General features: G+C 72.8%; 49 protein-coding genes (3 of these 49 running past the window's edge). 31 read left to right on the top strand and 18 right to left on the bottom strand.

The window, feature by feature from the left end; all coding sequences use genetic code 11:
• On the bottom strand, positions 1 to 10 hold the start of the coding sequence (locus tag A3Q37_RS20870) for an ATP/GTP-binding protein (RefSeq protein ID WP_065486900.1). The gene continues 608 nt to the left of window position 1, outside the view; the window shows 10 of its 618 coding nt (coding positions 1–10); it begins with the start codon at positions 8 to 10; the stop codon falls past the left edge of the window.
• Positions 1 to 347, bottom strand: partial view of a DUF742 domain-containing protein gene (locus A3Q37_RS20865; protein ID WP_065486899.1) — the 5' portion only. Its footprint begins 10 nt before the window's first position; only the first 347 of its 357 coding nucleotides appear in the window; it begins with the start codon at positions 345 to 347; its stop codon lies off the left edge, out of view. Before A3Q37_RS20865 ends, A3Q37_RS20870 begins: the two co-directional genes overlap by 20 nt.
• A complete protein-coding gene (locus A3Q37_RS20860) occupies positions 344 to 760 on the bottom strand; it encodes a roadblock/LC7 domain-containing protein (RefSeq protein WP_065486897.1) in 417 nt (138 codons plus the stop codon). Before A3Q37_RS20860 ends, A3Q37_RS20865 begins: the two co-directional genes overlap by 4 nt.
• Before the next feature lie 114 nt (positions 761 to 874).
• Positions 875 to 2,779 (bottom strand): ATP-binding protein, encoded by a 1,905-nt coding sequence (locus A3Q37_RS20855; protein ID WP_065486891.1) that lies wholly within the window; start codon positions 2,777 to 2,779, stop codon positions 875 to 877.
• Positions 2,780 to 3,238: 459 nt separating this feature from the next.
• The gene (locus A3Q37_RS37905) at positions 3,239 to 3,352 is read right to left on the bottom strand and encodes a DUF397 domain-containing protein (protein WP_255311886.1); all 114 of its coding nucleotides are present in this window, start codon (positions 3,350 to 3,352) and stop codon (positions 3,239 to 3,241) included.
• Complete coding sequence (locus A3Q37_RS20850) at positions 3,315 to 4,229, bottom strand: helix-turn-helix transcriptional regulator (protein ID WP_065486889.1); 915 nt, start codon at positions 4,227 to 4,229, stop codon at positions 3,315 to 3,317. The genes A3Q37_RS37905 and A3Q37_RS20850 overlap by 38 nt, the downstream gene beginning before the upstream one ends.
• A gap of 167 nt (positions 4,230 to 4,396) precedes the next feature.
• Here A3Q37_RS20850 and A3Q37_RS20845 point away from each other — a divergent pair, with 167 nt between their 5' ends.
• Positions 4,397 to 4,933: an ATP-binding protein gene (locus A3Q37_RS20845; protein WP_065486887.1), complete on the top strand. Its 537-nt coding sequence runs from the start codon at positions 4,397 to 4,399 to the stop codon at positions 4,931 to 4,933.
• 165 nt (positions 4,934 to 5,098) lie between these two features.
• On the opposite strand, the gene A3Q37_RS20840 is transcribed toward A3Q37_RS20845, so the two are convergent.
• The 4 genes from A3Q37_RS20840 to A3Q37_RS20825 all read right to left on the bottom strand — a co-directional run bounded on the left by A3Q37_RS20840 (position 5,099) and on the right by A3Q37_RS20825 (position 10,486).
• Entirely contained in the window at positions 5,099 to 5,491 is a 393-nt protein-coding gene (locus tag A3Q37_RS20840; protein WP_065486885.1) for a VOC family protein, read from the bottom strand.
• Positions 5,488 to 5,808 (bottom strand): helix-turn-helix transcriptional regulator, encoded by a 321-nt coding sequence (locus A3Q37_RS20835; RefSeq protein WP_065486883.1) that lies wholly within the window; start codon positions 5,806 to 5,808, stop codon positions 5,488 to 5,490. The genes A3Q37_RS20840 and A3Q37_RS20835 overlap by 4 nt, the downstream gene beginning before the upstream one ends.
• Before the next feature lie 55 nt (positions 5,809 to 5,863).
• On the bottom strand, positions 5,864 to 8,893 hold the full coding sequence (locus A3Q37_RS20830; protein ID WP_255311883.1) for a tetratricopeptide repeat protein: 3,030 nt from the start codon (positions 8,891 to 8,893) through the stop codon (positions 5,864 to 5,866).
• A 102-nt stretch (positions 8,894 to 8,995) separates the two neighbouring features.
• Positions 8,996 to 10,486, bottom strand: coding sequence for an MFS transporter (locus tag A3Q37_RS20825; RefSeq protein WP_255311885.1), 1,491 nt, complete (start codon positions 10,484 to 10,486; stop codon positions 8,996 to 8,998).
• A 441-nt stretch (positions 10,487 to 10,927) separates the two neighbouring features.
• On the opposite strand from A3Q37_RS20825, the gene A3Q37_RS20820 reads away from it, so the two are divergent.
• The 13 genes from A3Q37_RS20820 (at position 10,928) to A3Q37_RS20755 (ending at position 32,400) form a co-directional block, all read left to right on the top strand.
• Complete coding sequence (locus A3Q37_RS20820; RefSeq protein WP_065486879.1) at positions 10,928 to 11,716, top strand: ABC transporter ATP-binding protein; 789 nt, start codon at positions 10,928 to 10,930, stop codon at positions 11,714 to 11,716.
• Positions 11,713 to 14,298 carry an ABC transporter permease gene (locus A3Q37_RS20815; RefSeq protein WP_065486877.1) on the top strand — a complete coding sequence of 862 codons (2,586 nt, stop codon included), beginning with the start codon at positions 11,713 to 11,715 and terminating at the stop codon, positions 14,296 to 14,298. Before A3Q37_RS20820 ends, A3Q37_RS20815 begins: the two co-directional genes overlap by 4 nt.
• Before the next feature lie 271 nt (positions 14,299 to 14,569).
• Entirely contained in the window at positions 14,570 to 14,818 is a 249-nt protein-coding gene (locus tag A3Q37_RS20810) for a hypothetical protein (RefSeq protein ID WP_065486875.1), read from the top strand.
• 53 nt (positions 14,819 to 14,871) lie between these two features.
• Entirely contained in the window at positions 14,872 to 17,379 is a 2,508-nt protein-coding gene (locus tag A3Q37_RS35835) for a BTAD domain-containing putative transcriptional regulator (protein WP_079137899.1), read from the top strand.
• Between the two features lie 5 nt (positions 17,380 to 17,384).
• The gene (locus tag A3Q37_RS20795; protein ID WP_065486873.1) at positions 17,385 to 19,643 is read left to right on the top strand and encodes a TOMM precursor leader peptide-binding protein; all 2,259 of its coding nucleotides are present in this window, start codon (positions 17,385 to 17,387) and stop codon (positions 19,641 to 19,643) included.
• 178 nt (positions 19,644 to 19,821) lie between these two features.
• Positions 19,822 to 21,687, top strand: coding sequence for a TOMM precursor leader peptide-binding protein (locus tag A3Q37_RS20790; protein WP_079137903.1), 1,866 nt, complete (start codon positions 19,822 to 19,824; stop codon positions 21,685 to 21,687).
• A gap of 86 nt (positions 21,688 to 21,773) precedes the next feature.
• Positions 21,774 to 23,360: a nitroreductase family protein gene (locus tag A3Q37_RS20785; protein ID WP_065486871.1), complete on the top strand. Its 1,587-nt coding sequence runs from the start codon at positions 21,774 to 21,776 to the stop codon at positions 23,358 to 23,360.
• A 14-nt stretch (positions 23,361 to 23,374) separates the two neighbouring features.
• Entirely contained in the window at positions 23,375 to 26,374 is a 3,000-nt protein-coding gene (locus A3Q37_RS20780; protein WP_065486868.1) for a lantibiotic dehydratase, read from the top strand.
• Positions 26,371 to 27,423, top strand: coding sequence for a lantibiotic dehydratase C-terminal domain-containing protein (locus A3Q37_RS20775; RefSeq protein ID WP_065486866.1), 1,053 nt, complete (start codon positions 26,371 to 26,373; stop codon positions 27,421 to 27,423). Before A3Q37_RS20780 ends, A3Q37_RS20775 begins: the two co-directional genes overlap by 4 nt.
• A complete protein-coding gene (locus tag A3Q37_RS20770; RefSeq protein WP_065486862.1) occupies positions 27,420 to 28,526 on the top strand; it encodes a M50 family metallopeptidase in 1,107 nt (368 codons plus the stop codon). The genes A3Q37_RS20775 and A3Q37_RS20770 overlap by 4 nt, the downstream gene beginning before the upstream one ends.
• 43 nt (positions 28,527 to 28,569) lie before the next feature.
• Positions 28,570 to 29,526 carry an ABC transporter ATP-binding protein gene (locus A3Q37_RS20765; protein WP_065486860.1) on the top strand — a complete coding sequence of 319 codons (957 nt, stop codon included), beginning with the start codon at positions 28,570 to 28,572 and terminating at the stop codon, positions 29,524 to 29,526.
• A 76-nt stretch (positions 29,527 to 29,602) separates the two neighbouring features.
• Positions 29,603 to 30,358: an ABC transporter permease gene (locus tag A3Q37_RS20760; RefSeq protein WP_065486858.1), complete on the top strand. Its 756-nt coding sequence runs from the start codon at positions 29,603 to 29,605 to the stop codon at positions 30,356 to 30,358.
• On the top strand, positions 30,355 to 32,400 hold the full coding sequence (locus A3Q37_RS20755; RefSeq protein WP_065486852.1) for a TOMM precursor leader peptide-binding protein: 2,046 nt from the start codon (positions 30,355 to 30,357) through the stop codon (positions 32,398 to 32,400). Before A3Q37_RS20760 ends, A3Q37_RS20755 begins: the two co-directional genes overlap by 4 nt.
• Before the next feature lie 77 nt (positions 32,401 to 32,477).
• On the opposite strand, the gene A3Q37_RS20750 is transcribed toward A3Q37_RS20755, so the two are convergent.
• A complete protein-coding gene (locus tag A3Q37_RS20750) occupies positions 32,478 to 32,654 on the bottom strand; it encodes a thiazolylpeptide-type bacteriocin (RefSeq protein WP_065486916.1) in 177 nt (58 codons plus the stop codon).
• A gap of 165 nt (positions 32,655 to 32,819) precedes the next feature.
• Positions 32,820 to 32,996 carry a thiazolylpeptide-type bacteriocin gene (locus A3Q37_RS20745; RefSeq protein WP_065486850.1) on the bottom strand — a complete coding sequence of 59 codons (177 nt, stop codon included), beginning with the start codon at positions 32,994 to 32,996 and terminating at the stop codon, positions 32,820 to 32,822.
• Between the two features lie 185 nt (positions 32,997 to 33,181).
• Between A3Q37_RS20745 and A3Q37_RS20740 the strand changes: the two genes are divergently transcribed.
• Both A3Q37_RS20740 and A3Q37_RS20735 read left to right on the top strand, forming a co-directional pair.
• The gene (locus tag A3Q37_RS20740; RefSeq protein ID WP_079137898.1) at positions 33,182 to 34,537 is read left to right on the top strand and encodes an amidohydrolase; all 1,356 of its coding nucleotides are present in this window, start codon (positions 33,182 to 33,184) and stop codon (positions 34,535 to 34,537) included.
• Positions 34,534 to 34,806, top strand: a complete 273-nt coding sequence (locus A3Q37_RS20735) for a hypothetical protein (protein WP_065486848.1) — start codon at positions 34,534 to 34,536, stop codon at positions 34,804 to 34,806. Before A3Q37_RS20740 ends, A3Q37_RS20735 begins: the two co-directional genes overlap by 4 nt.
• A 113-nt stretch (positions 34,807 to 34,919) precedes the next feature.
• On the opposite strand, the gene A3Q37_RS20730 is transcribed toward A3Q37_RS20735, so the two are convergent.
• Positions 34,920 to 35,927, bottom strand: a complete 1,008-nt coding sequence (locus tag A3Q37_RS20730) for a helix-turn-helix transcriptional regulator (protein WP_079137897.1) — start codon at positions 35,925 to 35,927, stop codon at positions 34,920 to 34,922.
• 505 nt (positions 35,928 to 36,432) lie between these two features.
• On the opposite strand from A3Q37_RS20730, the gene mfd reads away from it, so the two are divergent.
• Positions 36,433 to 39,966 (top strand): transcription-repair coupling factor, encoded by a 3,534-nt coding sequence (gene mfd / locus A3Q37_RS20725; protein ID WP_065486846.1) that lies wholly within the window; start codon positions 36,433 to 36,435, stop codon positions 39,964 to 39,966.
• Positions 39,967 to 40,043: 77 nt separating this feature from the next.
• Here the strand turns inward: mfd and A3Q37_RS20720 are convergent, their stop codons facing one another.
• The gene (locus A3Q37_RS20720) at positions 40,044 to 40,631 is read right to left on the bottom strand and encodes a TetR/AcrR family transcriptional regulator (protein WP_065486845.1); all 588 of its coding nucleotides are present in this window, start codon (positions 40,629 to 40,631) and stop codon (positions 40,044 to 40,046) included.
• Between the two features lie 125 nt (positions 40,632 to 40,756).
• On the opposite strand from A3Q37_RS20720, the gene A3Q37_RS20715 reads away from it, so the two are divergent.
• From A3Q37_RS20715 to A3Q37_RS36830, 3 genes are all read left to right on the top strand, one after another.
• Complete coding sequence (locus A3Q37_RS20715; protein ID WP_065486844.1) at positions 40,757 to 41,629, top strand: SCO6745 family protein; 873 nt, start codon at positions 40,757 to 40,759, stop codon at positions 41,627 to 41,629.
• 112 nt (positions 41,630 to 41,741) lie between these two features.
• Positions 41,742 to 42,551, top strand: coding sequence for an HNH endonuclease family protein (locus tag A3Q37_RS20710; protein ID WP_065486843.1), 810 nt, complete (start codon positions 41,742 to 41,744; stop codon positions 42,549 to 42,551).
• Positions 42,552 to 42,646: 95 nt separating this feature from the next.
• Entirely contained in the window at positions 42,647 to 42,811 is a 165-nt protein-coding gene (locus tag A3Q37_RS36830; protein WP_255311882.1) for a hypothetical protein, read from the top strand.
• Between the two features lie 75 nt (positions 42,812 to 42,886).
• Here A3Q37_RS36830 and A3Q37_RS20705 read toward each other — a convergent pair whose 3' ends face one another.
• Together A3Q37_RS20705 and A3Q37_RS38235 are read right to left on the bottom strand one after the other, a co-directional pair.
• Entirely contained in the window at positions 42,887 to 43,729 is an 843-nt protein-coding gene (locus A3Q37_RS20705; RefSeq protein ID WP_255311881.1) for an XRE family transcriptional regulator, read from the bottom strand.
• A 23-nt stretch (positions 43,730 to 43,752) separates the two neighbouring features.
• The gene (locus A3Q37_RS38235; protein ID WP_304364743.1) at positions 43,753 to 44,652 is read right to left on the bottom strand and encodes a peptidoglycan-binding protein; all 900 of its coding nucleotides are present in this window, start codon (positions 44,650 to 44,652) and stop codon (positions 43,753 to 43,755) included.
• A gap of 193 nt (positions 44,653 to 44,845) precedes the next feature.
• Between A3Q37_RS38235 and A3Q37_RS20695 the strand changes: the two genes are divergently transcribed.
• From A3Q37_RS20695 to A3Q37_RS20685, 3 genes are all read left to right on the top strand, one after another.
• Positions 44,846 to 45,247: a peptidoglycan-binding protein gene (locus tag A3Q37_RS20695; RefSeq protein ID WP_065486832.1), complete on the top strand. Its 402-nt coding sequence runs from the start codon at positions 44,846 to 44,848 to the stop codon at positions 45,245 to 45,247.
• A gap of 42 nt (positions 45,248 to 45,289) precedes the next feature.
• A complete protein-coding gene (locus tag A3Q37_RS20690) occupies positions 45,290 to 45,685 on the top strand; it encodes a peptidoglycan-binding protein (RefSeq protein ID WP_065486831.1) in 396 nt (131 codons plus the stop codon).
• 91 nt (positions 45,686 to 45,776) lie between these two features.
• The gene (locus tag A3Q37_RS20685; protein ID WP_065486829.1) at positions 45,777 to 46,184 is read left to right on the top strand and encodes a peptidoglycan-binding protein; all 408 of its coding nucleotides are present in this window, start codon (positions 45,777 to 45,779) and stop codon (positions 46,182 to 46,184) included.
• Positions 46,185 to 46,259: 75 nt separating this feature from the next.
• Here A3Q37_RS20685 and A3Q37_RS20680 read toward each other — a convergent pair whose 3' ends face one another.
• On the bottom strand, positions 46,260 to 46,910 hold the full coding sequence (locus A3Q37_RS20680; protein WP_065486826.1) for a hypothetical protein: 651 nt from the start codon (positions 46,908 to 46,910) through the stop codon (positions 46,260 to 46,262).
• Positions 46,911 to 47,014: 104 nt separating this feature from the next.
• The gene (locus A3Q37_RS20675) at positions 47,015 to 47,572 is read right to left on the bottom strand and encodes a GNAT family N-acetyltransferase (protein WP_065486824.1); all 558 of its coding nucleotides are present in this window, start codon (positions 47,570 to 47,572) and stop codon (positions 47,015 to 47,017) included.
• A 100-nt stretch (positions 47,573 to 47,672) separates the two neighbouring features.
• Here A3Q37_RS20675 and A3Q37_RS20670 point away from each other — a divergent pair, with 100 nt between their 5' ends.
• The 8 genes from A3Q37_RS20670 to A3Q37_RS20635 form a co-directional block, all read left to right on the top strand.
• On the top strand, positions 47,673 to 48,419 hold the full coding sequence (locus A3Q37_RS20670; RefSeq protein WP_065486822.1) for an acetyltransferase-like protein: 747 nt from the start codon (positions 47,673 to 47,675) through the stop codon (positions 48,417 to 48,419).
• Positions 48,420 to 48,900: 481 nt separating this feature from the next.
• A complete protein-coding gene (locus A3Q37_RS20665) occupies positions 48,901 to 49,629 on the top strand; it encodes a TauD/TfdA family dioxygenase (protein ID WP_065486820.1) in 729 nt (242 codons plus the stop codon).
• Positions 49,630 to 49,785: 156 nt separating this feature from the next.
• Positions 49,786 to 50,823 carry a diiron oxygenase gene (locus A3Q37_RS20660; protein WP_065486817.1) on the top strand — a complete coding sequence of 346 codons (1,038 nt, stop codon included), beginning with the start codon at positions 49,786 to 49,788 and terminating at the stop codon, positions 50,821 to 50,823.
• A 72-nt stretch (positions 50,824 to 50,895) separates the two neighbouring features.
• Entirely contained in the window at positions 50,896 to 52,134 is a 1,239-nt protein-coding gene (locus tag A3Q37_RS20655; protein WP_065486912.1) for a KamA family radical SAM protein, read from the top strand.
• Positions 52,131 to 53,510 carry a dipeptide epimerase gene (locus A3Q37_RS20650; protein WP_065486815.1) on the top strand — a complete coding sequence of 460 codons (1,380 nt, stop codon included), beginning with the start codon at positions 52,131 to 52,133 and terminating at the stop codon, positions 53,508 to 53,510. Before A3Q37_RS20655 ends, A3Q37_RS20650 begins: the two co-directional genes overlap by 4 nt.
• Before the next feature lie 4 nt (positions 53,511 to 53,514).
• Positions 53,515 to 54,591 carry an Ldh family oxidoreductase gene (locus A3Q37_RS20645; protein WP_065486812.1) on the top strand — a complete coding sequence of 359 codons (1,077 nt, stop codon included), beginning with the start codon at positions 53,515 to 53,517 and terminating at the stop codon, positions 54,589 to 54,591.
• On the top strand, positions 54,588 to 55,814 hold the full coding sequence (locus A3Q37_RS20640) for an acetyl-CoA carboxylase biotin carboxylase subunit family protein (RefSeq protein WP_065486810.1): 1,227 nt from the start codon (positions 54,588 to 54,590) through the stop codon (positions 55,812 to 55,814). Before A3Q37_RS20645 ends, A3Q37_RS20640 begins: the two co-directional genes overlap by 4 nt.
• A protein-coding gene (locus A3Q37_RS20635) for a GNAT family N-acetyltransferase (RefSeq protein WP_218064563.1) crosses the window boundary here: on the top strand, positions 55,811 to 56,651 show its 5' portion. Its footprint extends 377 nt past the window's final position; only the first 841 of its 1,218 coding nucleotides appear in the window; it begins with the start codon at positions 55,811 to 55,813; the stop codon falls past the right edge of the window. The genes A3Q37_RS20640 and A3Q37_RS20635 overlap by 4 nt, the downstream gene beginning before the upstream one ends.

Genomic DNA, 56,651 nt, shown 5'->3' with positions numbered 1-56,651 from the left:
CGGAGACCATGCAGCACCTCCTTCAGCAGTTCGGAGTCGGGGAGTTCGGTCGGTGAGGCGGCCACCCGGGGATGGCGGGCGGTGATCCGGCCCATGACGTGGAGGTCGTCGAGCAGGATGCGGACCACGGTGACGGGGAGGGAGAGTTCGGCGGCGATCTCGACGACGGCGGTCGGGTGGCCGCACAGTTCGAGGATCCGCGCGTGCTCGGACTGCATGCCGGGGGTCGGCCGGCACTCGCTGACCACCAGGGTCACCAGGTCGAAGGAGTCCGGGGCGCGGCTGCGTCCGCCGGTGACCGTGTAGAGCCGGTCGGGGGCTCCGGTGTCGACGGGGCGCCGGGTCACGAGGGACTCCCCGGTACGGTGCCGCGTGGCGCGGCGCGCAGGTGTTCGCCGATCTGCGCGACCATCTGCGTCATCTGGTTGCCCACGATGCTGGGGTCGGCCTCCTCCGTGGCGACGACGGCCAGATGCGCGCCCTCACCGGCCTCGACGATGAAGAGCAGGCCGCCGTGGAACTCGGTCATCGAGTGCCGTACGCCGCCGGAACCGTCCCCGAACTCGATGGACGCGCCCTGCGCCAGCGCCTGCATGCCCGAGCAGATGGCCGCCAGCTGGTCGGCCTGGTCGAGCGTGAGGTGCTCGCTCCAGCAGAGCTTGAGCCCGTCGCGGGACAGGGCCAGGGCGTGCCGCGTGCCGGGGGTCTGCTCCAGCAGCCTCTGTAGGAGCCAGGTGAGGCTGTTGTCCGTTGTCTGCATGATGAGTGACGGGACCGTGGCGCCGGGATCCGGCCGACGTCCCGTACCTCCAATCTCGGATGTTCGGGCGAGCGCGTCCGGTGGACCCGGACACCCTGTGGATGGCGTTCCTGGCTACGGCGCGGGGGACGGCGGCGGTACGGTCCCGGCGTCCGGCCGCTCCGCTGCCGCCGGGCTGCCCGGGGGCCGCCGGCCGCGCTGGAAGGCGCCGAACTGCTGGCCCGCGGTGCGGGGCGGGGTGGCCCGTGGGGTGTCGCCCCGCGGGTTCGCCGAGGCGGCGGGCGCGGGCGCCCCGCGGTGACGGCCGCGCTCACGCTCCGCCTCACCCATGGTGCGACCGGGCGTACGGACGGGGAGGCCACCGGGGGTGGAGGCGGGAGCCGCCGGACGGACCGCGGGCTGCTCGGGCTCCCGGGGACGGACGACGAGGGGGTCGGGGGCGGGGGCTGGTGTCGGCGTGACGGGGTCCGGCAGGGAGGGCGTCGCGGGTACGGGCGCGGGACTGGGCGGTGGCGTTACGGGCGTGGGCACCGGCGTCGCGGGTTCCGGTGACACGGGTTCCGGCGCGAGCGTGGCCGTGGGGGCGGGCGCGGGCGGGACGGTGGCTTCCCGGGGGCTCGGGGCGGCCGAGACCGTGGCTTCCCGGAGGCCCGACGCGGCCGGATGGCTCTCGCGGGACTCCTGCGCGATCAGATGCCTCGGCAGCAGGACGACCACACCGGTGCCCCCGCGCGAGGACGGCCGGTAGTTGACGCTGATCCGGTGCTTCAGCGCGAGCCGCCCCACCACGGCGAGGCCGAGGCGCGTGCCCTGGAGGGCCGCGAGGTCGTTCATCCGCCCGGCGACGGAGTCCGCGGCCCGCCGCATCGCCGCGTCGGCCATCTTCAGGCCGCTGTCCTCGATGGTGACGACGATGCCGGTGCCGCGCTCCTCGACGTACACATGCACCTCGTCGATGGGCGGCGAGAAGTTCGCGGCGTTGTCCATCAGTTCGGCGAGCAGGTGCATGACGCCTTCGGCGGCGAAGCCGGAGATGGCGACGTTCGACGAGCAGTGCAGGCGTACCCGCTGATAGGCGGCGATCCGGCCGACCGCGCCCCGCAGGATGCTCTCCATGACGATCGGCCGGTTCCAGGCGCGGCTGGGCCGGCCGCCCATCAGCAGGGCGAGGCGGTCCGTCATCAGGCCGAGCTGAGAGGTGCTGTGGTCCAGCTTCAGGAGATCGCCGAACACCTCTTCGCTGTGACGTTCCTGCATGCTGCGCAGGTCGGCGAGCATGCTGACGGACTTCGCCTGGACGCGGCTGAGCGCCTTGGCGGACGCGGTCTGCGCGGCGAGGGCGCGGCGTTCGCTGAGCGCGAGCTCCCGGAGGACGGCCTCGACGGACGCGCGCAGCAGGGGCTGTTCCGGGAGGTAGACCTCGGCCTGCACGGCGGCACCGGACTCGCCCTCACGGAGCCGGGCGGCCACACCCGGCAGGGTCTCGCGGGTGAAGCGTTCCACTTCGGAGGTCAGGGCGTGCATCTCCTCGCGGAGCCGGGCGTTCTCCCGGCCCAGCTCGTCGTGGATCCGGGTGCTCTCGGTGCGCAGGGCGGCGGTCTGCTGCTCCTGCCCCTCGACGGTGGCCGCGAGGGCGTGCAGCAGCTTGCGCTGCCGCGGTCCGCGCGGCAGCGGGACGCGCCCGAGGGCATCGGCGGCCGGTACTCCGCCGCGTACGAGCCGGAGCAGCGCGGGCAGCGCCACGTCGGCGGTGTGGGCGGTGTCCGCTTCGAGCGCGGTCAGCGAGGTCTTGAGCCGTTCGGCCTCGGCGGTCCGGGCCGAGGCCGCGCGCTGGGTCCGCCGGGCGACGGTGTGCACGACGGCGAGCGTGACGGCCAGGACCACCCAGGCGGTGAGCACCACCGCCACCGCCCAGCCGCGCGCCCCGGCCGGGGCCAGGACCACGGCCACGGCTCCGGCGACGGCGAGCACGGACAGCACGGCCACAAGCGGCGCTGTCGCGGTCCCGGGCGCTTTCATCGGCCTCCGCCGCTGACTGGCTGGTACGGGTTCTGGCATGGATGCGGTCCCTCAGTTCTACCGAGCGGAAGGTGTGCGGCCGCTCCGGGAAGGTGCAGATCACCTGGGGAATCGGAGAAAAGCGGAAGCAGCCTTTCCTGTCAGGGTTCGACCACATCGTAGACATGCCTGTGCGGCGATTGATCCGGTGAGCGGCATAGTCCGTAGGCAGAGTGATTTTGTCGGGAAGTGGCCAGCGGAACTTGGGTGTTGTGGTATTCGCGCGGCCGTGCACGACGCTGACCGGCGCCGGGCCGGAATGGGCCCTGGGAGAATGGTCGGGGCATATGCGTCACGTGCGCCGCGAAGGGATGACGTTCCGGGTCCGAGGAATTCTTTTCGGCCAATCCGGAAAGCCTCGCCGGATCATATCGGGCGAGGCTGTGGTGCCGGTAAATCCGGTATCGCGCCGGTAAAGGCTCAGTGACACCAGTAAATGAACGCGCTCCAGGCGGCGGCCGGGACGACGAGGGCGGGGCCGGTGGGGTTCTTGCTGTCACGGACGGGGACGACGCCGGGGAATCCGTCCGCCACCTGCACGCAGTTGCCGCCCTCCTCGTTGCTGTAGCTGCTGCTGCGCCAGGCGGCGGCGGTCAGATCGGGACGGGATGCTCCCTGCACGGTAATCAACCTCCAGCACGGATCGGATCAGGTCGAGCGACATCAGCGGCGGCAGTGCCATCGCCCTGAGTTGATCGTAAGTCAGGTCGAACCGTTCGACCTCGTCCGGTTCCTCGGTCAACTGGCCGTGGTGCGCACCTTCCGTATAGGCGATCTTGGTGCCGTCCGGCATCACCAGCACGGTGAGGGAACCGGCCAGTGCGCCGTGCGCGCCTTGGTCGAACGGCAGTACCTGAATGGTGACGTTGGGCTCCTCCGCCATCCTGAGCAGCTTCTCCAACTGGCCGCGCATCACCGCCGCTCCGCCGACCGGACGCCGGAGCACGGCCTCGTCGAGGACGATCCACAGCTCTGGCCGGTCCGGGCCGGTCAGCCGCACCTGGCGGTCGAGCCGGGCTGCGACGCGTTCCTCCAGGTGTTCGGCGTCGCGCAGCGAGTGGCCCATGCTCAGCAGGGCCCGCGCATACTCCGGGGTCTGTAGCAGACCGGGAACGGCATGTGAGGAGTACTCGCGGATCACCGTAGCGCGGGCCGAGTACGCGATGAACGCCTGCGACCAGTCGGGATACGCCTCCCGGTACACATACGGCCAGAGGTCGATCAGTAACTCGTCCGCCACCAGCTCCTTGTCCAGAACCCGGGTCAGCTCCAGCGTGGGCTTCGCGCCGGTCGCTCGCTCCAGTTGGGCGATCCGGCTGCTGACCACGTGGGCGAGCGCGCCCACTTCGGCCTGGGTGAGTCCGGCCGCGACGCGGAGTTTACGCAGGCGCGATCCGAAGAGGGCGGCCATGGAGGCCTGCGGGTCAATTGCTTTGGCCACGGCGATACTTCCGTTCCTTACGGCCTGCGGGGTAAGGCGCTGTCACCTTCCGAGGCTAGGACGCACGGCCGACTCTTGAGTACGGAACGTCACGGAAGCCGCACGTGTGGGTGACGTGAGAGGAGTCGAGCGAACGGATGGCCAGGATGACCGGCGAGAAGACGACCGAAGCGACGAACGACGCCCGGCAGGAGCCGGCCCCACCCCACCCGCGCGGCTTCGGGTTGACGGCCAACGGTTACGGGAGCCTGTCGCGGCAGTTCCCCCCGACGCCCCGGGGAGCGCGGCTCGCCCGTCGTACGGTGGTGAGGCAGTTGGGGCACTGGGGGTTCGGGCCGATGACGGACGCGTCGTGCTCGGTCGCCCTCGTGGTGGCGGAGCTGGCGGCCAACGCGGTGTGCCACGGGCGGCTGCGGGGCCGGAACTTCCATGTCCGGGTGGACTACGAGGGCCCGGCGAGCCGCTTCCGTATCGAGGTCTCGGACGCCCTGCTCGGCCGGACCCCCGAGCAGGCGGCGCTGGCCCCGAAGGACGAGGAGTCGGGGCGCGGCCTGTTCCTGGTGGAGTGCCTGGCGACGAAGTGGGGGTGGGAGCCCCGGAACCCGATCGGCAAGACCGTGTGGGCGGAGGTGGCGGCGGACCCGCCTGCCGGTGGGGACCGGGCGCACGGATGACGATCAGGAACCGCCGTCGGTACGGGGCCCGGTCCAGCCTGTGGCGGCGACGACCTCCCGCGCGATGTCGGCGACGAGCCGTCCGTCCGTCGCCACGTACGATCCGCACTCCGGCGCCCATGGCGCGCTCGAACCATGCCGCTGCCGCCGCCCGCGGGTGCGGTGTCAGCCGCCGTTCTGCATGATCTGGATCAGGTTGCCGCAGGTGTCGTCCAGGACGGCGGTGGTGACGGGGCCCATCTCCACCGGCTCCTGGGTGAAGCGGACGCCGAGCTTGCTGAGCCGGTCGAACTCCGCCCGTACGTCGTCCACGGTGAACGCCGTGGCCGGGATGCCGTCCTCGACCAGGGCCGTCGTGTACGGCTTCACGGCCGGGTGCTTGTTCGGCTCCAGGAGGAGTTCGGTGCCGTCGGGGTCCTCCGGCGAGACCACGGTCAGCCAGCGGTCCTCGCCGCCGAGCGGGACGTCGTGCTTCTTCACGAAGCCGAGGACGTCCGTGTAGAAGCGCAGGGCCTTCTCTTGGTCGTCGACGAAGACGCTGGTCAGGTTGATCCTCATGGGGTGCTCTCCGGGGTTTTCGGGGTCCGCGGTGTCTTCGGTGTCTTCGCTCCGAGCCATCGGCTGACGATGTGCTCAAGGGGTTCGGTGTCGAGGTCGTGGAACTTGTACCGGCCCTCGCGGCGCGTGATGACCAGGCCCGCCGCCTCCAGGACGGCCAGATGCTGGCTGACCGCCTGGCGGGACAGCCCGAGGCCGTGTTTGGTCACCAGCCGCCCGCATATTTCGAACAGCGTCTGGCCGTTCCGGTCGGTCAGCTCGTCGAGGATGAGTCGGCGCGTGGGGTCGGCCAGGGCCTTGAAGACATCGTCCGCCATGACTCCACGATAGGCAAGTGGCGACTTGCCTATCAAGCGAGGATGCTCGGCCACCTCAGGGGCGACCGACGTCACGGTCCTGCTCCATGATCAGATCGCGGCACTGCCGTGCCCGGTTCCCCAGGTCGTCCGTCAGCGCGGAGAGCTCGACGAGGTAACTGAGCAGATCGGCGAGCTCCCCGCGGCCCTGGCCAGTAGCGAGCAATTCCTCAGTCGCCTCCGGTACGCGGTTCTCCGTTTCGACGAACAGCGACCGAAAGAGGTTCAAGAATCCGGTCTCTGCGTCGGTCGGGGTCACCAGGGAGGAGAACAGCTGACTCCACTGCTCCGTAGACGCTTGGAGCCGACCTTCCACAGCGTCGAACATGAGCTTCTCGAACGTGCAGGAGACGTCTTCGGGGTGCGCTGCGACAGCCCGGTCCAGGTCTCTTCGCGCTGCCTCGCGCCGGCCTGTTTGCCGAAGTACTTGAACGCGGGTGGCGAGCGCCCAGGCCAGGGTGGGGTCGAGTTCGAGCGCGGCGGTGAGGTCCGCGACGGCCTGGTCGTAGCGACCGGCCTGATGGTGTGTATGGCCGCGGGTGGCGAGTGCCCAGGCGTAGGTGGGGTCGTGCTCGAGCGCGGCGGTGAGGTCGGCGACCGCCCGGTCGTAGTCGCCGGCCGCCCGGTGTGTTTCGCCCCGGGCACCGAATGCCCAGGCGTACGTGGGGTCGTGCTCCAGTGCGGCGGTCAGGTCGGCGATGGCGCGGTCGTAGTGACCGGCCTGGTGGTGTGTGCGGCCGCGGCTGGCGAGTGCCCAGGCCAAGGTGGGATCGTGTTCGAGTGCGGCGGTGAAGTCGGCGATGGCCTGGTCGTAGCGACCGGCCTGTTGGTGTGCCTCTCCGCGGCCGGCGAGTGCCCAGGCGTACGTGGGGTCGAGTTCGAGCGCGGTGGTGTACTCGGCGATGGCCTGGTCGTAACGGCCAGCCTGCCGGTGTGTGTCGCCGAGATGGCTGCGTGCCCAGGTGAGGGTGGGGTCGTGTTCGAGCGCGGCGGTGAGGTCTGCGACGGCTCGGTCGTAGTGACCGGCCTGCCAATGAGATATACCGCGGGCGCTGAGTGCCCAGGCACTGGTGGGGTCGTGTTCGAGAGCGGTGGTGAGGTCTGCGACGGCTCGGTCGTAGTGACCGGCCTGTTGGTGTGTCTCTCCACGCAGCGTGCGGCTCCACGCGTCGGTCGGTTCGAGTTCCAGCGCGGTGGTGAAGTCGGCTACGGCCTGGTCGTAGTTGCCCAGCCAGCGATGGACTTCGCCGCGGCGGGACCAGGCAGTGGCGTTCCGGGCGTTCTGTGCGATGGCACGGTCCAACTCGGCGAGAGCCTCCTCCTCCCGGTCGCAGAAATAGAGGTGGTTGCCCCGGTAGGTGGAGGCCCAGCTTCTGCTGTCGGCGCTCAGCCCGCCGTGGGACAGCAGCACACCGAGACAGGCGAGAACGGGATCATCGCTCGTGAGGGCGGACTGGAGTCGTCCCGCCCACGAAAGCAGGGTGGGGTCGGTCGTGTCCCGCGCGGCTTGGTCGAAGGCCTCGATCCACTGGCGTAGCACGGCGACGCTCTGGCCGGCGGCGTGAACGACCTGTTCCAGGGCGGCTGTCAGGTACGCCCCCGGATAGGCACACAACCGGTGGTACGTCCCATCCACACGGTGCCGACGCCACTCGGCCTCCCCCCACCGTTTCGCTTCGGGGAGCCGCTCCTCGATCGACCCGCGCCAGGCGGCATGTGCGTCGGCGAGCCGGGTATGGGCGGAGGCCCAGCCGCGGGGGGAATGGGCGCGCTGCTGATGGACCATGCTGGCGCGGACCACCGCGTGGTAGTGCTTGTAGTCACCCCGGCCATTGACGAACGGCTGCCCGCACAGCCACTCCCACAGCCCCTCGGCCGCGGCCTCGGGCCCGGCCGCGGCCCCGAAGACGTCCTCGTTCAGCTGAAGGGGCAGCGCACCCGCCCGTACGGCCTCACGCTTCTTCGGGTCGGTGATCCACTGCACGAACCGTTCGACGGCCACATCGGCGAAGTCTCCGCCGGCATCGAGGTCCTCGACGGTGCTGGGGCGAGCCAGAGAGAGCAGCTCGACGAGCAGCGGGAGCCCCATCGACAGCTGCAACACCGCCTCCACCACCGCTGGTTCGGTCACGCCGCGCGAGGTCAGCAGCGCACGCGCCTCCGCCTCGGTGAACACCTCCAGCGGTACGTCCACGACATGCGCGCGCAACGGCGCCCAGTCCCGCTCCGCCAGCTCGTCCCGCCCGGCCAGCACGATGACGACGTTCGCCGGCACCGGGCCGAACTCCTCATCGAGCAGCCTCAGCAGCCAGCCGTCCAAGTAACGCGCGGTCTGCTCCCAGGTGTCGAAGAAGAGCACCACCCACCGTTGGCGGCGGCACAACCGTTCCAGCTCGGCGACGAAAGCACGGCTCAACCCCGTCTCGTCACCTCGGCCTCCTCGCCGCTGGGAACGGGACCGCGACTGCGACCGGAGCCGGTCCAGCCCCTGGGCCGCAGCCTCCGGATTCGCCATCGCCGTCACGAACCCGGCCCCGGGGATGAGCGAGGTCGCCCCCAACGCGGCCTGCGTCATCACTCGGCTCGATACCGACGCCTCGCCCTCCACGGGGAGTGGCTCGGCCTGAGCCGCCTGCTCCCGCCGGAACTGCTCGACCGCCTTGCCGAACTCCTTGCACGGCCCGCCCTGCGCCTCCAGCTGCCGGATGAGCTCGACCAGAGCCTGCTGCACGCCGTGGACGTCGTTCTCGTCCACCACCGCCGTCATCGCGTCCGCGCGCCTGGCCGCTTCCTGCCACTGCCGCAGCAGCGTGGACTTTCCCACACCGCCCACGCCGCGCACATGGAAGAGGAAGTCCGCCGGAGCCTCCTCGGAGAAGGGGTCCTTCGCCAGGTTCTCCGTGAACAGCGTCAGCTGCGCACGCCGGCCGACGAACCGGGCCTTCGCACGCTGCCGGATCAACGCCCCCCGCGACAGGCCCCGCGTCTCCGCCCCTGACATCCCGCACCCCGTCCGTTCCTCCGCCTCACCCTGCGGGCCAGGCATGACAACCGTCCGTCCGTGCTGGCCGCTTCGGACGTAGGCCATCAGTCTCCGGTCCAGCCCGCCCGTCTGTCAGCCGAGCGCGGGAGAACCCCGGCACCGGCGTCAGCGCCGACCCTGCACCCCGGCGGTCTCCGGCGCGTCCGTTCCCTCCGTGATGACCGGGAAGCGGCGCGGGGCGAGGGTGATCAGGGCGAGCAGGGCCAGGGCCGCGGCTCCGGCCGCGCCGACGTAGACGTGGTCCACCGCCGCGTCCACCGCCCGGCGCACGTGGTCCGTCGCCGCCGCGGAGAACGCGCCCGGGTTCTCCAGCGTGCGGGTCACCGCGTCCAGGTCGCCGGGGAGGCCGTCCACCGGGGCGTCGAGGAGGCGGGCGGCCAGGACGCTGTTGGCGACGGCCCCGAAGAGCGCCGCGCCGACGCTCTGGCCCACCTGGCGGCAGAAGAGGACCGACGCCGTCGTCGTACCGCGCTCCGCCCAGCCGACCGTCGACTGCACGCCCACGATCAGCGGCAGTTGGAACAGGCCGAGGGCCGCGCCGAGCAGCAGCATCAGGAGGGCCGGGTGCCAGGGCTCGCCGGGGTAGGGGAGGAGGGGGAAGGCCAGCAGGATCAGCAGCGCAGCGCTCATGCCGATCATCGCGGTCCGCCGGAAGCCGATGCGGTTGTAGACCCGGTCGGACAGGGCCGCCGACACCGGCCAGCTCAGCGTCATCACCGAGAGCACGAACCCGGCGGCTATCGGGCCGAGGCCCAGCACCGACTGGGCGTACGTGGGCAGGAAGACGGTCGGCGCGACCATCAGCAGCCCCATCGCGCCGAGCGCCAGGTTGACCGAGGCGATGGTACGTCGCCGCCACACCCAGCCCGGGATGATCGGCTCCGCCGCCCGCCGCTCGATGACGACGGTGAGCGCGGCCAGCACCGCGCTCGCCCCGAGCAGGCCCAGCGAGGGCGCCGACAGCCAGGGCCAGGCCACCCCGCCCTGCACGAGCGCCGTGAGCAGCAGGCTGCCGGTCGCGAAGACGGCCAGCGCGCCCGCCCAGTCGACCCGGGGCCGGCCGGCGGGCCGGGGGCGGGAGGGCTCGTGGAGATGGCGGACGACCAGCCAGAGGGCGACGGCCCCGACCGGCAGGTTGATGAGGAAGATCCACCGCCAGTCGGCGTACCCGGCGAGCAGCCCGCCGACGACGGGTCCCGCCACCGCCGAAGTGGCCCACACCGTGGACAGCTTGGCCTGGATGCGCGGGCGTTCCTTGAGCGGGTAGAGGTCGGCCGCGATGGTCTGCACCGTGCCCTGGAGCGCGCCGCCGCCCAGCCCCTGGACGATACGGAAGGCGATGAGCGCGGCCATGTTCCACGCGGCCGCGCAGAGGACCGAACCGGCCAGGAACAGGATGATCCCGGCGATCAGGACCGGCTTGCGGCCGAAGGTGTCGGAGAGCTTCCCGTACAGGGGGAGCGTGACCGTGACGGCCAGCAGATAGCCGGAGAAGAGCCAGGAGAAGACGGTGAGCCCGCCGAGATCGCCGACGATCTGGGGGACGGCCGTGGAGACGATGGTGCCGTCGATGGCGGCCAGCGCCATGCCGAGCATGAGCGCCGCCACGACGGGGCGGCGGCCCCGGGGGGTGGCGAGGGCGGGCGGTGCGCCGCTCTCGTCGCCGCCGTTCCGGCCCGTACCGCCTGCGTCGCCGCTCACCGGGTTCCTTCCCTATGCACGTATCTCCCGTGGCACTGTCTCATCCAGGGGCGCCGAGGGGGAGCCCCTGACCTCTCTCCGCCCGGGGGACGAGTTCCCCTAGGGGGCGCCCCCTCATTGCGGCCAGGGCCTGTTCCTCCCGGCGGAGGACGTGGTGGCGGGGGCCCTCTCCTTAACCTTTTCTTACGTCGCCGCTACGGCTCACCGCAGGGGGGTGGGTGGGGAAAACCCCACCTGAAGACTGCACTGAGCACCATCGCGCCGGGGACGGTCCGGAACGCAGACTCGGAACGTACTCAGCGACGTCCAGTCATCGACCGACATAGGAGAGAAACCGTGACAACGGCTGTGACCATTCCCAGGCACGGGGGCACTGGAGGGCGTACGGCCGTCGCGGCACGGGCGCGACAGGTCGTGAAGGCGTACGGCACCGGCGAGACCCGGGTCGTCGCCCTCGACCATGTCGATGTGGACATCGCCCGCGGGCAGTTCACGGCGATCATGGGCCCGTCCGGCTCCGGCAAGTCGACCCTGATGCACTGCCTCGCCGGGCTCGACACGGTGACGTCGGGCGAGATCTTCCTCGACGAGACCGAGATCACCAAGCTGAAGGACAAGAAGCTCACCCAGCTCCGGCGCGACCGGATCGGGTTCATCTTCCAGGCGTTCAACCTGCTCCCGACGCTCAACGCGATCGAGAACATCACGCTGCCGATGGACATCGCGGGCCGCAAGCCCGACGCCGCCTGGCTCCAGCAGGTCGTGGAGACGGTCGGGCTCGCCGAGCGGCTCAAGCACCGCCCCACCCAGCTCTCCGGCGGTCAGCAGCAGCGCGTCGCCGTCGCCCGGGCGCTCGCCGCCCGGCCGGACATCATCTTCGGTGACGAGCCCACCGGAAACCTGGACTCCCGCGCCGGGGCCGAGGTCCTCTCCTTCCTCCGCAGGTCGGTCGACGAACTGGGCCAGACCATCGTCATGGTCACCCACGACCCGGTGGCCGCCTCCTACGCGGACCGGGTGCTGTATCTCGCCGACGGTTCCATCGTCGACGAGATGCTCGACCCGACCGCGGACCAGGTCCTCGACCGCATGAAGCACTTCGACGCCCGCGGGCGGACGTCATGACCGTCTGGAAGACCTCGGTGCGCAACTTCCTCGCGCACAAGGGCCGGATGGCCCTCTCCGCCGTGGCGGTGCTGCTGTCCGTGGCGTTCGTCTGCGGCACGCTCGTCTTCACCGACACGATGAACACCACGTTCGACAAGCTCTTCGCCATCTCCTCGCCCGATGTCACCGTCAGCCCGAAGAGCGCGGACGACGACGGCGAACAGCCCGACAGCGGCAAGCCCGTCTCGCTGCCCGCCTCCGTGGTCCAGCAGGTCGAGAAGGCCGAGGGGGTGGAGCGGGCCGAGGGCTCCGCCTTCTCCATGGCGGTCACCGTCGTCAACAGCGACAACAAGAACATGGGCTCCGACACCGGCGCCCCCACCATCGCGAGCAACTGGACCAAGAACGACCTGCGTTCGATGAAGATCACCTCCGGGCACGCACCCCGCGGTCCCACCGAGGTGATGATCGACGCCGACACCGCGAAGAAGCACAAGCTCAAGATCGGCGACGAGCTGCGCACCATCGCCGCCACCGGTGACCTCACGGCGAAGATCAGCGGCATCGCGTCCTTCACCGTCACCAACCCGGGCGCGGCCGTCATCTACCTCGACACCGCGACCGCGCAGAAGCAGCTGCTGGGCGCCCCCGACGTCTTCACCCAGATCCTGGTGACGGCCAAGAGCGGCGTCAGCGACACCGAGCTCAAGAAGAACGTGGCCGCCGCCCTCGACGGCAACGCCGCGTACAAGCTCCAGACCCAGCAGGAGGCCGCCGACGCCAACAAGGACGACATGGGCGCCTTCCTGGACGTCATGAAGTACGCGATGCTCGGCTTCGCCGGGATCGCCTTCCTCGTCGGCATCTTCCTCATCGTCAACACCTTCTCGATGCTGGTCGCCCAGCGGACCCGCGAGATCGGCCTGATGCGGGCCATCGGCTCCAGCCGCAAGCAGGTCAACCGGTCCGTGCTCCTGGAGGCCGTCCTCCTCGGCATCGTCGGCTCCGTGCTCGGCGTCGCCGCCGGTGTCGGCCTGGCCGTCGGGCTGATGAAGCTGATGGGCGCCATCGGTATGACGCTGTCCACCGAGGACCTCACCGTCGCCTGGACGACCCCCACGATCGGCCTCGTGCTCGGTGTCGTCGTCACCGTCCTCGCCGCGTACATCCCGGCCCGCCGGGCCGGCAAGGTCTCCCCGATGGCCGCCCTGCGCGACGCCGGGACGCCCGCCGACGGCCGCTCCGGCTGGGTCAGGGCCGGTATCGGCCTCGTCCTGACGGCGGCGGGCGGCGCCGCCCTGTGGACGACGACCCAGGCGGAAAAGGCCAGCGAGGGCTCCATGTTCCTCGCCCTCGGCGTGCTGCTGACCCTCATCGGCTTCATCGTGATCGGCCCGCTCCTGGCCGGCGTCGTGGTGCGCGGGCTGAGCGTCGTCGTCCTGCGGCTCTTCGGCCCGGTCGGCCGGCTGGCCGAGCGCAACGCCCTGCGCAACCCCCGGCGTACGGGAGCGACCGGCGCGGCCCTGATGATCGGGCTCGCCCTGGTGGCCTGCCTGTCCGTCGTCGGGTCCTCCATGGTCGCCTCGGCCACCGAGGAGCTGGACAAGTCGGTCGGCGCGGACTTCATCGTCCAGGACGGCAGCACCGGCCGCCCGATCGTTCCCCAGGCGGCCGACGCCGTGCGCGCCGTGCCCGGCCTGGAGCACATGACCGACTACACCTTCGTCAAGGCGAAGATCACCGCTCCGAACGGCAAGACGGAGGACGAGGGGATCGTCGCCGCCGACCCGACGTACCAGCAGGACGTCCGCCGCACGGTCGTCTCCGGCGACCTCGCGAAGGCGTACGGCAAGGACGCCATGTCCGTCGGCGACACCTACGCCGAGCGGCACGGGATCAAGGTCGGCGACACGATCACCGTCGCCTTCAAGGTGGGCGGGACCGCGAAGCTCAAGGTCGCGGCCATCACCTCCGACGACACCAACATCGACCGCGGCGCGATGTACACCAACATCAAGACGGCCGCGTCCTACGTCCCGGCCGACCGGATGCCGCAGAACGTGGTCATGTTCGCCAAGGCCGAGGAAGGCAAGGAGAAGGAGGCGTACGCGGCCCTCAAGACCGCCATCGCCGAGTACCCGGTCTACAAGGTGCAGAACCAGGCCGACTTCAAGGAACAGCTGAAGGACCAGATCGGACAGCTGCTGAACATCGTGTACGGACTGCTCGCCCTGGCGATCATCGTCGCGGTGCTCGGTGTGGTGAACACCCTGGCCCTCTCTGTCGTCGAACGGACCCGCGAGATCGGCCTGATGCGCGCCATCGGGCTCTCCCGCCGCCAGCTGCGCCGCATGATCCGGCTGGAGTCCGTGGTCATCGCCCTCTTCGGGGCGCTGCTCGGACTCGGACTCGGGATGGGCTGGGGCACCGCGGCCCAGAAGCTGCTGGCGCTGGAGGGGCTGGAGGTCCTGGAGATCCCGTGGCCGACGATCCTCACGGTCTTCGCCTGCTCCGCCCTCGTCGGACTGTTCGCCGCTCTCGTCCCGGCCTTCCGGGCGGGCCGGATGAACGTCCTGAACGCCATCGCGACGGACGGGTGAGCGCACAGCCGCCCGGCGGGGGTGAGCCCCAGGGCGTCACCGTAGGATGACCGGCAGGCCCCGGGACGTTCCTCCAAACGTCCCGGGGCCGAGCCCGTTCCCCGTCCGGGGCCGTCGGTCACGGTGGAGCGTGTCAACTTGCTGCACAGGGTTGCGGACCCCGGTGCAGCAAGCTGACATCGCGGCCTCTCTTGTGGCGCGTTCCGCGCTGGCATCGTCTCTCGTGCCGGGACGACCCCCCGGCTCCGACGCCACCGTCGAAGGGGAACACGTGTCAAGGTCTCCGCTTGCGCAGAAGCAGCGCCGCCCGGCCAGAGCCGCCGCCCTCGTCACCGGTATCGCCCTCGCCGCCCTCGCCTTCTCCACCGGCCCCGCATCGGCCACCGCTCCGGTCGGCCCTCCGCCCGTCGCCGACCACGTCGCCCGGATCATCTGTACGGAGTTGGCCGGGATCATCGGCCAACTGCCCCCGGAATCGCCGCCCGTCCAGATGTGCAAGCTGGTCAACGGCTGGGACTAGACGTGTCCACCCCCGCGGCCGCGGCGGGAGACCTCCTGGGGGCGCCTTCCGGGATGCGGTTCCGGCTCCTGGGGCCGCTCGCCCTCGCGGACGGTCCCGACACCGTCGTCCTTCAGCCCTCCAAGCCCGCGAATCTGCTCGCCGCGCTGCTCCTGCACGCCAACACCCCGGTCTCCGCCGAGTACTTGCAGCGCGCGGTGTGGGGCGAGGAGCAGCCCGCCACCGCCAGGGCGGCCCTCCAGACGTGCGTGCTGCGGCTTCGCCGGCTGTTCTCCAAGCACGGCGTCACCACCTCCATCGACGCGGTGCCCGGCGGCTACCGGGTCACCGCCGCACCGTCCACCCTGGACCTCCTCGGTTTCCGCGACCGGGTGCGCCGGGCCGCCGGACTGGACCGGGATCCCGAGGCGGAGCTCTGCGCGCTGCGGGACGCCCTGTCGCTCTGGCAGGGTTCGCTGCTCGCCAACGTACGGTCCGTCGTCCTGCACCGCGACGAGGTGCCCCGGCTCGCGGAGGAACGGCTGCGCGCGGTCGAGCGGGTCTGCGACCTGCTGCTGGGGCTCGGGCGCTGCGGCGAGGCGCTGGTCGACCTGTGGACCGCTACGCGCGTCCACCCGGGGCATGAACGGTTCCACGAACAGCTCATCGAGGCCCTGTACCGCAGCGGACGCCAGTCGCAGGCCCTCGCCGAGTACCGCAGGGTGAAGGGTTTCCTGCTGGAGGAACTGGGCGTGGACCCCTCGCCCTCCCTGCGCCGGCTCGAACTGTCCATCCTGCGCGGCGAGGACCTGGGCCCGGCCGCCCCGTCGGCCCCGCGCGTCATTCGGGGCGAGACCGTCGCGCTTCCGGCCGGCCGGGAGGGCACGGCCGGGGGCGTCGGGCCCGTTCCGGGCCAGGGGGCCGTGTTCGTCCCGGCCGAGGGTGCTGTGTACGTCCCGGCTCCGGGTGTCGCGTCCGTCCCGGGCCCGGGGGCTGTGAGCGCCCCGGGCCAGGGCGGCGCGTACGTCCCGGCCCAGGGCACCGAGCCCATCTCCGCTCAGGGCACTTCGCCCGCCGTGGCCCCGGGGGCCGCGCCCGCCATAGCTCCGGGTGTCGTGTCCGTGCCGGCCGAGGGTGCCGCGTACGTCCCGGCCCAGGGCACCGCGAGCGCCCCCGTCCCGGGTGCCGTTTCTGCCCCGGGCCAGGGCGCCGCGTACGTCCCGGGCCCGGGGGCCGTGAGCGCTCCCGTCCAGGGCACCGGGCCCATCTCCGCCCAGGGCACTTCGCCCGCCATGGCCCCGAACGGCACGCCGGTCACGGCCCAGGGCATCACGACCGGCCCCGGCCAGGGCATCACACCGGCCCCGGCCCCGGGCACCGTGAGCGCCCCCGTCCAGGGCACCGCGCTTGTCCCGGGCGAGGGCGCAGCACCCGCCATGGTCCAGGGCGCCGCGTCTGTCCCGGCTGCGGGTGCCGCGTCCGTCCCGGACCCGGGCACCGCGCCCATCTCCAGCCAGGGCACCACACCGACCACGCCCCCGAGCGGCACACCAGCCCCGGCCCAAGGCGCCATACCGGTCACGGCATCCGCCCCGGTCGCCGCCTCCTGCATCGAGCCCGTCCCCGCCGTTCCGCACTTCACCGGGCGCGTCGCCGAGGCCGCTGCCCTGACCGCCCGGCTCACCGCGCCGCCGCCCTCCGGGCCCGAGGATCACCGGCCCCTCGCCGTTCTCGTCTCCGGGGCTCCCGGGATCGGTAAGTCGGCGCTTGCTCAGCATGCCGCCCGGCTGGTCCGGGACGCCTTTCCCGGTGGGCAGTTGCTCGTCCGGATGACCCGCGCGGACGGCGAGCCCCGGTCGGCCGAGGAGGTGGCCGTCGATGTGGCCGCCGCGCTCGGGGCGACGGGCGAAAGGCGCGCGCTGCTGATCCTCGACGACGTGGTCGACGCCGACCAGGTGCGCCCCCTGCTCACGCCGGGAGGGGAGGCCGGGGCGGGCCTCGCCGTCGTGGTCACCAGCCGGATGGGCCTCGGCGGGCTGATCGCGACCCACGGCGGCTGGGTGCAGCGCCTGACGACCTTCACCGAGGCCGAGTCGTACGCCCTGCTGCTGACCGCCCTGGGCGCCGAGCGGGTGGAGGCCGAACCCCGTGCCGCCCACCGCCTTGCCGCCGTGTGCGGGCACTTCCCGGCCGCCCTGCGCATCCTCACCGCCCGGCTGCTCACCCGGCCGGGCCTGCGGCTCGCCGACGCCGCCGACTGGCTGGGCGACGACCCGCTCGCCCGGCTCACCCTGACCGACTCCCCGGACCACTCCGTCACCGGCCTCTTCGACCGGGCGCTGGGCCGGCTCGACCCCCGGCTGTCCGAGGCGTTCACCCGCCTCGCGCAGGGCCCGCCGGCGCTGCTCGACGACCGGGGTCCCGAGGACGAAGGACCCGTTCCCGAAGCCGTACGGGAACAACTCGCCGACGCCGGACTGCTGGAGGACGGCCCGCCGGGCCCGTACCGCATCCACGATCTGCTCCGCGCCCACGTACGAAGAACCGCCCGGATCCGCGACCGCCGCACAGAGAAGGTGTGATCCCCATGGCCGAGAGCGCCGCCCCCGTCACCACCGCCGCACCCGCCACGCCCGCACCGACGACCGCGCCCGCCGCGACACCGGCGTTCGACGCGATCGCCGGCACCCGGCCGCGTATCCGCCGTGACGTGCTGTTCACCGAGACCCCCGGCGGGGTGCTGTTCCACAACGCCGACGGCGGTTTCCACCTCACCGGCCGCACCGCCTACCGGTTCGCCTCCCTCGTCGTCCCGCACCTCACCGGACAGCACCGCATGGCCGAACTCTGCGCCGGGTTCGGGCCCGCGCAGCGGGCGATGGCCGCCGAACTGGTCAAGACGCTGTACGCGCGCGGCTTCGCCCGGGACATCCCCGAGGCCGACACCACCGGGGACGCGGTCGACGGGGAGACCGCCGAACGGTTCGCCGCGCAGATCGCCTACGTCGACCACTACACCGACGACGCCCCCGCCCGCTTCGCCCGCTACCGCGCCACCCGCGTCGCCGTCCTCGGCGACGACGAGACGGCCCGCTGGTGCGCGCTGAGCCTCGTGCGCAACGGCTGCGCGAGCATCGGCACCGTCGCGGCCTCCGACGACGTCACCGCCGAGGCCGCCGCCAACGGGGCCCGTGTCGACACGGTCACCGCCGGGACGGACGCGGGCTGGGCCGACCTGGACGGTTACGACATCGTCGTCGTCAGCGGGGCCGGGGCCGGGGCGCGCACGCACCGGCTGCTGGCCGCCGGGGTGCCCGAGGGCGTGACGCTCATCCCCGCCTGGCTGTTCGGCCGCCGGCTGGTCGTCGGCCCGCTCACCACCGCCGGCTCCACCGGCTGCTGGTCCTGCGCCCTGCTGCGCCTGGGCGGCAACGCCGACCCCGGCACGGCGGCCGGGCTGTGGAGCGAGGCGGCGGGGGCCGTACCGTCCGACGGGGCCGCCCTGTCCGGGCCGGTCGCCGCGATGGCCGGCAACCTCGTCGGCTACGAGGTCTTCCGCCTCACCACCGGAGCGCTGCCCGCCGAGACGGCCGGCCAGGTCCTCGTCCAGGACCTGGAGTCGCTGGACGTGATGGCCGAACCGCTCCAGCCCCACCCCCGCTGCGCCCGCTGCTCCGGGCTCCCCGCCGACGAACCCGCCCCGCTTCCCGGCGCGTTGGCCCTCCCCGTCACCGCGACCGTGGAGACCGCCCGGGACGCGGAGGAGCTGGTCGAGGAGCTGAACCGGATCAGCAACGCGCTGGTCCGCCCGTACACCGGGACGTTCCGCCGGTACGACGACGAGGAGCTGACCCAGACCCCGCTGAAGCTCAGCCGGGTCGAGGTGGCGCTCACGGGCGGGGCGCGCCGCCGGATCGCCGCGTTCGACGTGCACCACCTCGCCGGGGCACGGACCCGGGCGCTGCACGCGGCGGCCGAGACCTACGTGGAGCACATGGTTCCGCCGGCGGGCGTCGAGGGAGCCGAGGCCGGTGACCGGGCGGGCAGCGGTGCGCGGGAGCTGCGGACGCTGGGGCCCGACGCCCTGACGACCGGCGGCGGCACCGGGGCCGCGCCCGCCGCCTGGGCGGTGGCGACCTCGCTGATCGGCAAGGATCCGGTACGCGTACCGGCCGCCGCCCTGCGCCCGTTCGGGCCGTACAACCGCGACCGGGTGCACCTGGCGACCACCGCCGGATCCGGGGCGGGCGGCAGCGCGGCGGAGGCGGCGGGCCGGGGGCTGCTGTCCGCGCTCGCCCACGACGCCCTGCTCCGCGCGGTCCGGGGCACCACCCGGGTGCGCCCGCTGGCGGTCGGTGGGGACGACCCGGAGCTGGTGTTCCTGCTGAAGTCCGCCGCCAACCTGGACATCGCCGTGGACCTCCTCGACCTGGGCGAGGCGGACCGCAGCACGGCCCACGCGGTGCTGGCCCGGGAGGCCAACGGGCCCGCCGCCGGGGCTCGTTGGGCGGTCGGGTCCGGGCTGTCCCGGCGCGCTGCGGCCGCCGCCGCCCTGCGGGATCTGCTCGGGCAGGTGCAGCTCGCCGCCGAGGACCCGGAGGCGGCGGTCGACCCCGGCGACCCGCTGATGGCCGACCTGGCCCCCGGGGCGATCGCGGTGAGCGGCGAGTCCGTCGTGGCGGACGCGGCGGAGACCTCGTTCGACGCGGTGCTGGAGGCGCTGCGGTCCGCCGGGCGCGACGCCCTGTACGTGCCGACGACCCCGGCGGACCTGGCCTCCGGCTCCATCGCCACGGCCCGGGTGCTGCTCACGGTGGACGGCGAGGGCGGCACCGATGGCCGTTGAGACGTTGCGCGGCGCGTCTGACGTGCCGCCCGCACCGGACGCGCCTGACGCACAGCACTCGTCTGACGCACCGCATGCGCCCGACGCGCCGGACGCTCCCGTGCTGGGGGAGTCCACCCGGCTCCTCGGCGAGCTGCTGCGGGAGGGGCTGGCCCGGCACGGAGAGGCGGCGGTCACCATGCCGCCGGACGTCCAACCCCTGGGCGTACGCGACGCGTTCACGGCAGACGCAAAGCTGCCCGGGGACGGGGCCGACACCGTGCCCGTGCGCTACTACGGGCGGCACGCCGTCGTCGGCCCCCTGCCGACGCCGGACGGGACCGGTCGACGCCCCTGCGCCCGCTGCCTGGAGCGCCGGTGGCAGGCCGTGCGGTCCGTCGCCCTGCGCGAGGCGCTGGAGCTCGGTTCCGGGACCCGGGCGGCGGGCCCGTCCCCGTACGTCACCCCGTTCGCGGCCGAGGCCGTCGCCGGGGTGATCGCCGCCCGGATGGCCGGCGGCGGACCGGACATCGGGGCCTTCCCCGCCGTCCACCTCGTCGACCTCCAGACCCTGGCCGTCCGCCACTACCCGCTCGTCCCCGACCCGGAGTGCCCCGGCTGCGGGCAGCCCGAACCCGACAGCGACGAGGCCGCCGTCATCACCCTGAAGCCCGCGCCCAAACTGCGGCCCGACGGCTTCCGGGTCCGGGACCTCCGGGACTACGAACTGCCCGTCGAGCCGTACGCCAACCCCGTCTGCGGGTCGCTCGGCCCCTCCGTCGTCCACGACGTCTCCTCCACGTCCACGTCCGCCACCATCGGCTGCTTCTCGCTGCGCTCGGGCCCGTATCTGCGCGAGACGTTCTGGGGCGGGCACGCCGACACCTTCGCCGACAGCGTGCGCATCGGTGTGCTGGAGGGCCTGGAGCGGTACGCGGGCATGCGGCCCCGGGCCCGGTACGCCCAGGTGCACGCCGCCCTGGACACCCTGCGCGCCGAGGGCCGGGCCGCCCTGGACCCGCGCGTCTGCGGCCTCTACTCCGACGCCTTCCACCGGGCCAACCCCCGGGTGCGGCCCTTCACCCCGGACCGGGAGATCCCCTGGGTGCGCGGCTGGTCGCTGCGCGACGGACACACCGTCCTGGTCCCCGAAGTGCTCACGTACTACCACGCGCCGGGCCTGGAGAACCGGTTCGTGCAGGAGAGCTCCAACGGCTGTGCCTCCGGCGGCGCGCTGGAGGAGGCCGTCTACTTCGGGCTGATGGAGGTCGTCGAGCGGGACGCGTTCCTGCTCTCCTGGTACGGGCGGGCCGCGCTGCCCGAGATCGACCCGCGCACCAGCCGCCGCCCCGCCACCCGGCAGATGGTGGACCGGCTGGAGATGTACGGCTACGAGGCGCGGTTCTTCGACACCCGGATCACCTTCCCGGTCCCCGTCGTCACCGGGGTCGCCGTCCGCCCCGACGGCGGGCCCGGCCGGATGTGCTTCGGCGCGGGGGCCGGGCTCGACCCGGAGGCGGCCCTCGCCGGGGCGCTCTGCGAGATCGCCACCGACGCCGTCAACCTCCAGGGCCGCACCGAGCGGGACGAGAAGCGGCTGCGCGCCATGGCCACCGACTTCGCCAAGGTCGAGGCGCTGCACGACCACCCGCTGGCGTACGGCATCCCGGAGATGGGCGACCACGCGGACTTCCTGCTCGGCGCGCCGGGGAGCGTACGTCCGCCGGCCCGCTCCTTCGACGAGCTGTACGGGGACGGGCCCGGCGGCCGGCCGGTCCTCCCGGTCTCCGACGATCTGCGCGAGGACCTTCTCCGGTGCGTGGACGCCGTCGCCGCCGCCGGGTTCGATGTCGTCGTCGTCGACCAGACCATGCCGGAACAGCGGGATCTCGGGCTGACCACGGTGAGCGTGATCGTGCCCGGACTGCTGCCGATCGACTTCGGCTGGACCCGCCAGCGGGCCCTGGGCATGCCCCGGCTCCGTACCGCCCTGCGCGAGGCGGGCCTGCGGTCGGCGGACCTCACCGACGCCGATCTCAACCCGGCCCCGCACCCGTTCCCATGACCGGTTCCCCGGCCGATCCCATGACCGTTTCTCCCCTTCCCCCTCCTGCCGTGATTCCCCCTCCTGCCGTGACCAAGGAGACCGCCATGGGATACGCCCATGAATACGCCGCCGCGATCATGCACCGCGGCCGGGTCCCGATGGACCCCGCCGACTACGTACCGAACTGGCAGGACGGCCCGCGCAAGGCGAAGTTCCACCCGGGCGCGGACGGATTCCCGCTGCCCGACGCCGGCTACCCGGCCGGGGCGACCGTCGACCGGGGACTGTTCGCCGAAAACGCCTCCGCCCAGGGCGCGTTCGACCTCGGCTCGCTCTCCGGCATGCTCCGTGACTCGTACGGTCTCACCGGCCGCCGCCTCGGCGTCCAGGCCAACACGGACCTGAACGCCCTGCCCTTCTACCCGCTCGCCAACTGGTCGCGCGGCTCCGCGTCCGGCGGCGGGCTCTACCCGGTCAGCATCCACTGGGTGTCCGGGCCGAGCGCCCCCGTACCGCCGGGGGTGCACTACTACTCCACCCGGCACCACACCATGCAGCGGCTGCTCACGGGCGATGTCTCCGGGCAGGTGCGCGAGGCGCTGGGCGACGGCGCGCCGGGGCCGGAGACCGATCAGTACCTGGTGCTCGGCATCAAGTACTGGCAGAACTCCTTCAAGTACAACAGCTTCTCCTTCCACGCCGTCTCCATGGACCTCGGGGCCTGCGTCCAGACCTGGCGGATGTGGGCGGCCGCCCGGGGCCTGTCCGTCGAACCGGCCCTCTGGTTCGACGAGGAACGCCTCGCCGCCCTGCTCGGCGTGGACCCGGCGCAGGAGGGGATCTTCGCCGTCGTGCCCCTCAAGTGGGCCGGTATGCAAGGGGGTTCGGCTCACAGGGGCGCCACCGCGCCCGTCGCCGTCGGGCGCGCGGACGTCGAGCGCTCCCGTACCGTCCTCACCTTCGACGCGCTGCTCCGCATGCAGGCGGCGACCTCCGCCGACGCCACCGCCCGCCCCGCCCCGGACGCCCTCGGGCCCGCCGCCGCCCACCCCGTCGACCCGGGGCTCGCGGAGGTCGCGCTGCCGCCCGCCCGGCCGCTGGACGCCGACGTACGCACCGCGCTGCGCGCCCGCCGCAGCAGCTTCGGCCGGTTCGACGCCCAGAAGCCCGTCACCGCCGACCAGTTGGCCGCCTGCCTGGCCGCCGCATCGGCCGGATCGCGGCTCGGCGGCGACACCGGTGACGCCCGGCTGGCCCGGGTGTACGCGTTCGTGAACCACGTCGAGGGCGTCGAGCCCGGTTCGTACGTCCACGACCCCGAGCGGCGGAGCCTGCGACGGGTGAAGGAGGGGCGGCCGGGGGAGTTCCTCCAGCGGAACTACTTCCTCGCCAACTACAACCTGGAGCAGGCCGGGGCCGTGCTCGTGCCGACCGTCCGCACCACCGCCGTCCTCGACGCCGTCGGCGACCGGGGATACCGGCTGGTCAACGCCACCATCGGGGCCGTCGCCCAGTCCGTCTACACCGCCGCCGCGGCCGTGGAGCTCGGCTGCGGGGTCGCCCTCGGCTTCGACAACATCTCCTACATCGAGGAACTGGGGCTCGAAGGGACGGGCGAGGCGCCCCTGCTGATCATGATGATCGGCAACGAACGCCCCGCCCCCGCCGACTTCCGTTACGAGATCGCCTGAGCGGGGACACGACGATGACGGACACCACGAACTCCCCTTCCGCACCGCCCGCGTTCATGCTGCGCGTCGCCGGGCTCCCGGTCGACGAGGTCCGGGCCCTGCGCTGCCCCGACAGCCGGCGCTGGGCCGACGACGTCCTCGACACCACCGAACAGCTGGCCCTGCTCGCCGGGAAGGCCGCGGACCAGCTGCACGGGCTGATCGGCGGCAGCGACGACGAACCGCTGCGCCGTGCCCTGCTGAAGCTGCGCCGCGACGTCTTCAACAACCGGCTGCCGGACCCGGCCGCCGCCGAGGACGCCCTGAACCGGGTCCGCGCCCTCGACCCGGCCGCCGCCGGGGCCCTCGCCGACTGGCTGACCGGCCGGCGCGCCCTCGCCGGCAAGCGGGGTGCGGGGGCCGCCCTGCTGGCGGACGAGACCGGGCGCACCCGCACCGAGCTGGCCCGGATCGCGGGCCACGAGCGGCTGCGCAGAGGCCTGTTGCTCGCCTCGCCGACCCTGGACGCCCAGCTCGACGCCTACCGGGAGAAGGCGTCCCGCCCCGGGGCGCGGCCGGACCGCAAACAGCGCAAGATCGAACGCTCGCTGCTCTCCTACGTGTACCGGACCGCGTGCAAGACGAGCCCCTTCTCCACCTTCACCGGCGTCGCCCCCGGCGTCTTCGGCGGCTCGGACGGGCTGCGTACGCGGGTGGGGGAGGAGTGGCGGACGCAGGTCCGGCTCAACGTCGTGGCGCTCGGCCGGATCGCCGACGCGGTGATCGCCGACCCGGTCCGCCGGGCCGATCTGCCGCTCGCCCTCGCCTCCGGCTGGGGGCGCGACGACGACCGGGTCCGCTACGTACGGCGCTGGGTCACCACGGGCGACGAGGACGCGGCCGTCACCTTCGACGCGGTGAAGGACCGGCTGTTCTTCCTGCGCCGCAGCGGCACCCTGGAACGGCTGCTCGGCCTGTTCGAGGAACGCGGCACGATCCGTTACGGCGAGCTGGCGGCCTGGCTGGAGCGGGACCGGGGGGCGGCGCGCGAGGAGTGCGAGCAGTACCTCGGGGCGCTCCTGGACGTCGGCATGGTCCAGGTGCCGTGTCTGCGGACCGAGGTCCACGACACCGACCCGCTCCGGGCCTTCCAGGACGCGCTGCGCGGCCTGGACCGCCCCTGGGCCGCCCGGCTCGCGGACCGCCTGGAGGAGCCCGCCGCCCACGCGGCCCGCTTCGCCGACGCGGCCCCGGACGAGCGGCGCGTCCTGCTGGCAGCCGTACGGGCCGGGCTGCGGGCGGTGCAGGAGGAGGAGCTGGGGGTCGAGCGCGCGAAGGTCCCGCAGACGCTGCTGTACGAGGACGCGGCGGCGGGCACGGGGCGCGCGCCGGACCGGGGCGACCGGGCTCCGGGCGTCGCGGGCAAGGGCGCTCAGGCTGCGCGCGACCAGGCTCCGGAGGCTCCGGGCCAGGGCTCCCTGGGCGACCAGGCCCCGGGCGACCAGGCTCCGGAGGCTCCGGCTCCGGGCAGCTCGCCGTACGACCAGGAACCGGACGACCAGGCACCGGGCGGCTCGCCGGACGACCAGGCACCGGGCGACCGGGCTTCGGGCGGCGCGGCTCCGGCAGCTCCGGGCCAGAGCTCGCCGGGCGACCGGGCCCCTGATGCCCCGGCCCCCCGCGTCGCGCTGGATCCCGATGCCTGGCGCGAGCTGGCCGCCGGGCCGCTGGCGGCCGTGGAGCGGGTGCTGCCCGCCTTCGACCTCACCCTCCCGCAGCGGATCACCTTCCAGGGCTTCTTCCTCGCCCGGTACGGCCACGGCGGCCGCTGCGACGACCTGCTGAAGCTGGTCCACGACTTTCACGAGGACTTCTTCGACCAGTACATGACGTTCACCGCCTCCCGCACCCCGTACGACGCCGACGGCACCTACGTCCCGGAGGTCAACTGGCTCGGCCTGCCCCGGCTGCGCGCCCTCGACGACGCGCGCCGCACCTTCACCGCCCGGATGGCCGCGCTGTGGGAGGCGGCGGAGCCGGACGCGGGCGAGGTGTGGCTCGACGACGCGTTCCTGGACGCGGTCGCCGGTGAACTGGACGTCCCCCGGGCCGGGTTCGCCCCGATGAGCCACCACGTCCAGATCGCCGACCGCCCGGGCGACCCGCTCGTCGTCCTCAACCGGTCCTACGGCGGGGTGTCGTTCTCGTTCACCCGGTTCACCCAGCTCTTCGACGGCCTCGACGAACAGCTCCTCGCGGACGCCGACGCCCTCGTGCCCGAAGGCGCGGTCCTCGCCGAGGTCACCGGCGGTCCGGTCACCAGCAACCTCAACCTGCACGGCAGGCTCACCCCGTACGAGATCGTCTGCCCCGGCGAACGCGGCACGCTGGGCGAGGAGTTCAGGATCGACCTGGACGATCTCTACCTCGTGCACGACCCCGAGGCCGACCGGCTCGCCCTGCGCTCGGTCCGCCTGGACCGCGAGGTCATCCCCGTCTACCTCGGCTACCTCGTCCCGCTCGCCCTGCCCGAACTGCCCCGCACCCTGCTCCTGCTCTCCCCGACCTCGATGGCCCCGCTCAACGTGTGGGCGGGCGTCCCCGAGGGCGAGCCGCGCGGCGGGGTCACCGGGCGGCCCCGGGTGCGGCACGGCTCGCTCGTCCTGAGCCGGCGCAGCTGGAGCGCCCCGGCCGCTGTCCTGCCGTTGCACCGGCCGGGCGCACCGGAGGACGGCTGGTTCCTGGACTGGCACGCCTTCCGGCGCACCCACGGGCTGCCCGACCGGGTCTTCGCGACCGTGTCGGACACCGGGGCCCGGGGCGCGACCGGCGCCAAACCGCAGTACCTCGACTTCGACAGCCCGCTGTCCCTGTCCGCGTTCGAGGCGCTGATCAAGTCTCCCGACGCCCGGGTGGTGTTCCGGGAGATGCTGCCGGACGAGGACGCGCTGCCCACCGTCTCGGGCCCCGGCCGCCATGTCGCCGAACTCGCCGTGGAGACGGCCGTACCCGTCCGCAGGAGGACCACCTCATGACACCCCCGCCCCCCGCCGTGCCGGCCGCGACCACCACCGGCTCCTGGCAGGCCACCCACGTCTTCTACGCCGCCAACCCCCGCCCCTTCCTCCTGAACTGCGTCCGCCCGCTGGTGGCGGAGCTGGAGGCGGACGGCCTGCTCGCCGGGTACTTCTTCATCAACTACTGGCTGGAGGGCCCCCACGTACGGCTGCGACTGAAGCCGTCCTCGCCCGCCGCCGAGCCGGAGGTGGCCCGCCGCACCGAGCGGGCCGTGGACGCGTTCCTGGCCGAGCGGCCCGCGCTGTACGAGGTCGACTCCGGGTTCCTGAACGACTTCTACAACACCCTCTTCGAGATCGAGTTCCCCGGCAGCGAGCGCGGCCACTACACGGACGAGCAGGGCCGGATGAACCTGCGCCCCAACAACTCCCGCCACCGGGAGCCGTACGAGCCGGAGTTCGGGAAGTACGGCGGGCCCGCCGGGATCGAGCTGGCCGAGTGGCACTTCCGGCACTCCAGCGACCTGGTGATCGACGCCCTCGCCACCAAGAACCTCCATCTGCGCACCGTACTGCTGGGCACGGCGGCCCAGTTGATGATGGTGATGTCCTCGACGTTCCTGCCGGACCGGGCCGAGCTGACCGGATATCTGGACGACTACTACGAGTTCTGGCACCGGGCGTTCCCCGGCACCGGCTTCATCGGCACCGAGGAGTACGACACCAACTACGCCCGGACGGCGGACGGGCTGCGGGACCGGTTCGCCCGGGTCCGGGCCGCCACGGCCCCGCCCGGGAGCGCCCGCTCGCTGCCCGGATCCCTGGCGGGCTGGGCCGAGCACTGCGCCGAACTGCGGGACCGGGCCCGGAAACTGGCCGTCGACGGGGACCTGGTGTTCCGGTCCTGGGACGGTGAGCGGGACGAACAGGTCACCGACCCGGCGGTGGCGCTGCCGCTCCTGCTCTCCCCGTACATGCATATGACCAACAACCGGCTGCACGTCACCATCCGCGACGAGGCCTACCTCAGCCATGTCCTGGGCCGGGTCCTCAAGGAGTCCGCGTGAGCGCGGCCCCCGGGGCGCTCGCCGCCTACCGCCCCGCGCTGCGGCCCCGTGTTCTGCTCAGCGATCCGCTGCTGGACGGGGCCGCGACGGTCCACCTGATCAAGGACGCCGAGACCGGGAACTCCTTCAAGGTCGGGGCCAAGGAGCACTTCCTCATCGCCCGCATGGACGGCGAGCGGAGCCTCGCGGAGATCGGCGAGGCGTACGCGGGGGAGTACGGGCGACGCCTGGCCGACGCCCACTGGCGGCAGCTCCTGGCCCTGCTGGGCACGAAGGGGCTCCTGGCCGGCGCCCCCGAACCGAAGCCCGCCCCCGTCCCCGTACCGGAGAAGCGCACCCTCCTGCGCGGCTCCCTCCCGCTGGTGGCCGATGCCGACGCCACCACCGCCCGCCTCCACCGCGTCTTCGGCTTCCTGCTCGCGCCCGCGGCCCTGGTGCCGCTGTTCGCGCTGGTCCTCGCCATGGAGGCGGTGGTCGTCGCCCGCTCCGGCGAACTGCTGCTGGCGGTACGGGGGTTGATGTCCAACCCGGTTCTGCTGACCGGCATGGCGATCCTGCTCTGGGTGAGCACCGCCCTCCATGAGCTGGCGCACGGCGTGGTGGCCCGGCACCACGGCGGGCGGGTCGCCGAGATCGGGCTGCGGTGGCGGCTGCCCGCCGTCATCATGTACTGCACGGTCGACGACTACCTCTACCTCGGCACCCGGAGGCACCGCATCGCCACGGCCGCCGCCGGTGCGGTGATGAACCTGGTCTTCCTGCTCCCGTTCTGCGCGCTGTGGCTGTTCGCCCCGCTCGACGACGCGACGCATGAGGCGTTCGCCGCCCTCCTGCTCCTCGGCAGCGTCCAGGCGTTCATGATGCTCGTGCCGCTGCCGCCGCTGGACGGCTACAAGATCGCGTGCCAACTCGCCGGGGCCACCGGCCTCGCCGCCTCCGCGGGCGGCTATCTGCGGCTCGCCCTGCGCCGCTCCCCGGAGGCGGCCGCCTACCCGCGCCGGGCCCGTATCGCCTACCCCGTCTACGCGGCGGCCACGGTCCTCGTCCTGGCCGCCGTCGTCGCGGCGCTCGTCGCGGGCGTCCATCACCTGCTGACCACCTGAAGTGCCCGCCCCGGGCCCGCTGTTCCCCATCGAGGAGAGTCCCATGACGTCCACCGCCCCCCGCCCCTCGCAGGGCCCCCCGACGGAACCGTCCGCCGGGCCCGCCGTCGCCCTGACCGAGGTCCACAAGACGTACGGGGCCACCCGGGCCGTCGACGGGGTCTCGCTGACCGTCGAACGCGGGGAGTTCTTCGGGCTGCTCGGGCCCAACGGGGCGGGCAAGACGACGCTCGTCGAGATCATGGAGGGCCAGCGGCGGGCCGACTCCGGCACGGTGGCGGTCCTGGGCATGAGCCCCTGGCCGCGCAACACCGCGCTGCTGCCCCGGCTCGGCGTGCAGACCCAGGCCTCCGCGTTCTTCGTCCGGCTGACCGCCCGCGAACACCTGGCCACCGTGGCCGCCCTCTACCGGTGCGACGCGGCGGCCGCCGAGCGCACGCTCGCCTCCGTCGGCCTCACCGAGCAGGGCGACACCCGGGTCGACGACCTCTCCGGCGGCCAGCGGCAGCGGCTCGCCATCGCCTCCGCCCTGGTCCACGACCCCGAACTGATCTTCCTGGACGAGCCGACCGCCGCCCTCGACCCGCAGGCCCGCCGCTCGCTCTGGCAGGTCCTGCGCGACCTCAAGGGCCAGGGCCGCACCATCGTCTACACCACCCACCACCTGGACGAGGCCGAGGCGCTCTGCGACCGGGTCGCCATCATGGTCGCGGGCAAGGTCGCCGCGCTGGACAGCCCCGGCCGGCTGATCGCCGCCGCCGCCCCGACCACCCGGCTGCTGGTCCCGGCCGGCCGCCTCACCCCCGAACAGGCCCGCGCCATCGAGGGCGTGGACCGGGTGACCGAGGAGGGCGGCTCGCTCGTGCTGGAGACCCTCACCGCGGGCCGGGTCCTGGCCGCCGTCGACGCGATCGCGGGGCTCCAGGGCGTACAGACCAGGACGGCGAGCCTGGAGGACGTGTACCTGGAGCTGACCGGCACCGGCGCCCCGCAGCCGTGACCCCGGCCGATCCGCCGCCCCCGACGCACGTACAGCGATGCAGCGATCCAGTGATCCAGCGATACGGAGACACCCCATGAGCGCCTACACCGCGCTGAGCCAGGCCGGGTACCGGGCCTACACCCGCGACCGCACCACCCTCTTCTTCACCTTCGCCTTCCCGCTGATCTTCCTGGTCGTCTTCGGGCTGATCTTCCACGGCCAGACGGTCGAGGAGAGCGGCAAGCCCTACATCAACTACATCGCGCCCGGTGTGCTGTCCTGGGGCGTCGCCAACGCCGCGGTCTTCGGCGTCGGGTTCGTCCTCATGCAGTGGCGGCGCGACGACATCCTCCGGCTGATCCGGATGACGCCCACACCGGTCTCCGCCGTCCTCGCCTCCCGCTATGTGCTGGCGCTCGCCATCGGAGCCGTACAGGCGGTGTTGTTCGTGGCAGTGGCTCTCCTGCCCTCATTCGGCCTTCAGCTGGACGGCCGGTGGCCGCTCGCCCTGCCCGTGCTGGTCCTCGGCATCACCGCGTTCCTCGCGCTCGGCGTCATCGTCGGCAGCTATGCGAAGACCCCCGAGGCGGTCGCCGCCGTCGCCAACTGCCTGATGATTCCCATGGCGTTCCTGTCCGGCTCGTTCTTCCCGCTGGACGCCATGCCCGGCTGGATGCAGGCCCTCTCCCGGATCCTGCCGCTGCGTTATCTCAACGACGGGGTCTCCGGCGCGCTGACCGGCGGCGGCTCCCTGGCCGACATCGGCGTCGCGTGCGCCGTCCTCACCGGATTCGCCCTCGTCCTCGGCGCGGTGGCGCTGAAGACCTTCCGCTGGAGCGACAAGTCATGACGACGGCCACCGCCCCGACCCCGCTGGACGCGGCGCGCACCCTCCTCCAGTCCGCGCTGTCGGCCCGCCACGAGGACACCCCCGGCGCGGGAGACCTCCCCGCGCCGTACGTGGTCCCGCTCGGGGCCGCCGACGTCCTCGGCTTCGGCCGCCCGGACCCGTACGCCGGCACCCGGCCCGCCGCCACTGTGCAGCTGACCTCCCGGGCCGTCCTCATCGGCCCCTGGGGCGGCGGACCCGATGCCCCTGTCTGCGGCCAGTGTCTGGCGATGCGCTGGCAGCGGCTGCGCAGCCGGTCGGAGCGGGAGGCCCTGGAGCTGGGTCACCAGCCGCGGGGGGCCGTGGACTGGCCGGTGCTCACGGACTACGCGGTGGACGCCGTGTGGGCGACGTACAGCGCGGTCTTCTCGGGCCTGCGCAGCACCCCGGGAGCGCCCGGCCCCGAGGGATCCGCCGCCACCCCGGCCGAGCCCGGCCGCGGAGGCTCCACCGCCACCCCCGGAGGGCCGGACCCCGAGGCCTCCTCCCCGACCCCCGCCGACCGGGCGCTGCCCCAGGTCACCCGGGTCGACCTGGTCACGCTCGCCACGGCCACCTTCCCGCTGCTGCCCGAACCCCTGTGCCCCTCCTGCGTCCACGAGGTCCCGGACACGGCCGAGGCGGCCCGGCTGGTCCTGGCCCCCGCCCCGAAACCGGACCCCGGCACCTACCGCCTGCGCACCCTGGACTCCTATCCGCTGCCGACCGCCGCCCTCGCCAACCCGGTGTGCGGCGCCCTCGGCTCCGACATCTGGATCAACCCCACCTCCACCACCACCGCCCCGGTCGCCGGAACCCACTTCGTCCGCGGTTACGCCGGTCTCAACGACGTCACCTGGAGCGGCCAGGCCAACCGGTACGCCACCAGCCGCACCCTCGCCCACCTGGAGGGCTTGGAGCGGTACGCGGGCACCCACCGCCGGCGCGGCACGACCCCGGTCGTCGACAGCTACCGCAACCTCTCCGGCCAGGCCCTGAACCCCGCCGACTGTGGCTTCTACACGCCGGAGACGTACGCCACCGACCCCCTGGTCAGCCCCTTCGACCCGGACCGGCCGATCCCCTGGGTCTGGGGCCACTCCCTGCGCGACGACGCCCCGGTCCTCGTCCCGTCCCGGCTCGCCCACTACAGCGCGGGCGTGGACGCCGACAACTTCGTCTTCGAATGCTCCAACGGCTGTGCCACCGGCGGCAGTCCGGAGGAGGCGATCCTCTTCGGCCTCCTCGAACTCGTCGAGCGGGACGCCTTCCTCCTCGCCTGGTACGGACGGACCCGGCTCACCGAGATCGACCTCACCGGCGCGACCGCCCCCGCCGTCCGCTCGATGCTCGACCGGGCGGCCCTGCACGGCTACGACGTGCACGCCTTCGATACGCGGATGGATCTGGCGGTCCCCGTCGTCACCGCCCTCGCGGTGCGCCGGGACGGCGGCCCCGGCACGCTGTCCTTCAGCGCGGCGGCCGGCTTCGACCCGGCGGACACGGTGGAGGCCGCGCTGTCCGAAGTGCTCACTTACATCCCGCACCTGCCCTACCAGGTGGCCGAACGCCGGGCCGAACTGGAGGCGATGGAGCAGGACTTCACCAAAGTCCGGCATCTCAAGGACCACGCCCAGCTCTACGGACTGCCGTCGATGGCCCGGCACGCCGCCGAGTACCTGGAACCGGCCGCCGTCCTTCCGCTGACGGAGGCGTTCGCCGACTGGCAGCCGCTGCGCCCCCGCACCGGCGACCTGCTGGACGATCTGCGGCTCCTGCGGGACCGGCTGACCGGGGCGGGCTACGACGTCATCGCCGTCGACCAGACGACGCCGGAACAGCACCGGATGGGCCTGCACACCGTCTCCACCATCGTCCCCGGGCTGCTGCCGCTGGACTTCGGCTGGACCAGACAGCGGGCGCTGCACATGCCCCGGCTGCGGACCGCGCCGCGAGCGGCGGGCCGCCGGACCGACGACCTGCCGGAGGCGGAGATCAAGGCCGTCCCGCACCCCTTCCCGTGACCGGCCGGCGCACCACGTACGACAGCCCCCTCCGACCGACGGAGGGGGCAGCCGCACGAGCGGGCCGAGCAGCGGTGTCAGGCGCTACAGGAAGTGGTGCTGGTGGTGGCGGAGCAGGTCGACGTCGAGGAGCTCGACGTGGAACCGGCGAGCACGACCTCCGCCACGTCGGAGTAGTCCGAGATCTCGAAGGTCTCCGACTCCAGCTCCAGGATCTCGTCGGCGAGGGTGGCGAGTTCGGTCTTGGGGGCCATGGTGATCTCCCTGGTTTCGCGGGAGTCGGGCCGGTTGTTCCGGTCCGGTTCCCCGGTGCTGGACGATCCGCGACCGCCCCGCGATCCGTTCGAGGGGCGCGGCACGTGCGGCGGCCCCTTCCGGCTCGCGGAGGGGGCCGCCGTACGCGCGGTCGAGCAGCGGTGTCAGGCGCTGCAAGAGGTGGTGCTGGTGGTGCTGGAGCAGGTCGACGTCGAGGAACACGACGTCGAACCGGCGAGGACGACCTCCGCCACGTCGGAGTAGTCCGAGATCTCGAAGGTCTCCGACTCCAGCTCCAGGATCTCGTCGGCGAGGGTGGCGAGTTCGGTCTTGGGGGCCATGGTGATCTCCCTGGTCTCGTGGGGGGTCCGGCCGGCTGTTCCGGCGCGGTGCCCGGGTGCTGGACCCATTGCAGGGGTGGCCGCTGTCAGATCGGCCGCGGTTTCGCTGTCACATCGCTGACACCCGGTGGCAGAGCGACGGAGCGGCACGTGACAGCCGTACGGAGCAGGCTCGTTGAGCAGAGATGAGGTGCGCGGTGGTCACAGCGGAGAGAGCCACGAAGAACGCGGACGACGACGGGCACACGGGGGACGCGGCGGCGCGGGCCGCACCCTCGCGGAACGCGGCCCCGGCCCCCGGGCCCCTGCCGCGACCCCTGCTCCGCTCCGCCGTCGAGCTCTACCTCGACCTGCACGCCCACCCCGAACTCTCCGGTCACGAGCACCGCACCGCCGGCCGCCTCGCCGCCCGGCTCGCGGAGCACGGCTGCACGGTCACCCGTTCCGTGGGCGGCGGTCACGGGCTCGTCGGGGTCCTGCGCAACGGCCCCGGGCCCACCGTGCTGCTGCGCACCGAGCTGGACGCGCTGCCCGTCACCGAGGCCACCGGACTCCCGTACGCCAGCACCGTGCCCGGAGCCATGCACGCCTGCGGCCACGACCTGCACATCGCGGCGGTCACCGGCGCGGTGGAACTCCTCGCCGCCTCCCGGGACGCCTGGCGAGGCACGATCCTCGTCGTCGGCCAGCCCGAGGAGGAGACGCTGAGCGGGGCCCGGTCCCTGCTGGAGGGCGGCAGGCTGTACGAGCGGTTCGGCGTCCCCGACGCGGTCCTGGCCCAGCACGCCGCCCCGCTCCCCGCCGGGACCCTCGCCCACGCGCCGGCCGGCGGGCCGCCCCTGATGGCGGGGAGCGTCGCCGCCGAGGCGGTCCTGCACGGCCGGGGCGGTCACGCGGCCACCCCGCACCTGAACATCGACCCGGTCCTGATGGCCGCCGCCACCGTGCTGCGCCTGCGCACCGTGGTGGCCGAGGAGACCGCGCCCGCCGAACAGGCCGTGCTCACCGTCGGCTCGGTGCGGGCGGGCGAGCGCGGCAACATCACCCCGGACCACGCCGAACTCTCCCTCACCATCCGGGCATTCACGGATTCGGCGCTCGACCGGCTGGCGGCCGCCGCCGAACGGGTCGTCCGGGCCGAGGCCGCCGCCTTCGACGCCCCGCGCGAACCCGGATTCACCGTCACCGCCCGCTCGCCCGCCCTGCGCCCCGACCCGGCGCTCACGGCCCGGGTGCGCCGGGCCCACGAGGCGCTGCTCGGCCCCGGCCGGGTGCTGGACCTCGCCGGGTCGACGGCCACCGAGGACTTCCCGCACTTCGCGGCGGGCGGGGTCCCGGTCGCGTACTGGATGCTCGGGACCACCGGAGCCGGCCCCTGGCGGGCGGCCCGCGCCGGGGGCGAGCCCGTACCGCCCAACCACGCACCCGGCTTCGCCCCCGACGTCCGGGCCGCCCTGCCCGTCGGCATCACGGCTCTGGCGGCGGCGGCCCGGCAGGTCCTCGACCCGGGGCCCGCCGGGGACCGGGAGACGGCGTCATGACGGCTCGCCGGACCGCCCGGACCAGGGCCGTGGTCGACGTCGTCGTCGTACGCCGCGACCGCGCGGCCCCGACCGGCTGGACCACCGTCGTACGGCTGCTGGGACTGCTCCCGGGGCACTGGTCCTGCCACCCCGAGGTGGGGCAGGACCGGATCGTGCTGCGGGTCGAGCTGGCCGGGACGACGGACGCGTCGGCGGTGCGGCGGGCGGTGTCCTGCGTCCTGGCGGACACGGCCCTGCGCGGCTGGGCGGAGGAGCCGCAGCCGTAGGGCGTGTGCCACGGGTCTCAGGAGCCGCAGGCGCAGGGCGGGCCCGGCGGATCCTGACCGGGGCCACGGGGCCACGGGGCCGCCGGGCCACGGGGCCCGGAGCCCGTCGGCGGTCAGATCCAGCCGCGTTCGCGGGCCAGCAGCGCGGCCTGCGCCCGGCTCGCCGCGCCGAGCGTCTGCATCAGATCGGCGACATGCCGCCGGTAGGTCCGCACCGATACCCCCAGCTCCCGCGCCCCCGCCTCGTCCTTGCCCACCGTGCACATCGACACCAGCACGCGGCGCTCGATGCCGGACGGGCGGGGGGCGGCCGCGCCCTCGCCGCTCCCCGCGCCGCCGACGGCCAGGGACAGATCGTCGGCCTGCTCCCAGATCCGTTCGAACAGGGAGATGATGTTGGAGACCAGGCCGCTGCGATGGGCCAGGAGCGCGCCCCGCGAGGTGTCGCGCGGGTCCAGCGGGACGAGCGCCGCCCGGCGGTCGTAGACGAGCAGCCGCTCCGTGGTGTCCGGCGTCACCCGGATCGCCGCCCCGTGCTCGGCCAGCTCGCGCAGATAGGCGGCGGTCGGCGGGTCCTGGAGCGCCGCGCTGGAGACGACGTTGCGGATCCGCACCCCGCGCCGCAGACAGCGCAGGTCCAGCGGGCGGGACCGGGCGATGTTCTCCGGCGACAGCCGCGTGTACGGCTCCACGGACAGGATCTCGTCCCGGGCGAAGAACGCGAGGTCGTCGATCCGGTTACGGATCTGAGCCAGCCCCTCCAACTGCTCGATGCCCTGCGGATGGGGTGTACGGGCCCCCTGCTCCGCGCGTAGACCCTCAATGACGTGCCGCGACCGGGTGACGCGACGCAGCTCCTGATGGAGCGCCGCGAGCCGTACGTCGACCAGCCGGGCGAGCGCCGCCTCGGGGTCCGCCGGGAAGATCCGCCGCTCCGCGTCCTCGGCGTGCAGCAGCCCCATCTCCTGGAGCCGGGCGATCCGGGCCCGGGTCTGGCCGTACCGGGAGCGCAGCAGGGGGTGGAGATCGTCGGCGCGGGTTCCGGGGTTGCGCAGGAAGTGCCGGTAGATCTCTTCCTCGGCCTCCGGGACCCCGAAGACAGACATCTCGTTCTCGCCCACGTACGCCCCCGATGCCGATGCCGTGGGGCTGTCGCACCGAGGGGGATCGCCCCGCGCCGCCCGCCCCGGCCGCTGCTCGCTCCGCCCGCGCCCGGTACTTGCCTGTATTGCCCGGTACTTGCCTGTATGACGACCGCGTGAATGACGCTCTCGCGCCACTCCGCACATCCTGTTGTGCAAGGGTCGGGCAAAGACTAGACGCTGGGATCACTCCTGTGAGGATCCCCGACACAACTGTGTGCGATACGGAGATGAACGGTGTGCGACCGTCGACGAGCGGCGGGCCCGGCACGACGGGCGGCGAAGCCGGCCGGGCACGGCGGCCGGCGAAGTGTCCCGGGGCGTCCAGGCCCGCCGGTCGGCCGGTTGTGGACGCGGCTGTCACCCCCGGGTCGTAACCTGGAACCCCCGGCGCGTCCCACGTGTCGGGCCCTTCGCGTTGCCCGGGCAGCAGCCGGCTGCCGGGCTTTGAGCCACCGCTGATCTGATCCCGGACGGAAACTTCATGAGCCTGCACGGTCTGCTGGATGTCGTCGTTACGGACCCGGCGCTCGCCGAGGCGGTGAAGGCCGCCGGAGACGGGCACCGGGCCCATGTCGACCTGGTGGGCCCGCCCGGCGCGCGCCCGTTCGCCGTGGCCGCGCTGGCCCGGCAGACCGGCCGGACCGTCCTGGCCGTCACCGCCACGGGCCGCGAGGCGGAGGACCTGGCCGCGGCCCTGCGCACGCTGCTGCCGCCGGACACGGTCGCGGAGTACCCCTCGTGGGAGACCCTGCCGCACGAACGGCTCTCGCCCCGCTCGGACACCGTGGGCCGCCGCCTCGCCGTGCTGCGCCGCCTGGCGCACCCGCGCGAGGACGACCCGGAGACGGGCCCGGTCTCCGTCGTCGTCGCCCCGATCCGCTCGGTGCTCCAGCCGCAGGTCAAGGGGCTCGGCGACCTGGAGCCGGTGAGCCTTGCGGGCGGGCAGAGCGCGGACCTGGGGGAGGTGGTGGACGCGCTGGCGGCCGCCGCGTACTCCCGGGTCGAACTGGTCGAGAAGCGCGGTGAGTTCGCCGTACGCGGCGGGATCCTGGACGTCTTCCCGCCGACCGAGGAGCACCCCCTCCGGGTGGAGTTCTGGGGCGACGAGGTCGAGGAGATCCGCTACTTCAAGATCGCCGACCAGCGGTCGCTGGAGGTCGCCGCGCACGGGCTGTGGGCCCCGCCCTGCCGCGAGCTGCTGCTGACCGACCAGGTCCGCGAGCGGGCGGCGGCCCTCGCCGAGGCCCACCCGGAGCTGGGCGAACTGCTCGGCAAGATCGCGGAGGGCATCGCGGTCGAGGGCATGGAGTCCCTGGCCCCGGTCCTCGTCGACGACATGGAGCTGCTGCTCGACGTCCTGCCGAAGGACGCGATGGCGATCGTCTGCGACCCGGAGCGGGTACGCACGCGGGCGGCCGATCTGGTCGCCACCAGCCAGGAGTTCCTCCAGGCGTCGTGGGCGGCGAGCGCGGGCGGCGGCGAGGCCCCGATCGACGTGGGCGCGGCCTCCCTGTGGGGCATCGCGGACGTCCGGGACCGGGCCCGTGAGCTGGGCATGATGTGGTGGTCGGTCTCCCCGTTCGCGGCCGACGCCGCCGACCACGACGACGACACGCTCCAGCTCTCCATGCACGCCCCCGAGGCGTACCGGGGCGACACCGCCCGGGCGCTCGCCGACACCAAGGGCTGGCTGGCCGACGGCTGGCGCACGGTGTACGTCACGGAGGGCCAGGGGCTCGCCTCCCGTACGGTCGAGGTGCTGAGCGGCGAGGGCATCCCGGCCCGCCTCGACGCGGACCTGGCCGAGATCTCCCCGTCCCTCGTCCACGTCTCCTGCGGGGCGATCGAGCAGGGCTTCGTCGACCCGGCGCTGAAGCTGGCGGTGCTCACCGAGACCGACCTGACCGGCCAGCGCACGGCCACCAAGGACCTGGGCCGGATGCCGGCCCGCCGCAGGAAGACGATCGACCCGCTGACGCTGGAGGTCGGCGACTACATCGTCCACGAGCAGCACGGCGTCGGCCGGTACGTGGAGATGGTGCAGCGCACGGTCCAGGGCGCGACCCGCGAATACCTGCTCGTCGAGTACGCCCCGGCCAAGCGCGGCCAGCCCGGCGACCGCCTGTACATCCCGACCGACCAGCTGGAGCAGGTCACCAAGTACGTCGGCGGCGAGGCCCCGACGCTGCACCGGCTGGGCGGCGCGGACTGGACGAAGACGAAGCAGCGCGCGAAGAAGGCGGTCAAGGAGATCGCCGCCGACCTGATCAAGCTCTACTCCGCGCGCATGGCGGCCCCCGGCCACGCCTTCGGCGCGGACACCCCCTGGCAGCGGGAGCTGGAGGACGCCTTCCCGTACGCGGAGACGCCCGACCAGCTGTCCACAATCGCCGAGGTCAAGGAGGACATGGAGAAGACGGTCCCGATGGACCGGCTGATCTGCGGCGACGTCGGCTACGGCAAGACGGAGATCGCGGTCCGGGCGGCGTTCAAGGCGGTGCAGGACGGTAAGCAGGTGGCGGTGCTGGTCCCGACGACGCTCCTGGTCCAGCAGCACTACGGCACGTTCACCGAGCGGTACTCCCAATTCCCGGTCAACGTCAGGGCGTTGAGCCGCTTCCAGTCGGAAACAGAATCAAAGGCAACCCTCGAAGGCCTGAAGGACGGCGCGGTCGACCTGGTCATCGGCACGCACCGCCTGTTCTCCTCCGAGACGAAGTTCAAGGACCTCGGCCTGGTCATCGTGGACGAGGAGCAGCGGTTCGGCGTCGAGCACAAGGAACAGCTGAAGAAGCTCCGCGCCAACGTCGACGTCCTCACGATGTCCGCCACTCCCATCCCCCGTACGCTCGAAATGGCGGTCACCGGCATCCGCGAGATGTCCACGATCACCACCCCGCCGGAGGAGCGCCACCCGGTCCTCACGTTCGTCGGCCCGTACGAGGAGAAGCAGATCGGCGCGGCGATCCGCCGTGAACTGCTGCGCGAGGGCCAGGTCTTCTACATCCACAACCGGGTCGAGTCCATCGACCGGGCCGCCGCCCGCCTCCGCGAGATCGTCCCCGAGGCGCGCATCGCCACGGCACATGGCCAGATGTCCGAACAGGCCCTGGAACAGGTGGTGGTGGACTTCTGGGAGAAGAAGTTCGACGTCCTCGTCTCCACGACGATCGTTGAGTCCGGCATCGACATCTCCAACGCCAACACCCTGATCGTGGAGCGCGGCGACAATTTCGGCCTGTCCCAGCTCCACCAGCTGCGCGGCCGCGTCGGCCGAGGCAGAGACCGGGGTTACGCCTATTTCCTCTACCCTCCCGAGAAGCCCTTGACGGAGACGGCCCACGAGCGCCTGGCGACGATCGCTCAGCACACGGAGATGGGCGCGGGCATGTACGTGGCGATGAAGGACCTGGAGATCCGGGGCGCGGGCAATCTGCTCGGCGGCGAGCAGTCCGGCCACATCGCGGGCGTCGGCTTCGACCTGTACGTCCGCATGGTCGGTGAGGCGGTGGCCGACTACCGGGCCCAGATGGAGGGCGGCGTCGAGGAGGAGCCCCCGCTGGAGGTCAAGATCGAGCTCCCGGTCGACGCGCACGTCCCGCACGACTACGCCCCCGGCGAGCGCCTGCGCCTCCAGGCGTACCGGGCGATCGCCTCGGCCTCCTCGGAGGACGACATCCGCGCGGTCCGCGAGGAACTGACCGACCGCTACGGCCCGTTGCCCGAACCGGTCGAGAACCTCCTCCTGGTGGCGGGCCTGCGCATGCTGGCCCGCGCCTGCGGAGTCGGCGAGATCGTCCTCCAGGGCTCCAACATCCGCTTCGCCCCGGTGGAGCTGCGCGAGTCCCAGGAGCTCCGCCTGAAGCGCCTGCACCCCAAGACGGTCATCAAGCCGGCCGCCCACCAGATCCTGGTCCCGCGCCCGACGACGGGCAAGATCGGCGGCAAGCCGGTCATCGGCCGCGAACTGCTGGCGTGGACGGGCGAGTTCCTGACGACGATCCTGGGGTCGTAGGTCCCGGGGTCGGCGAACGACGGGACCCCGCCGGGTTGGCTCGCCGGGCGGGGCAGCCTGGTCGGGGAGCCCCCCCGTCAGCTGTCGCGGCCGTCCTCCGGGGCGAAGATCAACGCGGCGAGGGACCGGAACGCCTTCTCGGGGTCCCGGCCCGTCATGGCGTCCGCCAGGTTGCCGCTGAGCAGCAGCGTCGCGAAGCCGTGGGCCAGCGACCAGGCGGCCACGCCCGCCAGCCGGTCGTCCTCGCCCCGGCCGCCCGGCGGGAGGTCCGCCACCCCCGCCCGCAGCGCCTCGGTCGCCCGGGCGCGGGCGGCCAGCAGGTCCGGGTCGTCGGCGCGGTGCAGGTCCGGCCGGAACATCACCTGGAAGTACGCGGGATGCGTCGCCGCGAACCGTACGTACGCCACGCCCCGCTCCCGGAAGTCCGGCGCTCCGGTCAGCGCGTCGGCGAGCAGGGCGTACCCCTCGGCGGCCACGGTGGTCAGCAGGCCCGTGCGGTCCTTGAAGTGGTGCGCGGGCGCGGCGTGCGAGACGCCGGCCCGGCGGGCCAGATCGCGCAGGCTCAGGGCGGCCGGGCCGTTCGCGGCGATGACGTCGAGGGCGGCGTCCAGGATCACGCGCCGCAGATCGCCGTGGTGGTAGGTGCGCTCGCGCTCGCTGCTCATGGGGGAACCCTACCCGGCATCTAGTCATTGACAAGTTCGAGCGGTGCGGGTCATGCTGGAAGTCGGATCTAGTCATTGACTAGATCGACGATTCCCGTTCCGGAAGCCCGGGAGAGGCGGAGATCATGACCGGAGAACCGGCTCGCGTACGGCAGATGTGGCACCTCTTGGAGCCCCTGCACGCCGTTCTGTACTACGCCCCCGCAACCTTCGAGGAGGCCGCCGCGCTCGGGTACGCCACCGAGGAGCGCTGGCCGAGCTACTTCGCCTGGCGGGCGGCTCCGCTGGGGGCCGCCGGCGCGGACGAGGTGGTGCGGGCGTTCCACAGCTTCGCCCCGGCGATGGTGGAGGGACACGTTCCGGCCGTCTGGGCGGTCGCCGACCCGGACGCCGTGCTCGCGGCCCGGCTGCGGGCGGTCGACCGGACCTACCGGGCGCTGTTCGGGGACCGCGTGGAGGGGGCGGAGTTCGCGGAGGCCGCCGCACTGGCGCGCCGCGCGGCGGAGGCGGCGGCCACCCCAGGGGCGCCCGGTCGCCTCGGTCCCGCCAACTCCGCCCTGCCCTGGCCCGACGCCCCGCACCTGACGCTCTGGCAGGCGGCGACCGTCCTGCGGGAACACCGGGGCGACGGGCACATCGCCGCCCTGACCGACGCCGGCCTCGACCCGGTCGAGTCGCTGGTGTCCTTCGCGGCGGTCGGCGCGGCGGCCCCCGAGGTGTTCGCGAGCCGGGGGTGGAGCGCGGCGGAGTGGGACGCGGCCCGGCAACGGCTCCAGGAGCGCGGGCTGCTGGCGGCGGACGGCACGGCCACGGACGCGGGGCGCGAGCTGCGCGCGAAGGTGGAGCTGCGCACCGACGAGGAGGCCGCCGCGCCGTGGCGGGCGCTGGGGGAGCCGGGGCGCGAGCGGCTGGCGGGGCTGCTGGGGGAGCCCTGGCTGGAGGTCATCGGCTCGGGGCTGCTGCCGTCCGAGAACACCCTCGGCATCGGGAAGGTGTGACCCGCGTCGAGGCGCGCTGTGTGCTGAAGCGCAGTCATGGAGGACGCCCCGACGGGGAAGACGCTCATAGGATTCTCCGCGTCCGCTTCTCTCCCCGTCAGGACGGCTTCCCGTGATAGCTCCCCGTACGCACAGCCGTGCGCACCGCCGTACCCACCGAGCGGCCCTGCCCGCCCTCGGCGCCCTCGTCGCGATCGCCCTGGCGGGCGGCTGCGACCCCGACGACCTCTCCGCCGACGGCGGCGGCACGAGCGGCGGGGCCAACGGCGGCGCGCAGTCCGCCGGGGGCTTCGGCGCCAGCCCGCTGGACAACCCGGACGGTACGAAGCCGGGCCTGGCGCCCCTCACCAGCGACGCGGACCGGGCCGCCGCCCGGCAGCTCATCGAGAAGGTGGCCACCAAGGGGCGCGGCCCGAAGACCGGCTACGAGCGGAAGAAGTTCGGCTACGCCTGGAAGGACGGCGTCGACGGCATCCCGCTCGCCCGCAACGGCTGCGACACCCGCAACGACCTGCTCGCCCGCGACGGCAAGGACATCGAGCACAAGGCCGGTTCCGACTGCATCGTCATGGCGATGACGCTCCAGGACCCCTACACCGGCGAGACCATCGACTGGCGCAAGGCGCAGGCGACGAAGGTGCAGATCGACCATGTGATGCCGCTGTCCTACGACTGGCAGATGGGCGCGGCCCGCTGGAACGAGTCCAAGCGCGAGCAGATCGCCAACGACCCGCTCAACCTCATCCCGGTGGACGGCCCGGCCAACAACGCCAAGCGCGACTCCGGCCCCGCCTCCTGGCTGCCGCCGTACAAGCCGATCCGCTGCTCGTACGCGGTGCGGTTCGCCCAGGTCTCGCTGAAGTACGAACTCCCGGTCACGGCGGCCGACAAGAAGGCCATGCTCGCCCAGTGCGGCGGCTGACCGGGCACCGTCCCTTCGGGAAGCTGGTGGGACACGGCGACGCGTGCCGATAGTGGGCCCCGTCCCGATCCTCTTGAGGAAGGTCCCTGAAGGCCATGCGCAAGCGACTCACCACAGTCCTGGCAGGCGTGGCGGCGCTCATCGCCACCTCGTTCGCCCTCGCCCCCGGCGCGAGCGCCGACGCGTTCCGCTGCGGCAACTCCGGCAGCGACCCGCGCGCGACGGGGCACGTCCAGAGCTACGTGAGCAAGTGCCTCTGACCCGCCGGGCCCGGTGCTGAGGGCCCGGCGGCGGTGGCATCCGGCCCGGCCGGGACCGAGCCGGTCCCGGCCGGGTCACGTGCTGCTGAAGCACCGGCGGTCGTCGGTCCCCGCGGGAACCAGGCACGCCCGTACACCGCCGGGACCACCGCCGACCATGGGGGTGCCCAGGTAGCCCTCGGCGTCGTACTTGTCGGCTATCCGGACCGACTGGGTCCCCTGTCCGGGAGCACTCACCTCCAGCCGGTCGCCGATCTCACCGAACCAGATCCTCGCCCAACTCGCGTCGCAGCCTTCGCTGTAGCGGATGTCGACCCGGGTCCGGTCGTCGAACTCCCGCTCGGCGGCCGTCAGCAGAGCACTGCCGTCGATCCCGCAGGCGTTCGGCTGCGACCTTTTCCCAGTGCAGTCGGCACCGCGGCAGCCGGGCTTGAGCCCCTCCGGCTTCCTGTCGGACCAGACCAGGAGGGCCCCGCCCACGACGGCGAGCGCGAGCAGTGCGGACAGGGCCGCGGCAGGCCGCCGGCGGGCCGGCCCGGACCGGTCCCGGGCTTGTTCGGTGCGCGCCTTCTCCGAGGCCGGGGCGGTGGCTTCCGATACGTCCTCGGCCGGCCCAGGGGGCGTCGGCGGCGCCTCCGGTGCCTCTTCGGCGTCGTCGGCGGCGGGCGGTTTCCCGCTCTCGGCGGGCGGCTGCCGCCGATGGCGTGAGGCCTCCGCCAGCTCCCACAGAGCGAGCAGCGGGCCCGGTTTCCGTCCGGCCAGTTCACACAGCTCCCGGACCACCCCGCGTGGCGGCAGATGCGCGCCGCTCAGGTAACGCTGCCAGGAGGACTTGCTGGCAGTGGTCCGGTCGGCGAGCGCCACCAGGGTCAGCCCGGTCTGCTGCCTGACCCTCCTCAACTCTCTCGCGAAAACCACGCGTTCATGCGGCAGGTGACCACTCACTGGCGCAGTGCCTGCCAGGTGTGCGGGCCGACGATGCCGTCGACCACCAGGCCGCTGTTCTCCTGGAGGCGTTTGACCGCCCTCTCGGTGGCTTGGCCGTAGGCGCCGTCGACGGCGCCCACCGGATAGCCCCGGTGTTCGAGGAGGCACTGTGCCTCGACGACGTCCCAACTCGTGGTGATCTGCTGGAGGAATGCCTCGTTGGTGTCGCTGTGGCCCGCCCACAGCTTGCCGTTGTCCCGGTGGACGTCGCAGCCGTGGGTGCGGCCGGGGGTGAAGACGAACTTCGTGCTCGCCACTCGGCGGTCCTCGGAGGCGCCCTCCGTCCTCGGGGCGAAGTACACGAGCAAGCCGGACACGACGAGGGCCGCGACGGCCACCACACCGATGAGCGCGGGGGAGCCGAGCCGGACGCGCGCCGGGACCAGCGGCTTCTTGTTCGGCTGCCCGTCCGAGGAGAGGGGCTGCGTCGTCCCGTCCCCCGTACCGTCATCTGCCGGCGGGGCCTCCCCAGCGGGGGAACCCCCGGCCACGTCCCGGGCGGCGTGCTCACCGGGGACGTCGGGGCCGGGTTCCCGGCCAGGTGCCGCCGCGCCCGAGACGTCCCCCGGCACCCGTGCGTCGGCCTGAACGTCCCAGTCGTCCGCCGCCAGCGAGTGGAGGGCGAGCAGCCGGTTCGCGTCCGCCCCGCACAGCCCGGCCAGCTCCCGTACCGCTTCGGCCGACGGGAGGCTCTTTCCGTTGAGGTAACGCTCCCAGGAGGACTTGCTGTAGCTCGTCCGGTTCGCCAGCGCGGCCAGACTCAGCCCGCTGCGGTCCTTCAGCTCACGGAGCCGGTCGACGAACCTCCGCCCATGAGGGCCGAGCGAACGCGGCGGCTCTTTCCCCTTGCTCACGGAACCCCTCATTTCTGAACCGGAACCGGTCCCTGTCCGGACCACGATCGTCCTGTCCCGGGCCGGGTTCGAGCAGATCAGAGCCCGGGACGTCCCAGAATACCCGCGATGAGTCCCATCCGATGGCCCGGCCGACTCCCCCTCCGACAGGCTGAAGCAGTCCTCGCAACATGCCACTTGAGAGGCAGTCACCATGCATCGAACCCGTGTCGCACGGGTCGCGGCCGCCGCCCTGGCCGCGGCGGCGTTCACCGCGTTCGCGCCGGCCGTCCCCGCGATCGCCGACTCGACCGTCCGGGCGGCCGACGCCTGCCCCGGCACCAGCACCGTGGGCCGCTACTGCGGGTACCACGCCGGCACCCAGTGGGCAGAGCTCGGCAGCCAGGGCGACCACGTCAAGGAGATCCAGGCACTCATCAACGAGACCACCCGTTACGGAGAGCCCGGCGGCACCAAGCTCGTGGTCGACGGCATCTACGGGGCGAACACCAAGTCCGCCGTGACCTGGTTCCAGTGGTACTACGGCAGCGAAGTGATCTCCGACGGCATCGTCGGGCCGCGGACCTGGGAAATGCTGCGCTACGGCAAGCGATGACGTCCCGTACCCGGTTCACGCTCCCGAAGGAGATTGCTCCACATGAAGGCCCGTAAGCTCCTCGCCACGGCGATGATCACCGTCGCGCTGTTCGGAACCTCCGTCGCGATGTCGCCCACCGCGTCCGCCGCGTCTGCCGCGTCCGCCGCCTCGTCCTGCAAGAAGGACCCGAGCGCCGGCTGGTACTGCGGCTACTACAAGGGCACGAACGCGCTGCTCGCCGAGGGCAGCAAGGGTGTCGCCGTGTTCGAAGTGCAGGCGCTGATCGCCAACACCACCGCGTACTACGCGTACCACGACACGGAACTGGCGGTCGACGGCGCGTTCGGGCCGCGCACCAGGGCCGCCGTCCGCTGGTTCCAGGCCACCTACATGGGGTCCGCCCACGTTGACGGCATCGTCGGCCCCAACACCTGGAAGCGCCTGCGTCAGACGTGACCGCGCCGGCTGTCCCGCCCCACGGGGGTGGACGGGGCAGCCGCGCCCTGTCCCGGACTCCGAAGTCGCTCCTCCACCGAAGGGATCACCCATGCACAGACTCACCCGCCGACTCTCCGTCGCGGCAGTGGCGCTGGCCGCCGCCGTCGCACTCGCCCCGGGTACGGCCGCCGCCGCGAACGCCACCGGCACCTCCCAGGCTGCCGTCTCCGCCGCGTACAGCTGCGACATGAACCTCAGGGGCGGGTACTGGTACGCCGGGTGGTACGACGGCATGACGGCCGTCCCGCGCGCCGACATCGTGACGGCGGCCGGCATCGAGGCCCAGTGCCAGCTCCGCGAGACCGGCTACTACGCGGGCGCGATCGACGGATACTTCGGCCCGCAGTCGCAGGCGGCGATGAAGGAGTTCCAGCGGCACATCAACAAGGTGCACTCCGTCGGTCTGGCCGTCGACGGCTGGCCCGGTCCGCAGTCCTGGCCCTGGCTGCGCCGCTGACCGCCGCGGGGCCGCTCCGAAGGAGCGGCCCCGACAGAGGTGCTTGCGCGACCGGGGCGGTCGCCATCGGTCCGGTCAGACCTTGCCGCCGCAGATCACGTCGTACGGGCGGCCCATCGCCATCATCAGCTGCATCGGCTCCGTGGTCGCCGCCGGGCACTCCGTCTTCTCCTTGACCAGGCCGAGGACCTTGAAGTCGTCCGCCCCGGCCGAGGCGCAGGCGATCTCCTTGGCCGTCGCCGTGACGCAGTCGCCCTCCACGAGCTGGCCGCCGCCGGCGCCCGCGTCGCCGGGGTGGTCGCCCGTCAGGTTGCGGCCGCAGACGGTGTTGGTCGGGATGCCGCCGCCCTTCTTGCCGTCGCCGGAGCCGAAGACCCGGGAGACCTTGATGATCAGGTCCGTTCCGGCCGGGCACTGGATCGCGTCGGGCAGGAAGCTCGCGTCCTCGATCTTCAGGGCCTTGAAGGTCGCGCCCTGGTCGTCGCAGTCGAAGGCGCGGTAGCCGTCCGGCTTGTTCTCCGGGTCCGGGCCGCCGCAGTCGCCGACCTCCCACGATCCGCCCTTGCCGTCCGATGCGGACGAGGACCCCTTCGACTTCGACGCATCGTCACCGAAGATCTTGGACGCTCCGTAGCCCAGGCCGAGGATCAACGCGAGCACCAGCAGGCTCTGTAGGCATCCGGCGCCTCTCCGGGGGCGGTTCGGTGTACTGCCGGGCTGGGTCATGGTTCTGCTCCTCGACGGGGTCCTCGACGGGTGACCACAGGTGGCGCACGGGGTGGAAGTCACGGGTGGGGACGCGGCATGCACACCTCACGGTTCCGGCCGGATCACGTCGGCCCGGGAGCGCCCCCGTCCAGCTCCTTGACCAGGAAGCGGGCCGGGTCCGCGACCTCGTGCCGGACGCCTTCGTCGTCGAGGTACGCGTACCGGTCCAGGTAGCGGCAGCCGGTCTCCCGGTAGCCGATCCGCAGGTAGAGCGCGGTCGCCCGGTGGTTGTCGTCGTCCACGCCCAGGCCGATCAGCGCGTGACCGGCGGCCCGGACCGTCTCCTCCGCCGCCCGGATCAACGCCGAGCCGATGCCCCGGGAACGCAGCTCCGGTGGCCAGATCGCGAGCCCGTTCAGCTCGGGGCAGCCGGGGAAGCGGGCCTGCACCTCGGGTGCCGCGCAGCCCTGCCACAGGATCTGCGCCGTTCCGACCGGTACGTCGTCGGCCCAGGCGGTCAGGAAGGTGGCGCGCCCCTGCTCCTGCCGGTCGAACCGGGCCGCGTGCCGCCGGGTCCGGCCGGGCGAGGGCATGTGCCGCTCCAGCACGTCGAGGTCGGCCGCCCGGCAGGGCCGGATATGTACGGGGGCGGGAGAGTTCGGTGGTGTCATCGTGGTCATGCGGCGAGAGGGTAGCCGGGCCGCCCGCCGCCTCCGGAGCGCGGCGGCCCGCGCCGATAATCGCTGGTCGGAGGGGTACGGGCGGCCTAGGGTCGCGCGTATGGAGCTGAACATCACCACCCTCGCCGAGCGCCCCGAGCTCGCCGGCGCCCTGGACGGAATGCCGGTCACCTGGCCGGAGTTCGTGCTGGAGGACATCGTCGGCTGGGCGAACTTCGCCCGGATCGCGGTCGAGTTCCCCCAGTACGTGCTGGTCGCCACCGACCCCGAGGGTGTTGTGGTCGCCCGCGCCTACAGCGTGCCCTTCGCGCTGGACGCCCCCGGACGCGGCGAACTGCCCGTCGGCGGCTGGGACCGGATGCTGCTGTGGGCCTTCGCCGACCTGCGGCGCGGCCGTACGCCCGACACGGTCGGCGCGATCGAGATCACGGTGGCCACCGGCCACCAGGGCAAGGGCCTTTCGGGCCGGATGCTCGCCGCGATGCGGGACAACGCGCGGGCGCTCGGCTTCCGGGAAGTCGTCGCCCCGGTACGGCCGAGCGGCAAGCACCTGCGCCCCGGCCTGCCGATGGAGGAGTACGCCCGCCTGACCCGGCCCGACGACGGGCTGCCGGAGGACCCCTGGCTGCGGGTCCACGTCCGGGCGGGCGGGACGGTGGACTCGGTCGCCACCGTGTCGATGACGGTGAGCGGTTCGCTCGCGCAGTGGCGGCAATGGACCGGGCTGCCGTTCGACACGGACGGCCCGGTGGAGGTACCGGGCGCGCTCGTCCCGGTCCACTGCGCGCTCGCCCACGGGTACGCGGTGTACGTCGAGCCCAACGTGTGGGTGCGGCACCGGGTGTGACAGCGAAACGTGGTGGGGAGGCGGTCCCCGGTCCTGGAGGCCGCCTCGGACAGCCTCCTCGGAACGGGAGGCAACCATCACGAAATGACGCGGATCACTTTGCAGCTGTTTGTGCTCGGAGACATGGGGCGCACAGCGTCGGCGGCCTCGTGTCCCTCTCCGATTCCGCCGACGATGTGCTCGTCAAGGTTGGCCGAAATATAGGTGGAGGTGATCTGAAGATTCCGCTATCTGCGGTCTGATACGCACTATGCGGACGCAGCGCAACTTTGCGGGCCGATGGGAGGATCCTCCGTCATACCCCCTTCATCTGCGGCGATACTCTTTGTCGATCATTTGCGAAGCGAAGTGGTTCATCTGTGAGGCGGTGATCCATGTCACATGTTGATGCATTGCGTAGTCGCGTGAATTGGCTGAAGATCGAGCGGCCGAGAGCCGGATACGATGTTCTCGTCGTCTGTTGATGCTTGGGGGATTCAACATGTCTACGGCACTTGATGTTCACACCTGGGAACTCGCGGAATACGGATATACCGTCCTCGACGGTATTCGCACGGATGAAGAGGCCGCCGAAGCGCTCCGCGCGTTCGGCGAGCTCGTGCCGCAATACGACGGCTCTCTCCGCTACCAGGTCAAGGCGGCTCCTGGATTCGAGGAGCGGCGCTATTCCAAGAGCGTCAACACCATTCTGGTGCACACGGAGGCGCCGGGCTGGAACCCGCCGCCCAGCTACCTGGCCCTGCACTGCCGCGTCCAGGCGACCTGTGGCAGCGGGCACACCGAACTCGCCGACATGCGGCGGTTCGTGGACGCCCTGAGCGAGAAGGACCGAGCCGCCCTCCACGAGCGGGGGATCGAATGGCTCGGCCACAACACCGGAGGCGTCGGCACCGAAGGGGTGCTGCGCCCCGTGGTGGAGCGGACCGACAGCGGCCAGGAGATCCTCCGGTTCAGCTACAACCTGCTCACCACCGGCCAGTACGACCCGCCGGTCAACGCCTCGGTCGACCCCGCGGAACTGCCCCTCGGGAGCTTCGGCGTCCGCCTCGCCGAGCAGGCCGAGGAGTTCTTCCGGCAGGAGAAGATCTCCGTGCTCATCCCGGAGGACTCGGTCCTCGTCTGGGACAACCAGCGCATGGTGCACGCCCGTTCCGCCTACCGGGACGCCAAGCGACACCTCACGCGCTACTGGATCGCCGCCCAGCGCTGACCACGGGCCGGCCGGCGCACCGCCGCGTGCCGCCGCCCGCACTTCATCACCCGCGCCCGGCCGCGCGCCCGTGCAGGACCGGCCGGGGCGCGCGGGCGGCAGGGAAGCGTCCGTGCGCCCCGCATCCACCCGTACGTCGACCTCGTAAGGCGAACCATGAGCAGCACACCGGAGACCACGGCCCTCGAAGAGGAATTCCCCACCGGCCTGCCGGAGGAATTGAGGGGGCTGCCCGAGGGCGTCCCCCGCCACAACCCCGACGACCAGGTCGAGAGCGCCGTCATCCGCCGCCTCGTCGGCAACTGGCACCGCCGGGCCACCGTGAAGCGTGACGAGCCCGATCTCGACGAACTCTTCGAGATCGACCGGCCCGACTACCCGGAGGGCATCCTGCCCTTCCACGACCACCCCACCTACCAGGCGCTCGACCCGGCCAAGAAGTCCGAGCTGATGAGCTGGGCCTGGATCGCGTACAACCGGCACACCATCATGGCCGAGCAGAAGGTCGCCAATCCGGCGTTCGCCCTGGTCATGGAGGGCGAGTACCCGATGCTCCAGGACGAGGCGCTCAACATCTCGCTCGCCCAGGCGATGGTCGACGAGCAGTACCACACCCTGATGCACCTCAACGCCAGCGCGGTCACCCGCCGTCGGCGCGGCCGGGCCATGCCCGACAACGATCTCCCGATCTCGCACACCGCGCGCGAACACCTGAGGCTGCGGGACACGGCGTCCCAGCGGTGGCAGAAGTCCCTCACCACCCTGGCCTTCGCGACCGTGTCGGAGATCTCCATCAACGCCTACCTCGACCTGCTGGCCGACGACCCGGACATCCAGCCGGTCAACAGCAGCACCGCCAAGCTGCACAACCGCGACGAGTACTGCCACGCCTCCATCTCCGCCGTCCTGGCCGAGATGGTGCACGACAAGCTCGACGAGGAGAAGCAGCGCTACTTCCGCGACATGCTCTTCGAGGGTCTCGAGGCGTTCGTCGCCACCGACTACACGACCTGGCACCGCGTCATGGACCTGGCCGGGATCCAGGGGGGCCACGAGATGCTCGCGGACTGCCAGGCGGAGACGAGCCGCAAGAGGCTCGTGCGCGACTACACCGGTCTGCACACCCTCATCGAGCGGATGGGCGTCCAGGAACTCGTCGAGTTCGACTGGTCCAAGTCCCATGTCGCGAGCTGACGGCGGAGAAGAGATCTTCCGGTGAAACACTACGCGAACGAGCGTCTCGCCCGCCTTGCACTGGACCGCGGCATGCCCGAGCCCTACGTCCGCGACCTGCGCGTGGTCGGCAGCGTGCTGCCCTTCAAGGTCAACGAGTACGTCGCCGACGAGCTGATCGACTGGTCGGCAGCGCCCGACGACCCGATCTTCCGGCTGACCTTCCCGCACCGCGACATGCTGCCCCCGGACGTCTTCGACCGGATGGCCGCCCTGGTGGACGGCGACGCCCCGCGCGACGAACTCCGCCGCGCCGCGGCCGAGGCCCAGCTGGAGCTGAACCCGCACCCCGGGGGCCAGCTGGAGGCCAACGTGCCGATGCTGGACGGCCGCCGGCTCGACGGATTGCAGCACAAGTACGCCGAGACCGTGCTCGTCTTCCCCTCCCAGGGGCAGACCTGCCACTCGTACTGCGGATACTGCTTCCGCTGGGCCCAGTTCGTCAGCCAGAGCGAGCTGCGCCAGGCGCTGCGCGATCCGGCCGACCTGACCGGCTACCTCGCTCAGCACCCCGAGGTCACCGATGTGCTGTTCACCGGCGGCGACCCGATGATCATGCGCACCGATGTGGTGCGCCGCTGGGTCGAACCGCTGCTCGCCGACGACGCGCGGGCCGTGCGCACCCTCAGGTTCGGCACCAAGGCGCTGTCCTACTGGCCCGCGCGGTTCACCACCGGGCCGGACGCGGACGACCTGATGCGGCTGTTCGAGCAGGCCGTCGCCGCGGGCCGCCACGTGGCGGTCATGGCCCACTTCTCGCACCCGCGCGAACTGGAGACGGACGCCGTGCGCGAGGCGGTGGCCCGGATCCGCTCCACCGGCGCGGTCATCCGCGCCCAGGCGCCCCTGGTCGCCCATGTCAACGACGACGCCGCCGCCTGGGCCCGGATGTGGCAGCAGCAGGTCGAACTCGGCATCGTCCCCTACTACATGTTCGTCGAGCGGGACACCGGCGCCCGCAACTACTTCGGGCTCCCGCTCGCCCGGGCGCTGGAGATCTACACGGAGGCGATCAGCGGCGTCTCCGGCCTCGCCCGCACCGCCCGCGGCCCCGTCATGTCGGCGGGCCCCGGCAAGGTGATGATCCACGGCACGGCCGACGTCGGCGGCGAACGCGCCTTTGTACTCAGCTTCCTCCAGGCCCGCAGGCCCGACTGGGTCGGGCGGCCGTTCTTCGCCGCCTGGGACGAGCAGGCTCAGTGGTACGACGACCTCAAGCCGCTCTCCGCGTCCGGCACCGTCTTCCCGCCGTTCCCGGAGATCGCCGCATGAAGCTGTACGTCCACGAGATCAGGCTCACCGACCACGACATCTGGCGCAGCGCCCGCGAAGCCATCCCCGAACAGCCCGGCCTGCTCGTCGAACTGCGGGAGCGGGACGTCTCCGGATTCGGGGAGGCCTCCGCCTTCATGACGGACCGCTACCGCTCCGCCCTCCCCGTCATGCACGACGACCTGCGCCGGGTCGCCGGCACCGTGCGCACGCTCCCCGCCGACGACCCCGGGGGCGCCTGGGCCGCGCTCGCCCCGCAGCTCGCCGGGTCGCCCTTCCTCCTGGCCGCCCTCGATGTCGCGGCGCACGACCTGGCCGCCCGGCTCGCCGGCGTACCGCTGTGGCAGCACCTGGGCGGGGCGCGCCCCGAAGGCCTGCACTCCAGCTACAGCATCGGGCTCGACACCCCGGACGTCATGGTGCGCAAGCTTCGCGAGCGGCCGGGCTGGCCCGCGTACAAGGTCAAGCTGGCCGCCCCCGGCGACCTGCACGTCCTGAGGGCGCTGCGGGAGCACACCGACGCGCCGTTCTTCGTGGACGGCAACTGCGGCTGGGACCTGCCCGGCACGCTGGCCGCCCTCGACGGCCTGGCCGGGCTCGGCGTCGAACTCCTGGAGCAGCCCTTCCCGCGCGAGCGCTGGGACGACGCCCGCACCCTGAAGGCGGCCTCCCCGGTCCCGGTGTTCGCCGACGAGAGCATCACCGGCCCCGACGACCTCGACGCCTGCGCCGAGGCGTTCCACGGGGTCAATCTGAAGCTGATGAAGGCCGGGGGCATCACCCCGGCGCTGAGCATGCTGCGCCGCGCCCACGCCCACGGTCTCGGCACGATGCTCGGCTGCATGCCGGAGTCCAGCGCGGGGGTCTCCGCCACCGCGCACCTCGGCCCGCAGGTCGACCACCTGGACGCCGACTCGATCGCGCTGCTGGCGATCGACACCGGCCGCGGAGTCCTGCTGGACGCGTCCGGCCGGATCACCCTGCCGGACGCGCCGGGCACCGGGTTCGTCCCGGACTTCACCGGCCCGGCGTTCACCGTCCGGCCCGCCGACGCCGACGCCCTGGACCACGACGAGGCCCGCCTGTCGGTCCACCGGGACGGTACGGCGGTGGCCTCTGCCCGGGTCCGTCGGCGACCGCTGCCCGGCACCGAACCGGTGGACGATGTGCGGGAGCTGGCCGAGACGACGCAGGACGGGGCCACGGCGGAGGAGACGACCGCCCTGTTGCGCACCGCGGTCACCCGTGCGGTCGCCTCGGGGGCCCGCACCGTGTGGACCCGGCCCGACGACGCGTTCCGCCCCGCACTGCGCGCCGCGGGATTCGTGGCCCACGATCCCGCCCGTACCGACTCGCCCCTGCTCTGGAAGGCGTAACCGCATGACCAGCGTGCACGAACCGCCCGCGACCGACGCCGTCGCCCGGCTGACTCCCCAGGCCGCCACCGCCGTCGCCGTCGCCGCGCTGCGGGAGGCGGGCGTCCCCGAGGGCGACGCCCGCGACGTGGCGGCCGCGCTCACCGAGACCTCGCTGCGGGGCATCGACACCCACGGCCTGCGGCTGCTTCCGCAGTATTTGGCCGAACTCCGGGACGGTATCGCCACCGCCCGGCCCGCCGTCACCGCGATCCGGGACACCGGCCCGGCCCTGATGCTGGACGCCGACGGCGCGCTCGGCGTGGTCGCCGGACTGGCCGCCGCCCGGGCCGCCGCCGAACGCGCCCCGGTCCACGGGGTGTGCGCCGTCGGCGTCCGCAACTCCAACCACTTCGGCGCCGCCTCCGTCTACAGCCGCTACCTCGCACAGCGGGGCCTCGTCGGCATCGTCACGACGTCCGCCGCGCCCCGCGTGGCCCCCTACTCCGGTACCCGCCCGCTGTACGGCACCAACCCGCTGAGCTTCGCCGCCTCCGTCGACGGGGACGAGTTCGCGCTCGACATGGCCACCAGCCAGGTCTGCTTCGGGGAGATCAAGGAGCGGCGCAAGCACGGCCGCGCCCTCGACACCGGCTGGGCCACCGACGAGGACGGCCGGCCCGCCACCGACCCGGACCGGGCGTACGCGCTCTCCCCGCTCGGCGGCTACAAGGGCCAGGGCCTGGCCATGGTCGCCACCCTGCTGGGGGCCGTCCTCACCGGCTCGCCCGCCGACTGGCACCTGGAGCACATCGGCGAGTCCGCCCCCGGGCGGAGCCGTCAGGTCGGCCACTTCCTGATCTGCCTGGACCCGGCCGCCTTCGGCGGCACGGACAGCTTCGCCGAGGGCTTCGCGGACCTGCTCACCACCACCCGGGGCACCCCGCCCGCCGTGGACGCGGCAGCGCCCGTCCAGGTCCCGGGCGACCCGCAGCAGCGCATCGCCCGGGAGCGCACCGAGCACGGCATCCCGCTCGATCCGCATACCGCCCGCGCCTTCGCCGATCTCGCGGCCCGCCATGGGATCGGGGCCGACGCATGATCCTGATCCTGATCAGCCCCCGCAACGCCGGGCTCCCGTTCGCCCGATGGCTCGGCGAGGAGCGCGGCCGGCTGCTCGCCGTCACCGCCGACGGGGTCGACCCCGGCCCGGGGTTCCTCGCCGTGGAGCGGGTCGCCGACTACACCGACGACACCGCCGTGCGCGACGCCGTACGACGGCTTCGCGCCCGTCACGACGTGACCCGGGTGCTGGCCCTGGCGGAGGTGGACGTCGAGCGGGCGGCCGACCTGCGCGAAGAGCTGGACCTGCCGGGCCAGCGCCCCAAGAGCGCCCGCGCCTACCGCGACAAGGTCCTGATGAAGGAGTACGCCCGGGCCGGGGGCATCCGGGTGCCCGTCTTCGCGCCCGTCCACGACGAGGCCGAGGTGCTGGCCTTCATGGCCGCGCACCCCGGGCCCGTCGTGGTCAAACCCCGCGACGGCTCCGGCTCCACCGGGGTCGCCGTCCTGCACCGGCCCGAGGACGCCCGGGCCGTGGCGGAGCGGGTGCGCTCCGGCGGTCACGAGGCCGAGGAGTTCGTGACCGGCCGTTTCTGCCACGTCGACGCCCTGCACGTGGGCGGTGAGTTCGTGGTGTCCATCCCCTCCGTCTACACCGACGGCGGCTGTCTGTCGCACTGGACGGACTCCGGCAACGGCAGCTGGACCCTGGAAGCGGGCGATCCGCTGCACGCCCGGCTGGTCGAGGAGACCCGGCGGCTCGTCACCGCCCTGCCCCCGGCGCCCGCCCTCTTCGTCCACGCCGAGTTCTTCGTGACCGAGGCGGAGGAGATCATCCTCTGTGAGATCGCCGGACGCGTCGGCGGCACCCCGATCCCCGCCATGCTCACCACCGTACTGGGCCTGGATCCACGGGAGTTGTGGTCCAGGATCGAGTGCGGGCTGCCCGTCGACCTGGATGCCGTGGCGGACCGTGCCCGCTCCGCACCCCTGGTCGCCAACTTCGGCCTGCCCCCGCGGAACGGCCGGATCACCCGCGTACCCGGGCAACCGCCCGCCGGAACGGAGGACTTCACGGTCCTCGCCCGGACCGGCGACGACTGGGGCGGTGCCCGCTACCGCGACCGCAAGTCCGGCGACTTCGTCGCCACCTGGCTGGTGACCGCCCGCACCGAGGGCGAACTGCTCGCTCGCGTCGCCAAGAGCGAGGCCGAGGCCGAGGCGGGATTCGGCTGGGAACGCGCCACGGAGGTGTCCCGATGAGCACGCTGACCGTCCGGGTCCTGGGCCCCGACGAGCGGCCGACCGCAGCCGGACTCCCCGCCCTCGACCGCCCGCCGGTCATCTGGGAGGACGACCGCTGGTGGCGTTTCACCGAGCGCACCGACCTGCACGAGGCCCACTACCTGGGGGTGTACGGGGCGGGCGGTGACCTCGTCGCACTGGCGCCGCTGCTGCTCACCCGGGACGGCGGCGGACTCCTGTTCTACGACGTGCCCAAGATGGTCGGCGACCTCGGCGCGTTCGGTGACCCGGAACGACTGCCGGAAGGCGATCGGGCCCGGTGGGAGGAGGCCGTCACCGGCCTCCCGGACGCCCGCCGCGGCCAGTATCCCTCCCTCGCCCTGTCCGTCTTCGGCTCCCACCTCGGCCTCGTCCACGCGGCCGGCCGCACCCCCGCCGAGCGGCGAGAGGTGCTCTCCGAGTTGCCCCGGCTCCTCGACGAGGCCGCCGAACAGCTCGGCTGCCGCAGCACCGGACTGCTGTACGCCTCCGACGAGCAGGCCGCGCTGATCGGCCCGGCCGCGGAGGCCCGCGGGCACACCCCGGCCGCGCTCGGCGCCGAATCCGTACTCCGGCTGAACGCCCCCGACTGGGACGGTTATCTGGCCGCCCTGACCAGCCGCAAGCGCACCCGGCTCCGCCGCGAGCTGCGCGACTACAACGAGGCCGGTTTCACCACCGTCATCCGGCACGGCGCCGACGCGCTCACCGGGGCCGTCGTCGATCTTCAGGTCGCCCTGCGTGCCAAGTACGGGCTGCCCGGCGGGCGGGCCCGCGTCGAGCGGGACTTCGACGCCATCCGCGAGACCGTCGGCG

Source organism: Streptomyces sp. PTY087I2 (genome assembly GCF_001687325.1).
In the GTDB taxonomy this organism is placed as follows: domain Bacteria; phylum Actinomycetota; class Actinomycetes; order Streptomycetales; family Streptomycetaceae; genus Streptomyces.
The sequence above is the reverse complement of the archived record's forward strand: the minus strand, read 5'-3'. Positions and strand labels throughout refer to the sequence as shown.

Bases quoted from the DNA above. Each gene is read 5' to 3' on its own strand.
- A3Q37_RS20860 (WP_065486897.1), bottom strand. From the start codon at position 760: ATGCAGACAACGGACAACAGCCTCACCTGGCTCCTACAGAGGCTGCTG.
- A3Q37_RS20855 (WP_065486891.1), bottom strand. From the start codon at position 2,779: ATGAAAGCGCCCGGGACCGCGACAGCGCCGCTTGTGGCCGTGCTGTCC.
- A3Q37_RS20850 (WP_065486889.1), bottom strand. From the start codon at position 4,229: ATGGCCGCCCTCTTCGGATCGCGCCTGCGTAAACTCCGCGTCGCGGCC.
- A3Q37_RS20845 (WP_065486887.1), top strand. From the start codon at position 4,397: ATGGCCAGGATGACCGGCGAGAAGACGACCGAAGCGACGAACGACGCC.
- A3Q37_RS20840 (WP_065486885.1), bottom strand. From the start codon at position 5,491: ATGAGGATCAACCTGACCAGCGTCTTCGTCGACGACCAAGAGAAGGCC.
- A3Q37_RS20835 (WP_065486883.1), bottom strand. From the start codon at position 5,808: ATGGCGGACGATGTCTTCAAGGCCCTGGCCGACCCCACGCGCCGACTC.
- A3Q37_RS20830 (WP_255311883.1), bottom strand. From the start codon at position 8,893: ATGCCTGGCCCGCAGGGTGAGGCGGAGGAACGGACGGGGTGCGGGATG.
- A3Q37_RS20825 (WP_255311885.1), bottom strand. From the start codon at position 10,486: ATGCTCGGCATGGCGCTGGCCGCCATCGACGGCACCATCGTCTCCACG.
- A3Q37_RS20815 (WP_065486877.1), top strand. From the start codon at position 11,713: ATGACCGTCTGGAAGACCTCGGTGCGCAACTTCCTCGCGCACAAGGGC.
- A3Q37_RS35835 (WP_079137899.1), top strand. From the start codon at position 14,872: ATGCGGTTCCGGCTCCTGGGGCCGCTCGCCCTCGCGGACGGTCCCGAC.
- A3Q37_RS20795 (WP_065486873.1), top strand. From the start codon at position 17,385: ATGGCCGAGAGCGCCGCCCCCGTCACCACCGCCGCACCCGCCACGCCC.
- A3Q37_RS20790 (WP_079137903.1), top strand. From the start codon at position 19,822: ATGCCGCCGGACGTCCAACCCCTGGGCGTACGCGACGCGTTCACGGCA.
- A3Q37_RS20785 (WP_065486871.1), top strand. From the start codon at position 21,774: ATGGGATACGCCCATGAATACGCCGCCGCGATCATGCACCGCGGCCGG.
- A3Q37_RS20780 (WP_065486868.1), top strand. From the start codon at position 23,375: ATGACGGACACCACGAACTCCCCTTCCGCACCGCCCGCGTTCATGCTG.
- A3Q37_RS20775 (WP_065486866.1), top strand. From the start codon at position 26,371: ATGACACCCCCGCCCCCCGCCGTGCCGGCCGCGACCACCACCGGCTCC.
- A3Q37_RS20765 (WP_065486860.1), top strand. From the start codon at position 28,570: ATGACGTCCACCGCCCCCCGCCCCTCGCAGGGCCCCCCGACGGAACCG.
- A3Q37_RS20760 (WP_065486858.1), top strand. From the start codon at position 29,603: ATGAGCGCCTACACCGCGCTGAGCCAGGCCGGGTACCGGGCCTACACC.
- A3Q37_RS20755 (WP_065486852.1), top strand. From the start codon at position 30,355: ATGACGACGGCCACCGCCCCGACCCCGCTGGACGCGGCGCGCACCCTC.
- A3Q37_RS20750 (WP_065486916.1), bottom strand. From the start codon at position 32,654: ATGGCCCCCAAGACCGAACTCGCCACCCTCGCCGACGAGATCCTGGAG.
- A3Q37_RS20745 (WP_065486850.1), bottom strand. From the start codon at position 32,996: ATGGCCCCCAAGACCGAACTCGCCACCCTCGCCGACGAGATCCTGGAG.
- A3Q37_RS20740 (WP_079137898.1), top strand. From the start codon at position 33,182: ATGAGGTGCGCGGTGGTCACAGCGGAGAGAGCCACGAAGAACGCGGAC.
- A3Q37_RS20735 (WP_065486848.1), top strand. From the start codon at position 34,534: ATGACGGCTCGCCGGACCGCCCGGACCAGGGCCGTGGTCGACGTCGTC.
- mfd (WP_065486846.1), top strand. From the start codon at position 36,433: ATGAGCCTGCACGGTCTGCTGGATGTCGTCGTTACGGACCCGGCGCTC.
- A3Q37_RS20720 (WP_065486845.1), bottom strand. From the start codon at position 40,631: ATGAGCAGCGAGCGCGAGCGCACCTACCACCACGGCGATCTGCGGCGC.
- A3Q37_RS20715 (WP_065486844.1), top strand. From the start codon at position 40,757: ATGACCGGAGAACCGGCTCGCGTACGGCAGATGTGGCACCTCTTGGAG.
- A3Q37_RS36830 (WP_255311882.1), top strand. From the start codon at position 42,647: ATGCGCAAGCGACTCACCACAGTCCTGGCAGGCGTGGCGGCGCTCATC.
- A3Q37_RS20695 (WP_065486832.1), top strand. From the start codon at position 44,846: ATGCATCGAACCCGTGTCGCACGGGTCGCGGCCGCCGCCCTGGCCGCG.
- A3Q37_RS20690 (WP_065486831.1), top strand. From the start codon at position 45,290: ATGAAGGCCCGTAAGCTCCTCGCCACGGCGATGATCACCGTCGCGCTG.
- A3Q37_RS20685 (WP_065486829.1), top strand. From the start codon at position 45,777: ATGCACAGACTCACCCGCCGACTCTCCGTCGCGGCAGTGGCGCTGGCC.
- A3Q37_RS20680 (WP_065486826.1), bottom strand. From the start codon at position 46,910: ATGACCCAGCCCGGCAGTACACCGAACCGCCCCCGGAGAGGCGCCGGA.
- A3Q37_RS20675 (WP_065486824.1), bottom strand. From the start codon at position 47,572: ATGACCACGATGACACCACCGAACTCTCCCGCCCCCGTACATATCCGG.
- A3Q37_RS20670 (WP_065486822.1), top strand. From the start codon at position 47,673: ATGGAGCTGAACATCACCACCCTCGCCGAGCGCCCCGAGCTCGCCGGC.
- A3Q37_RS20665 (WP_065486820.1), top strand. From the start codon at position 48,901: ATGTCTACGGCACTTGATGTTCACACCTGGGAACTCGCGGAATACGGA.
- A3Q37_RS20660 (WP_065486817.1), top strand. From the start codon at position 49,786: ATGAGCAGCACACCGGAGACCACGGCCCTCGAAGAGGAATTCCCCACC.
- A3Q37_RS20655 (WP_065486912.1), top strand. From the start codon at position 50,896: ATGCCCGAGCCCTACGTCCGCGACCTGCGCGTGGTCGGCAGCGTGCTG.
- A3Q37_RS20650 (WP_065486815.1), top strand. From the start codon at position 52,131: ATGAAGCTGTACGTCCACGAGATCAGGCTCACCGACCACGACATCTGG.
- A3Q37_RS20645 (WP_065486812.1), top strand. From the start codon at position 53,515: ATGACCAGCGTGCACGAACCGCCCGCGACCGACGCCGTCGCCCGGCTG.
- A3Q37_RS20640 (WP_065486810.1), top strand. From the start codon at position 54,588: ATGATCCTGATCCTGATCAGCCCCCGCAACGCCGGGCTCCCGTTCGCC.